This is a genomic window from Sphingomonas liriopis (genome assembly GCF_024211255.1).
Taxonomy (GTDB): Bacteria; Pseudomonadota; Alphaproteobacteria; order Sphingomonadales; family Sphingomonadaceae; genus Sphingomonas; species Sphingomonas liriopis.
Window position 1 is genome coordinate 1 of record NZ_JAMLDY010000004.1, and the last position, 57,671, is coordinate 57,671.

At 67.2% G+C, this 57,671-nt stretch carries 48 protein-coding genes, 1 tRNA gene, 2 pseudogenes and 1 riboswitch (1 of these 52 running past the window's edge); of the genes and pseudogenes, 35 read left to right on the plus strand and 16 right to left on the minus strand.

Annotated features, from left to right (window positions below; all coding sequences use genetic code 11):
• Positions 1-132: pseudogene (locus M9979_RS17400) on the plus strand (IS30 family transposase); the annotation flags it as partial.
• A gap of 60 nt (positions 133-192) precedes the next feature.
• Here M9979_RS17400 and M9979_RS03725 read toward each other — a convergent pair.
• Positions 193-1,659, minus strand: coding sequence for an ATP-binding protein (locus M9979_RS03725; protein WP_254287995.1), 1,467 nt, complete (start codon positions 1,657-1,659; stop codon positions 193-195).
• A gap of 117 nt (positions 1,660-1,776) precedes the next feature.
• On the opposite strand from M9979_RS03725, the gene M9979_RS03730 reads away from it, so the two are divergent.
• The 13 genes from M9979_RS03730 (at position 1,777) to M9979_RS03790 (ending at position 14,537) form a co-directional block, all read left to right on the plus strand.
• A complete protein-coding gene (locus tag M9979_RS03730; RefSeq protein WP_254287996.1) occupies positions 1,777-2,307 on the plus strand; it encodes a DUF1003 domain-containing protein in 531 nt (176 codons plus the stop codon).
• Positions 2,308-2,376: 69 nt separating this feature from the next.
• Positions 2,377-3,120, plus strand: coding sequence for a YebC/PmpR family DNA-binding transcriptional regulator (locus M9979_RS03735; protein ID WP_254287997.1), 744 nt, complete (start codon positions 2,377-2,379; stop codon positions 3,118-3,120).
• A gap of 313 nt (positions 3,121-3,433) precedes the next feature.
• Positions 3,434-3,940 (plus strand): crossover junction endodeoxyribonuclease RuvC, encoded by a 507-nt coding sequence (gene ruvC, locus M9979_RS03740; RefSeq protein ID WP_254287998.1) that lies wholly within the window; start codon positions 3,434-3,436, stop codon positions 3,938-3,940.
• Positions 3,937-4,533 carry a Holliday junction branch migration protein RuvA gene (gene ruvA / locus M9979_RS03745; RefSeq protein ID WP_254287999.1) on the plus strand — a complete coding sequence of 199 codons (597 nt, stop codon included), beginning with the start codon at positions 3,937-3,939 and terminating at the stop codon, positions 4,531-4,533. Before ruvC ends, ruvA begins: the two co-directional genes overlap by 4 nt.
• A 207-nt stretch (positions 4,534-4,740) precedes the next feature.
• The gene (locus M9979_RS03750) at positions 4,741-4,947 is read left to right on the plus strand and encodes a type II toxin-antitoxin system HicB family antitoxin (RefSeq protein WP_254288000.1); all 207 of its coding nucleotides are present in this window, start codon (positions 4,741-4,743) and stop codon (positions 4,945-4,947) included.
• A 33-nt stretch (positions 4,948-4,980) separates the two neighbouring features.
• Positions 4,981-5,157 carry a type II toxin-antitoxin system HicA family toxin gene (locus tag M9979_RS03755; protein ID WP_254288001.1) on the plus strand — a complete coding sequence of 59 codons (177 nt, stop codon included), beginning with the start codon at positions 4,981-4,983 and terminating at the stop codon, positions 5,155-5,157.
• Complete coding sequence (ruvB, locus tag M9979_RS03760; protein ID WP_254288002.1) at positions 5,154-6,176, plus strand: Holliday junction branch migration DNA helicase RuvB; 1,023 nt, start codon at positions 5,154-5,156, stop codon at positions 6,174-6,176. The genes M9979_RS03755 and ruvB overlap by 4 nt, the downstream gene beginning before the upstream one ends.
• 190 nt (positions 6,177-6,366) lie before the next feature.
• Positions 6,367-8,640, plus strand: a complete 2,274-nt coding sequence (gene ptsP, locus M9979_RS03765; protein WP_254288003.1) for a phosphoenolpyruvate--protein phosphotransferase — start codon at positions 6,367-6,369, stop codon at positions 8,638-8,640.
• 168 nt (positions 8,641-8,808) lie between these two features.
• A complete protein-coding gene (locus tag M9979_RS03770) occupies positions 8,809-9,723 on the plus strand; it encodes a helix-turn-helix domain-containing protein (protein WP_254288004.1) in 915 nt (304 codons plus the stop codon).
• 94 nt (positions 9,724-9,817) lie between these two features.
• A complete protein-coding gene (locus tag M9979_RS03775; RefSeq protein ID WP_254288005.1) occupies positions 9,818-10,774 on the plus strand; it encodes a tetratricopeptide repeat protein in 957 nt (318 codons plus the stop codon).
• Positions 10,737-11,750 (plus strand): tRNA lysidine(34) synthetase TilS, encoded by a 1,014-nt coding sequence (gene tilS, locus M9979_RS03780; RefSeq protein ID WP_254288006.1) that lies wholly within the window; start codon positions 10,737-10,739, stop codon positions 11,748-11,750. The genes M9979_RS03775 and tilS overlap by 38 nt, the downstream gene beginning before the upstream one ends.
• A gap of 75 nt (positions 11,751-11,825) precedes the next feature.
• Positions 11,826-13,802 (plus strand): ATP-dependent zinc metalloprotease FtsH, encoded by a 1,977-nt coding sequence (ftsH, locus tag M9979_RS03785; protein ID WP_277998382.1) that lies wholly within the window; start codon positions 11,826-11,828, stop codon positions 13,800-13,802.
• Positions 13,803-14,171: 369 nt separating this feature from the next.
• A complete protein-coding gene (locus tag M9979_RS03790; protein WP_254288007.1) occupies positions 14,172-14,537 on the plus strand; it encodes a hypothetical protein in 366 nt (121 codons plus the stop codon).
• 195 nt (positions 14,538-14,732) lie between these two features.
• Here the strand turns inward: M9979_RS03790 and M9979_RS03795 are convergent, their stop codons facing one another.
• The 3 genes from M9979_RS03795 to M9979_RS03805 all read right to left on the minus strand — a co-directional run bounded on the left by M9979_RS03795 (position 14,733) and on the right by M9979_RS03805 (position 18,351).
• Complete coding sequence (locus M9979_RS03795) at positions 14,733-15,530, minus strand: DUF72 domain-containing protein (protein WP_254288008.1); 798 nt, start codon at positions 15,528-15,530, stop codon at positions 14,733-14,735.
• Complete coding sequence (locus M9979_RS03800) at positions 15,527-16,756, minus strand: NAD(P)/FAD-dependent oxidoreductase (protein ID WP_254288009.1); 1,230 nt, start codon at positions 16,754-16,756, stop codon at positions 15,527-15,529. The genes M9979_RS03795 and M9979_RS03800 overlap by 4 nt, the downstream gene beginning before the upstream one ends.
• A 188-nt stretch (positions 16,757-16,944) precedes the next feature.
• Positions 16,945-18,351, minus strand: coding sequence for a helix-turn-helix domain-containing protein (locus tag M9979_RS03805; protein ID WP_254288010.1), 1,407 nt, complete (start codon positions 18,349-18,351; stop codon positions 16,945-16,947).
• 95 nt (positions 18,352-18,446) lie between these two features.
• On the opposite strand from M9979_RS03805, the gene M9979_RS03810 reads away from it, so the two are divergent.
• From M9979_RS03810 to M9979_RS03840, 7 genes are all read left to right on the plus strand, one after another.
• Positions 18,447-19,973 (plus strand): acyl-CoA carboxylase subunit beta, encoded by a 1,527-nt coding sequence (locus tag M9979_RS03810; protein WP_254288011.1) that lies wholly within the window; start codon positions 18,447-18,449, stop codon positions 19,971-19,973.
• Positions 19,974-20,075: 102 nt separating this feature from the next.
• Positions 20,076-20,366 carry a GIY-YIG nuclease family protein gene (locus M9979_RS03815; protein WP_254288012.1) on the plus strand — a complete coding sequence of 97 codons (291 nt, stop codon included), beginning with the start codon at positions 20,076-20,078 and terminating at the stop codon, positions 20,364-20,366.
• 105 nt (positions 20,367-20,471) lie between these two features.
• Positions 20,472-20,891, plus strand: coding sequence for a methylmalonyl-CoA epimerase (gene mce, locus M9979_RS03820; protein ID WP_254288013.1), 420 nt, complete (start codon positions 20,472-20,474; stop codon positions 20,889-20,891).
• Positions 20,878-23,085, plus strand: a complete 2,208-nt coding sequence (gene scpA, locus M9979_RS03825; RefSeq protein WP_254288014.1) for a methylmalonyl-CoA mutase — start codon at positions 20,878-20,880, stop codon at positions 23,083-23,085. Before mce ends, scpA begins: the two co-directional genes overlap by 14 nt.
• The gene (locus tag M9979_RS03830) at positions 23,082-23,465 is read left to right on the plus strand and encodes a lysozyme inhibitor LprI family protein (RefSeq protein WP_254288015.1); all 384 of its coding nucleotides are present in this window, start codon (positions 23,082-23,084) and stop codon (positions 23,463-23,465) included. Before scpA ends, M9979_RS03830 begins: the two co-directional genes overlap by 4 nt.
• Complete coding sequence (gene bioB / locus M9979_RS03835; protein ID WP_254288016.1) at positions 23,462-24,499, plus strand: biotin synthase BioB; 1,038 nt, start codon at positions 23,462-23,464, stop codon at positions 24,497-24,499. Before M9979_RS03830 ends, bioB begins: the two co-directional genes overlap by 4 nt.
• Positions 24,500-24,743: 244 nt before the next feature.
• Positions 24,744-26,837, plus strand: coding sequence for an acetyl-CoA carboxylase biotin carboxylase subunit (locus M9979_RS03840; protein ID WP_254288200.1), 2,094 nt, complete (start codon positions 24,744-24,746; stop codon positions 26,835-26,837).
• A 254-nt stretch (positions 26,838-27,091) separates the two neighbouring features.
• Here the strand turns inward: M9979_RS03840 and M9979_RS03845 are convergent, their stop codons facing one another.
• The 4 genes from M9979_RS03845 to M9979_RS03860 all read right to left on the minus strand — a co-directional run bounded on the left by M9979_RS03845 (position 27,092) and on the right by M9979_RS03860 (position 33,504).
• Positions 27,092-28,513, minus strand: coding sequence for an aldehyde dehydrogenase family protein (locus M9979_RS03845; RefSeq protein WP_254288201.1), 1,422 nt, complete (start codon positions 28,511-28,513; stop codon positions 27,092-27,094).
• Between the two features lie 33 nt (positions 28,514-28,546).
• Positions 28,547-29,710 carry an alpha-hydroxy-acid oxidizing protein gene (locus tag M9979_RS03850; protein WP_254288017.1) on the minus strand — a complete coding sequence of 388 codons (1,164 nt, stop codon included), beginning with the start codon at positions 29,708-29,710 and terminating at the stop codon, positions 28,547-28,549.
• Between the two features lie 72 nt (positions 29,711-29,782).
• Positions 29,783-32,089 (minus strand): TonB-dependent receptor, encoded by a 2,307-nt coding sequence (locus tag M9979_RS03855; protein ID WP_254288018.1) that lies wholly within the window; start codon positions 32,087-32,089, stop codon positions 29,783-29,785.
• 170 nt (positions 32,090-32,259) lie between these two features.
• The gene (locus M9979_RS03860) at positions 32,260-33,504 is read right to left on the minus strand and encodes an MFS transporter (RefSeq protein ID WP_254288019.1); all 1,245 of its coding nucleotides are present in this window, start codon (positions 33,502-33,504) and stop codon (positions 32,260-32,262) included.
• Positions 33,505-33,787: 283 nt separating this feature from the next.
• Here M9979_RS03860 and M9979_RS03865 point away from each other — a divergent pair, with 283 nt between their 5' ends.
• Both M9979_RS03865 and M9979_RS03870 read left to right on the plus strand, forming a co-directional pair.
• Positions 33,788-34,660, plus strand: coding sequence for an SMP-30/gluconolactonase/LRE family protein (locus M9979_RS03865; protein WP_254288020.1), 873 nt, complete (start codon positions 33,788-33,790; stop codon positions 34,658-34,660).
• Positions 34,593-35,606: an SDR family oxidoreductase gene (locus tag M9979_RS03870; RefSeq protein ID WP_254288021.1), complete on the plus strand. Its 1,014-nt coding sequence runs from the start codon at positions 34,593-34,595 to the stop codon at positions 35,604-35,606. Before M9979_RS03865 ends, M9979_RS03870 begins: the two co-directional genes overlap by 68 nt.
• A 31-nt stretch (positions 35,607-35,637) precedes the next feature.
• On the opposite strand, the gene M9979_RS03875 is transcribed toward M9979_RS03870, so the two are convergent.
• On the minus strand, positions 35,638-36,336 hold the full coding sequence (locus M9979_RS03875; protein WP_254288022.1) for a TetR/AcrR family transcriptional regulator: 699 nt from the start codon (positions 36,334-36,336) through the stop codon (positions 35,638-35,640).
• A gap of 164 nt (positions 36,337-36,500) precedes the next feature.
• Entirely contained in the window at positions 36,501-37,796 is a 1,296-nt protein-coding gene (locus M9979_RS03880) for an alanine racemase (protein WP_277998383.1), read from the minus strand.
• Positions 37,797-38,028: 232 nt separating this feature from the next.
• Here M9979_RS03880 and M9979_RS03885 point away from each other — a divergent pair, with 232 nt between their 5' ends.
• The 3 genes from M9979_RS03885 to M9979_RS03895 all read left to right on the plus strand — a co-directional run bounded on the left by M9979_RS03885 (position 38,029) and on the right by M9979_RS03895 (position 39,676).
• On the plus strand, positions 38,029-38,700 hold the full coding sequence (locus tag M9979_RS03885) for a TetR/AcrR family transcriptional regulator (RefSeq protein WP_254288024.1): 672 nt from the start codon (positions 38,029-38,031) through the stop codon (positions 38,698-38,700).
• A 93-nt stretch (positions 38,701-38,793) separates the two neighbouring features.
• Entirely contained in the window at positions 38,794-39,183 is a 390-nt protein-coding gene (locus M9979_RS03890; protein WP_254288025.1) for a nuclear transport factor 2 family protein, read from the plus strand.
• Positions 39,184-39,202: 19 nt separating this feature from the next.
• Positions 39,203-39,676, plus strand: coding sequence for a RidA family protein (locus tag M9979_RS03895; RefSeq protein ID WP_254288026.1), 474 nt, complete (start codon positions 39,203-39,205; stop codon positions 39,674-39,676).
• Between the two features lie 63 nt (positions 39,677-39,739).
• Here the strand turns inward: M9979_RS03895 and M9979_RS03900 are convergent, their stop codons facing one another.
• Positions 39,740-40,528, minus strand: a complete 789-nt coding sequence (locus M9979_RS03900) for an HpcH/HpaI aldolase family protein (protein ID WP_254288027.1) — start codon at positions 40,526-40,528, stop codon at positions 39,740-39,742.
• Between the two features lie 248 nt (positions 40,529-40,776).
• On the opposite strand from M9979_RS03900, the gene M9979_RS03905 reads away from it, so the two are divergent.
• The 6 genes and pseudogenes from M9979_RS03905 (at position 40,777) to M9979_RS03930 (ending at position 48,334) form a co-directional block, all read left to right on the plus strand.
• Positions 40,777-43,959, plus strand: a complete 3,183-nt coding sequence (locus M9979_RS03905; protein WP_254288028.1) for a bifunctional cytochrome P450/NADPH--P450 reductase — start codon at positions 40,777-40,779, stop codon at positions 43,957-43,959.
• A 9-nt stretch (positions 43,960-43,968) separates the two neighbouring features.
• Complete coding sequence (locus M9979_RS03910) at positions 43,969-44,652, plus strand: TetR/AcrR family transcriptional regulator (RefSeq protein ID WP_254288029.1); 684 nt, start codon at positions 43,969-43,971, stop codon at positions 44,650-44,652.
• Between the two features lie 247 nt (positions 44,653-44,899).
• Positions 44,900-45,100, plus strand: a pseudogene (locus tag M9979_RS03915) (transposase); the annotation flags it as partial.
• A 63-nt stretch (positions 45,101-45,163) separates the two neighbouring features.
• Positions 45,164-45,385, plus strand: a riboswitch (cobalamin riboswitch).
• Positions 45,386-45,502: 117 nt separating this feature from the next.
• A complete protein-coding gene (locus M9979_RS03920) occupies positions 45,503-46,486 on the plus strand; it encodes a DUF1852 domain-containing protein (protein ID WP_254288030.1) in 984 nt (327 codons plus the stop codon).
• Positions 46,487-46,508: 22 nt separating this feature from the next.
• Entirely contained in the window at positions 46,509-47,540 is a 1,032-nt protein-coding gene (locus tag M9979_RS03925; RefSeq protein WP_254288031.1) for a methionine synthase, read from the plus strand.
• A 53-nt stretch (positions 47,541-47,593) separates the two neighbouring features.
• On the plus strand, positions 47,594-48,334 hold the full coding sequence (locus M9979_RS03930) for an acyl-CoA thioesterase (RefSeq protein ID WP_254288032.1): 741 nt from the start codon (positions 47,594-47,596) through the stop codon (positions 48,332-48,334).
• A 188-nt stretch (positions 48,335-48,522) separates the two neighbouring features.
• On the opposite strand, the gene M9979_RS03935 is transcribed toward M9979_RS03930, so the two are convergent.
• The 5 genes from M9979_RS03935 to M9979_RS03955 form a co-directional block, all read right to left on the minus strand.
• The gene (locus tag M9979_RS03935; RefSeq protein WP_254288033.1) at positions 48,523-49,545 is read right to left on the minus strand and encodes a cation:proton antiporter; all 1,023 of its coding nucleotides are present in this window, start codon (positions 49,543-49,545) and stop codon (positions 48,523-48,525) included.
• A gap of 402 nt (positions 49,546-49,947) precedes the next feature.
• Positions 49,948-50,418 (minus strand): DUF4126 domain-containing protein, encoded by a 471-nt coding sequence (locus tag M9979_RS03940; RefSeq protein ID WP_254288034.1) that lies wholly within the window; start codon positions 50,416-50,418, stop codon positions 49,948-49,950.
• 81 nt (positions 50,419-50,499) lie between these two features.
• The gene (locus M9979_RS03945) at positions 50,500-52,866 is read right to left on the minus strand and encodes a membrane-bound PQQ-dependent dehydrogenase, glucose/quinate/shikimate family (protein ID WP_254288035.1); all 2,367 of its coding nucleotides are present in this window, start codon (positions 52,864-52,866) and stop codon (positions 50,500-50,502) included.
• Between the two features lie 305 nt (positions 52,867-53,171).
• Positions 53,172-54,788 (minus strand): DUF6538 domain-containing protein, encoded by a 1,617-nt coding sequence (locus M9979_RS03950; RefSeq protein ID WP_340689044.1) that lies wholly within the window; start codon positions 54,786-54,788, stop codon positions 53,172-53,174.
• Positions 54,744-54,818, minus strand: a tRNA-Gly gene (locus M9979_RS03955). Before M9979_RS03955 ends, M9979_RS03950 begins: the two co-directional genes overlap by 45 nt.
• 153 nt (positions 54,819-54,971) lie before the next feature.
• On the opposite strand from M9979_RS03955, the gene M9979_RS03960 reads away from it, so the two are divergent.
• The 3 genes from M9979_RS03960 to M9979_RS03970 form a co-directional block, all read left to right on the plus strand.
• A complete protein-coding gene (locus tag M9979_RS03960) occupies positions 54,972-55,745 on the plus strand; it encodes a hypothetical protein (protein WP_254288037.1) in 774 nt (257 codons plus the stop codon).
• Entirely contained in the window at positions 55,639-57,189 is a 1,551-nt protein-coding gene (locus M9979_RS03965) for a Y-family DNA polymerase (protein WP_254288038.1), read from the plus strand. The genes M9979_RS03960 and M9979_RS03965 overlap by 107 nt, the downstream gene beginning before the upstream one ends.
• A gap of 166 nt (positions 57,190-57,355) precedes the next feature.
• Positions 57,356-57,671 carry the 5' end (the start) of an error-prone DNA polymerase gene (locus tag M9979_RS03970; protein ID WP_254288039.1) on the plus strand. The gene runs 3,011 nt beyond the window's last position, so only the first 316 of its 3,327 coding nucleotides appear in the window; its start codon is at positions 57,356-57,358; its stop codon lies beyond the right edge, outside the window.

A 57,671-nucleotide genomic window follows, 5' to 3' on the forward strand; every position in this document is an offset into this window, starting at 1 on the left:
CAGCGAAAGCTCGACGCCATCCTCGCCAGACACAACCACACACCCAGGAAATGCCTCGGCTTCCGAAACCCCGCCGAAGTTTTCTTCCCGTTGCACTTCGATTGTGAATCCACACCCGGAACAAGTCCGGGGGGACGGGTTAAGTGCGTCGTTACGCTGGGCTGCGCCACGACAGGCGCAGCGCGGGAAGACTTACGCCGCCTCGCTCGCCGCGGTGGTCCAGCCCAGCCTGGGGATCGTGATCGAACGCTTGCCCGACAGGTCGACGCGCGCCACGAACAGCTCGCGGCTCTCGATGTAACCGATCAGCCGGCGCACCCGCCCCAGCGAGCTCGTGCCGTACGTCTCCGCCAGCGCCGTGTCGGACGGACACGGCTCGCCGTTCTTCGCCGCGCGCGCGACCAGCAGGAACGCGCCGATCATGTCGTCGGGCAGCGAATGGGCGAGCTCCATCGCCTCGGCCCATTGCGGATCGGTCACGTCGAAGATGCCGGCGCGCGCCGCCGACAGCCGGCGGGTGAAGCCGGGCAAGTCGAGCGGCGGCTTGGCCAAGCCTGCCATGCGGCAGCGCACCTGGAAATCCTGGAACAGCACCGATGGCGGGCGCAGCGCCGAATCGCGGTCGGCGACGATCGCCTCCAGAACGCTCGCGTAGATGCCCTCGACCTCCTCGTCCGATTTGTCGGGCAGCGGCGCCAAGGTGGTCTGCTGCGACGCCGGCCGCTCGATCGTGTCGAGCAGTTCGTCCGCCGGCACCCGGCGTGGACGCGACTCGAACGCCATCGGCAGTTGCGGCGCCGCATCGGGCGGGGGCGCGAAGATCAGCTGCTGCAAATTCTCCGCCGGCGCGCTCGGCAACGGCGTCAATTTGGGGCTGCCCGATCGCGCCGAGGTCGCGACCTGCCCGATCTTCACCGTGAGCGGCCGCCGCGACACCGCCGGCCCCAGCGCGAGGAAGGTTCCACGCGCGAGATCGCGGATCACGTCCGCCTGCCGCCGCTCCATACCGAGCAGATCGGCGGCGCGCGCCATGTCGATGTCGAGGAAGGTGCGTCCCATCAGGAAGTTCGACGCTTCCGCCGCGACGTTCTTGGCGAGCTTCGCCAGCCGCTGCGTCGCGATCACCCCGGCGAGCCCGCGCTTGCGGCCGCGGCACATCAGATTGGTCATCGCCGACAGCGACGCGCGCCGCACCTCCTCCGCCACTTCGCCGCCGGTGACCGGCGCGAACAATTGCGCCTCGTCGACGACGACCAGCGCCGGATACCAATGTTCGCGCGGCGCATCGAACAGCGCCGACAGGAAGGCGGCGGCGCAGCGCATCTGCCCCTCCGCCTCCAGCCCCTCGAGGCTCAGCACGACGCTGGCGCGATGCTCGCGCAGCCGGGTGGCGATCCGCGCGATCTCGGGCACCGAATAATCCGCCGCCTCGATCACGACATGGCCGTACGGCCCGGCTAGCGTGACGAAATCGCCCTCGGGATCGATCACCACCTGCTGCACCTGCCCCGCCGAGCCTTCGAGCAGGCGGCGCAGCAGATGCGACTTGCCCGACCCCGAATTGCCCTGGACGAGCAGCCGGGTGGCGAGCAGTTCTTCGAGGTCCATGGTCACGGGCGCGCCGCGCTCGTCGTGGCCCATGTCTACACTGACGGTCATTGTCCGCGCGTTTGGCGTATCCGGGGGGGTGGGGGCAAGCGCTTTGCGGTCGATTGCCGGTTCGCGCCACGGCGATTAGGGGCCGTGCCGAATTCCCGTGCGCGAGGACGCCAGCCCATGCCCCCGATCCCCTTCGCCGATCTCGCCCAGCGTCTGCTCCGCAAGCCCGCGCACGCGCTCGATGCCGAGGAACGCCGCGTCCTCGACAGTATCGAAAGCGGCACGATCGTCAGCCGCGACGCCGCCGACGAGGCGGACGCGCGCGCCAGCCTCGGCGACCGGCTCGCCGACCGCGTCGCGGCGGTGGGCGGGTCGTGGGGCTTCATCATCGCCTTCACGATCGTGCTGCTCGGCTGGATGCTGCTCAATTCGGACGTGCTCGCGCATTTCGGTGCGGCGTTCGATCCCTATCCGTACATCTTCCTCAACCTGATGCTCTCGACGCTCGCCGCGATCCAGGCGCCGGTCATCATGATGAGCCAGAATCGCCAGGCATCGAAGGACCGGCTCGCCGCCAGCCTCGACTACGAGACCAATCTGCGCGCGGAACTCGACATCCTGCGGCTGCACGAGAAGCTCGATACGCTGGTACTGGAGCGGCTCGTCGCGCTGGAGGCGAAGATCGACACGCTGGCGAAGCAGGGTTAGAGGACGCCTTCATTTGCGGGTCGCACCCCTATCGGGGTCCCCGCAAAGTACCACTTTGCGAAGGTTCCCATGGCAGGCCATTCCAAGTTCAAGAACATCATGCACCGCAAGGGCGCGCAGGATAAGAAGCGCTCGGGCATGTTCTCCAAGCTCAGCCGCGAAATCACCGTGGCGGCGAAGATGGGTCTGCCCGACCCCGACATGAACCCGCGCCTGCGCGCCGCGGTCAACGCCGCCAAGGCGCAGTCGATGCCCAAGGACAACATCCAGCGCGCGATCGACAAGGCATCGAAGGGCGATACCGAGAATTACGAGGAAATCCGCTACGAGGGCTTCGGCCCGGCGGGCGTCAGCCTCATCATCGAGGCGCTGACCGACAACCGCAACCGCACCGCGACCAACGTACGCACCGCGGTCGCCAAGAACGGCGGCAACCTCGGCGCGTCCGGCTCGGTCAGTCACGCCTTCGACCGCGTCGGCCTCATCACCTATCCGGCGGGCGCAGGCGACGCCGAAAAGGTGTTCGAGGCGGCACTGGAAGCCGGCGCCGAGGACGTCACCTCGTCCGACGACGGTCACGAGATCTGGACCGCGGTCGCCGACCTCCACGAGGTCGCCAAGGCGCTCGAGCCGGTGCTCGGCGAGGCGGAGGGCGCGAAGCTCGCCTGGCGCCCACAGACGATGATCGCGGTCGACGAGGGCGATGCGGCGACGCTGTTCAAGCTGATCGACGCGCTCGACGACGACGACGACGTCCAGACCGTCTGGGGCAATTACGAGGTCTCCGACGAGGTGATGGAGAAGCTCGGCTGACGTTTCCAGGTTCACGCGGAGGCGCGGAGGCGCGGAGGGTCGCGCTTGCGGCTGCGCCTTCCCGCGCCAGCGGGCCTCTTTTCCGCCCGGCGAGGTCGCGATGCAGTCACCGCGTGCACGCCCTCTTCGCGTCTTCGCGTCCTCGCGCGAACCTCCTCTTCCTTTTTCACGCGAAGACGCGAAGACGCGAAGAGGATTGGCCTGCAGAGGCTCCGAAACTGCTGCGCCCAAGGCTGCCGGATCGCCCATTAAGGAGAGGGGCCGCTGACGCGGCCATCTTCTGCTCCGCGCCTCCGCGCCTCCGCGTGACCCGATGATTATCCTCGGCCTCGACCCCGGCCTCGGTACGACCGGCTGGGGCGTCATCCACGCCGACGGCAACCGGTTGAAGCATATCGCCAACGGCCAGATCCGCACCGATCCGTCGATGCCGCTGCCGCGCCGTCTGTCGAACCTGCATGCCGCGCTGATCGACGTGATCCTGGCCGAACGGCCCGACGGCGCCGCGGTCGAGGAGGTGCTCGGCAACACCAATGCGCAATCGACGCTGAAGCTGGGGCAGGCGCGCGGTGTCGTGCTGCTGGCGGCGGCGAGCAGCGGGCTGCATATCGGCGAATATCACCCCTCGACCGTCAAGAAGGCGGTGGTCGGCACCGGCGGCGCGGAGAAGCGGCAGATTCAGGCGATGATGGCGGTGTTGCTGCCCGGGGCGAAGCTCGCGGGGCCCGACGCCGCCGACGCGCTGGCGGTGGCGATCACGCATGCGCACCATCTCGCCAGCGCGCAGGGCATGGCGCGTAGAGCAAGGGTGACGGCATGATCGCGCATCTCAAGGGCCGGCTCGAATCGACGGGAATCGACTATGCCGTGATCGACGTCGGCGGCGTCGGCTACCTCATTGGCGCCTCGGCGCGCACGCTGGCGGCGATCGGCCCGGTCGGCGAAGCGGCGATGCTCCACACCGAGATGCTGGTCGCCGAGGATTCGATCCGCCTCGTCGGCTTCGCCCGCGCCGAGGAGCGCGACTGGTTCCGCCTGCTCACCGGCGTCCAGGGCGTGGGATCGCGCGTCGCGCTCGCCATCCTGTCGGCGCTCGACACGCAGGAGATCGCCCGCGCGGTGTCGGCACAGGACAAGGCGATGGTCGCCCGCGCCAATGGCGTCGGGCCGAAGCTCGCCGAGCGCATCGTCCGCGAATTGAAGGACAAGGTCGGGACGGTCGCGTTGGGGCCTGCCGCCGCGGCACAGGTCATGCCGGTCGGCGCAGCGGCGGACGCGGTGTCGGCTTTGCTCAACCTCGGCTTCCGCCCCGCCGAAGCGGCGAGCGCGGTCGGCGCGGCGGAGGAGGACTTGGGCCCCGCCGCGACACTCGACGCGCTGGTGCGCCTCGCGCTGCGCAAGGCGGCGAAGTAGCGTCCGCGTTGCTGGACGATCCGACGAAACGGGACTATATCGTGAACATCGTGCAGATCGGCGTCTGACCGGTCGTCGGTCGCGCAATCGGGATACGGACCTTGCGTGATGAAATAGCGCCTGAGCGCCGTCTGTTCGTGTCGTGGCCTACGCTGGCGTCGCGCTAGAGGGCGCGGTAGCTGGGACGATGTCCCTCAGGAGACTTGCATGCACGTGACCGCCATATTGAGCCACGCCGATGAGGGCGGCTATACGGCCTTCAATCCCGAGACCGGTACGACGACCCAAGGCGAATCGATCGACGAGGCACTTGCCAGCCTGCGCGAAGCGGTCGAGCTGTATCTCGAGGAATTTCCGATGGCAGCCCGTGCCGCCCCCTTCGTCACGACACTCGACGTCGCGGTGCATGCCTAAGCTGCCGATCCTGTCGGGTGCGGAGATCACCGGATGATGGAACGATTGGGTTTCGAACAGGTGCGCCAGCGGGGCAGCCACGTCATCTTGCGTCGTGGAGACGTCGGTTGCGTCGTTCCCCTCCACACGGAGGTGAAGACCGGCACTCTGGCAGGGCTGCTCCGTCAGGCCGGCGTGACGATCGACGAGCTGTTGGCAACAACCCATTGACCGACGACCGCCTCCTCACCGCCAGCCGCCGTCCCGAGGACGTCGATGCGGCGCTGCGCCCGCGCAGCCTCGACGAATTCGTCGGGCAGCAGGCGGCGCGCGAAAATCTGCGCGTGTTCATCGAGGCGGCGCGCGGGCGCGGCGATGCGCTCGACCATGTGCTGTTCTTCGGGCCGCCGGGACTCGGCAAGACGACGCTGGCGCAGATCATCGCGCGCGAGATGGGCGTCGGCTTCCGCGCCACCAGCGGCCCGGTGATCGCCAAGTCGGGCGATCTCGCCGCATTGCTCACCAATCTCGAGGACGGCGACGTGCTGTTCATCGACGAGATCCACCGTCTCCAGCCCGCGGTCGAGGAGGTGCTCTACCCGGCGATGGAGGACCGCGCGCTCGACCTGATGATCGGCGAGGGGCCGTCGGCGCGTTCGGTGCGGATCGACCTGCCCAAATTCACGCTCGTCGGCGCGACGACGCGGCAGGGGCTGCTGACCACACCGCTGCGCGACCGCTTCGGCATCCCCGTCCGCCTGCAATTCTACACGGTCGAGGAACTGACCCGAGTCGTCACCCGCGCCGCCGGGCTGCTCGACCTCGCGATCGCGCCCGATGGCGCCGCCGAGATCGCACGACGCGCGCGCGGCACGCCGCGCATCGCCGGACGTTTGCTGCGCCGGGTGCGCGACTTCGCCAACGTCGCCGGCACGCCGACCGTCGACCGTGCCGCCGCCGACCGCGCGCTCAACCGGCTGGAGGTCGATTCGCTCGGGCTCGACGCGATGGACCGGCGCTACCTGCACATGATCGCCGACATCTATCGCGGCGGACCGGTGGGCGTCGAAACGCTCGCCGCGGGCCTCAGCGAGCCACGCGACACGATCGAGGAGGTGATCGAGCCCTATCTGATCCAATTGGGCCTCGTCGCCCGCACCGCGCGTGGCCGCGTGCTCAATGCGGGCGGCTGGAAGCATCTCGGCCTCAACCCGCCCGCCGGATCGCAGGACGGATTGTTCGATGCCTGAGCGGCTGGGTTGTTAGCGGCGACGGACGAATTATGATGGCGGCGGGATGCGAGCATGAAGACATCGGGCCCATAACCCGAGCGCGTTTCGGACGTTTCGGTCGCGGGGCGCATCCCACCGTCACGGCGACATCCCCGAACGATCTTTGAAGGGGTGACGTTCGTTCGACCGACCTGCTAGCGTGCCGCCCATGCCCAGCTCGGCCGCCGCCTCCGCCCGCGAAATCCTCACCCGTCTCCACGACGTCATGGCCGGCCGCAACCCGGCGCAGGCGAAACTGAACGCCGTCGTCGGCATCATCGCCGAGGCGATGGATAGCGAGGTCTGCTCGATCTACCTGCTGCGCGAGGGCGTGCTGGAGCTGTTCGCGACCCGCGGGCTCGACCAGGCCGCGGTCCACGTCACCAAGCTGGCATTGGGCGAGGGCCTCGTCGGCACGATCGCCGAGGATGTCGAGGTCTTGAACCTCGACGAGGCCGCAAGCCATCCTGATTTCGCCTACAAGCCCGAAACCGGCGAGGAACGCTATCACAGCTTCGCCGGCGTGCCGATCATCCGCCGCGAACGCGCGGTGGGCGTGCTCGCCGTCCAGCACAGCGACCCGCGCAAATATCAGGACGTCGAGATCGAGGCGCTGCAGACCGTCGCGATGGTTCTGTCCGAACTGATCGCCAACGCCGGGCTGATCGACACCGCGACCACCGGCAGCGACCGGCCGCAGTCGACCGCGGCAGTGCGCATCCCCGGGCAGAAACTGGTCGAGGGCATGGCGTCGGGCCATGCGGTGTTCCACCAGCCGCGCATCGTCGTCGAACATACCGTCGCCGAGGACACCGACGCCGAGCGCCACCGCGTCTATGCCGCGTTCGACAAGATGCGCGAACAGATCGACCGGATGACGCGCGAGGCGGAATTCGGCGTCGGCGGCGAGCATGAGGAGGTGCTGTCGACCTACAAGATGTTCGCCTATGACGAGGGCTGGGCGCGGCGGATCAACGAGGCGATCGATTCGGGCCTCACCGCCGAGGCCGCGATCGAGCGCGTCCAGCAGCGCACCCGCCAGCGCATGCGCCAGATCGACGATCCGCTGCTCGCCGACCGCATGCACGACCTCGAGGATCTGGCCAACCGGCTGCTGCGCATCGTCTCGGGCCAGATGGGCACCGCCGCGCAGATGGGGCTGCGCCAGGACACGATCCTGATCGCGCGCAACCTCGGCCCCGCCGAGCTGCTCGAATACGACAAGCGCCGGCTGAAGGGCGTGATCCTCGAGGAAGGGTCGCTGACCGCGCACGTCACCATCGTCGCGCGCGCGATGGGCGTGCCGGTGCTGGGGCGGGTGCGCGACGTCCGCCGGCTGATCGCCGAGGGCGACCTGCTGCTGCTCGATTCGGTCGCGGGCAACGTCTTCGTCCGCCCATCGTCGGGGATGGAGGAGGCGTTCGAGGCGAAGCTGGCGCTACGCCAGAAGCGCAAAGCCGCCTTCGCCGCGCTGCGCGACGTCCCGCCCGAGACGAAGGACGGCCATCGCGTCACGCTGATGGTCAACGCCGGGCTTCGTGACGACGTCGCCGCGCTGGACGTCACCGGCGCGGACGGCATCGGCCTGTTCCGCACCGAATTCCAGTTCCTCGTTTCGGCGACGCTGCCGCAGCGCGAGCGCCAGCAGCGCCTGTACAAGGATGTGCTCGACGCCGCCGGCTCGCGCCCCGTCATCTTCCGCACCGTCGACATCGGCGGCGACAAGGCGCTGCCGTACCTCAACAAGGAAGACGCCGACGAGGAGAATCCGGCGATGGGCTGGCGCGCGCTGCGCCTCGCGCTCGACCGCGACGGCCTGATGAAGGTGCAGGCGCGCGCGCTGATCGAGGCCGCTGCAGGCCGCACGCTCAACGTCATGTTCCCGATGGTGTCTGAAGCGTGGGAATTCGCCGAGGCCAAGGCGCTGTTCGAGGCGCAGCGCGCCTGGATCGGCGCGCGCGGCCGGCGGTTGCCCGCGGAGATCCGCTACGGCGCGATGCTCGAAGTGCCCGCGCTCGCCGAACAGCTCGACCTGCTGCTCCCCAACATCGACTTCCTGTCGGTCGGCACCAACGATCTGACGCAATTCCTGTTCGCCGCCGACCGCGCCAACCCGCGGCTCGCGGAACGCTACGACTGGCTGAGCCCGTCGATCCTGCGCTTCCTCGCGCGCGTCGTCGGGCCGTGCCGCGCGGCGGGCGTCGACCTGGGCGTATGCGGCGAGATGGGCGGGCGCCCGGTCGAGGCGATGGCGCTGATCGGCCTCGGCATCGACCGATTGTCGATCACGCCTGCGGCGATCGGGCCGATCAAGGCGATGGTCCGCAGCCTCGATTCCGCTGCGCTGCGCGACTTCGTCGCCGGCCTGCTCGCACGGCCGCCGCGCGACATGCGGGGCGCGCTGACCGACTGGGCGGTGCAAAGCGGCGTCGATCTGGCCTGAAACGCCGTCGAGCCGGGCATCGCCCGCGTTGACTTGGAGCAAGGCATCGGAGAATGTCGCCCGCGTCAGCACGTCGCGAAATGCCCTCCCTTGGAGACACGAATGGACGAGGTCGATTCCGGCCAGCCCGCCCCGAACCTTGCACCCCCGGCCCGACCGGGGGAGCGGTTGCGTGATGCGCGGGAAAGCCGGGGACTGAGCCTTGCCGAGGTCGCCGCGCGCACTCGCGTGCCGCAGCGGCATCTGGAGGCGCTGGAGGCGGGGGAATATGGCGCGTTGCCCTCGCCGACCTATGCGATGGGCTTCTCCAAGGCCTATGCCCGCGCGGTCGGCGCCGACGAGGTCGCCATCGCGCAGGACGTGCGCCGCGAACTCGACCGGCTGGGGCCGCGCCAGCCCGAATATGTGCCCTATGAGACCGCCGATCCGGCACGCGTGCCATCGCGCGGGCTGGCGATCGTCGGCGTCGGCATCGCGCTCGCCGTACTGATCCTCGTCGGCCTGTGGTATGGCACCGACCTGTTCCGGCCGCAGGGCGTCACGCCCGGCGCCAGCGACGCCGTCGTCGCGCAGGCGGTCGCGCCGCGCCCGACGCCCGCCGCGACGCCGGCCGCGCCGACCGGGGGCCAGGTGGTGCTGACCGCCAACGACGAGGTGTGGCTGCGCGTCTACGACGCCGACAACAAGACGCTGTATCTCGGCACGATGAAGCCGGGCGAGAAGTTCGAGGTGCCGGCGAACGCCAATGATCCGCAGATCAACGTCGGCCGCCCGGACAAACTGGCGGTGACGCTCAACGGGTCGGCGATCCCGCCGCTCGGCGACGGATCGCGCCCGATCAAGGATGTGCGGGTCAGCGGCACGGCGATCGCCGCGCGGCTGGCGGGACAGCCGGCGCCGAGTGCGAGCGCGTCGCCGACGGCCACGCCTTCGTCGTCGCGGACGGGCGGCCGTACCGCCTCGCGCACCGGCGGATCGCGCAGCGGGCGCAGCGAAAGCCGCCCCGCGCTGACCGAAACGCAGCGCGCCAACCTGCAAGCGTCGCAGGAACCGGCGGCGACGGGCAATTCGTCCGCGCCTTGACGGCCGGCGACACCTTAAGGCTGGCGACAGGGACGGTGATGCAGCTATGACGGCATCGTGTTAACCAAGCCTGCGCCGGGGGGCGCCAAGATCCATGCGTAACATCATCCGGGCGCTTGCCGCCGTCACCGTGCTTCTTCCCGCCGCGGCGCTCGCGCAGAGCAACGTCGAGGGCCGCGTCGGCAAGCTGGAGAGCGAGATGCGCGCGGTGCAGCGCAAGGTGTTCCCGGGCGGCGCCGGCCAGTATCTCCAGCCCGAGATCACGCGCCCCGACGCCCCCCAGAGCATCGGCGGCACGCCCGCGACCAGCGCCGTTGCCGACCTGACCGGCCGCGTCACCGCGCTCGAGCAGCAGATGGCGTCGATGACCGACCAGATCGAGCAGAACGGCTTCAAGGTCCGCCAGCTGCAGGAGCAGTTCGAGGCGTACAAGCGCAGCACCGACGCGAAGCTCAAGACGCTGACCACGACGCCGGCGCTCGCGACCACCCCCGCCTCGACGCCGCTTGGCGAGGACGAGGCGGCGACCGGCGCCACCGCGCGCCCGACCCGCACGCCGGTCAAGGCGCCCACGGTTGCCAAGCCCGCCCCTGTCACCGGGACAGCGGACGACGAGGCCGCACCGGCGACGACCGCCAGGGTCGACAAGCCCGCGACCGGCGACGCGCCCGAGGACGAATATCTCTACGGCTATCGCCTGTGGACCGCGAAGCAATATCCGCAGGCCGAGGCGCAGCTGAAGAAGGTGGTCGCCACCTATCCCAAGCATCGCCGCGCCAGCTATGCGCAGAATCTGCTCGGCCGCTCCTACCTCGACGAGGGCAAGCCCAGCCTCGCCTCGATGGCCTTCTACGACAATTACAAGAAGATGCCCGACGGCGAACGCGCACCCGACAGCCTCTATTACCTCGCCCAGTCGCTGATGAAGCTCAACAAGCCGGCCGATGCGTGCAAGGTCTATGGCGAGCTGACCGACGTTTACGGCACCAAGATTTCCGCGCAGATGAAGGCCGATGTCGAGAAGGGCCGCACCGCCGCCAAGTGCAAGTGACCCGCTCGCCCCGCAAGGGGAGCGGTTCCGCCACGACCTGACCCGCGCGCTGGGGCATGAGCCGGCGGGCCCGCTGCTGTTCGCCGTCTCCGGCGGGCCGGACAGCATGGCGATGCTGACGCTCGCCGCGGTGGCGCTGCCCGGCGCGGTCCATGTCGCGACCGTCGATCATCGGCTGCGCCCCGCGGCGGCGGACGAGGCGGCGATGGTCGCCGATCATTGCGCCACCCTCGGCGTGCCGCACGCGACATTGGTCCCCGCCGAACCGGTCGCCGGCGCCAGCATCCAGGCCGCCGCGCGCCACGCCCGCTATGCGCTTCTCACCGCGCATGCCCGCATGATCGGCGCGGAGGCGGTGGCGACCGCGCACCATGTCGACGATCAGGCGGAAACCTTCCTGATGCGCGCCGCGCGCGGGTCGGGCGTCGCGGGTCTCGCTGGCGTGCGGGCGCGCACCGCGATCGATGGCGTCGCCGTGGTACGCCCGCTGCTCGACTGGCGCCGTGCCGAGCTGCGCGCGATCGTCCGCCGCGCGGAGGTGCCGTTCGTCGACGATCCCTCCAACCATGATCCCGCGCACGACCGCACCCGCTTCCGCCGCCTGCTCGACGCCAACGAATGGCTGGGGCCGCCGCAGCTCGCGCGATCGGCCGCGGCGCTGGCCGAGGCGGACGGCGACCTGCGCGCGATCGTCGACTGGCTGTGGGCGGAACGGGCGAGCGAATCGGGCGGTGCCGTCCGCATCGCGATGACCGGCCTACCGCGCGAGCTCGTCCGCCGGCTCGCCCGGCGCGCGATCGGCCGCGTGATCGAGGGCGCCGGCATCGTCGCGCCCAGATGGAGCGAATCGGCCAATATCGAACCCTTGCTCGACGCGCTCGCCGCGGGCCGGCGCGCCACTCAGGCCGGCGTCGTGGTCAGCCCGGGGTCGCGCGAATGGCGCTTCCGCCCCGCACCGGCGCGCCGGTCGCACTGATCGGCGGAAAACCGCGGCTTCGTTCCATTGCCATTAACCTGCATGCGCCTATCTTGGGCGGCGAAAGGTTCCTTCATGAACGACAACGACAAGCAGCCCCGGAACGATGACGGCAGCGGCGGCGGCAACAACGGCAGCCCGTGGATGAAGAGCCTGCTGATCTGGGTCGGCATCCTGATGGCGCTCGGCCTGTTCGTGACGATGTTCGACGGCCGGACCAGCACCGCGGGCGGCAACACGGTCGCCTATTCGAAATTCCTCGATTCGGTCGACGAAGGCACCGTCAAGGACGTCGCGATCAGCCGCGACGTCATCACCGGCACCTATTCGAGCGGCGACAAGTTCCGCACCTATCCGATCCAGGACGCGACGCTGGTGCCGCATCTGCGCGCCAAGAACGTCACCATCTCGGCCAAGCCCGACGAGGGCACGTCGATGTGGATGCTGCTGCTCTATCAGTCGCTGCCGTTCCTGCTGTTCCTCGGCATCGCCTTCTTCGTCATCAAGCAGATGCAGAAGAACACCGGCGGCGGCGCGATGGGCTTCGGCAAGAGCCGCGCGAAGATCCTGACGCAGAAGGAAGGCAAGGTCACCTTCGACGACGTCGCCGGCATCGACGAGGCGCGCGAGGAGCTGGTCGAGATCGTCGACTTCCTGAAGGACCCGACCAAGTTCGCGCGCTTGGGCGGCAAGATCCCGAAGGGTGCGCTGCTCGTCGGTTCGCCGGGCACCGGCAAAACGCTGCTCGCCCGCGCGATCGCGGGCGAGGCGGGCGTGCCGTTCTTCACCATCTCCGGCTCGGACTTCGTCGAGATGTTCGTCGGCGTCGGTGCGAGCCGCGTCCGCGACATGTTCGAACAGGCCAAGAAGAGCGCACCGTGTATCGTCTTCATCGACGAGATCGACGCGGTCGGCCGCCATCGCGGCGCTGGCCTGGGCAACGGCAACGACGAGCGCGAACAGACGCTCAACCAGCTGCTGGTCGAGATGGACGGGTTCGAGGCGAACGAAGGCATCATCATCGTCGCGGCGACCAACCGCCCCGACGTGCTCGACCCCGCGCTGCTGCGTCCGGGCCGTTTCGACCGCCAGGTCGTCGTGCCGCGCCCGGATATCGAGGGCCGGATCAAGATCCTCGAAGTCCATATGAAGAAGGTGCCGCTGGCGCCCGACGTCGATGCCCGCACGATCGCGCGCGGCACGCCCGGCTTCTCGGGTGCCGATCTCGCCAACCTCGTCAACGAAGCGGCGCTGACCGGCGCACGCAAGGGCAAGCGCCTCGTCGCGATGGCCGAATTCGAGGAGGCCAAGGACAAGGTCATGATGGGCGCCGAGCGGCGTTCGATGGTCATGACCGAGGACGAGAAGCGGATGACCGCCTATCACGAGGCCGGCCATGCGATCGTGTCGATCCACGAACAGGCGAGCGATCCGATCCACAAGGCGACGATCATCCCGCGCGGCCGTGCGCTCGGCATGGTGATGCGCCTGCCCGAACGCGACAGTTACAGCTACCATCGCGACAAGATGTACGCGAACCTTGCCGTCGCAATGGGCGGCCGGGTCGCCGAAGAGATCATCTTCGGCTACGACAAGGTCTCGTCGGGCGCGAGCGGCGACATCCAGTATGCCACCGGCCTCGCCCGCGACATGGTCACCAAATGGGGCATGTCGGACAAGGTCGGCCCCGTCGAATATGCCCAGCCCGAGGGCGAATCCTTCCTCGGCTATTCCTCGTCGCAACCGGTGCGCATGTCGAACGCGACCGCGCAGCTGATCGACGACGAGATCAAGGGCATCGTCGAAGGCGGGCTGACCCGCGCCAAGCAGCTGCTGACCGAGCATGTCGACCAGCTCCACCTGCTCGCCGGTGCGCTGCTCGAGTACGAGACGCTGTCGGGCGACGAGATCAAGAAGCTGATCGCCGGCGAGGAGATCGGCCGCATCGATCCCTCGGGTCCCAAGACGAGCGTACCGCGTGCCGGCACCTCGATCCCCAAGACCCGCCGCCCCGGCGGTCCCTTCGGCGCGCCGACTCCGCTGGGGGCCTGAGCACCCCCGCCACGCTTCCAATTCCGTTTGCCTGCTCACGGTCGAAGCCCTGCTATCCGCCAGCGTGATGCTCGCGGCTGCCAGGGCTTCGACAGGCTCAGCCCGAACGGGGTGGGGCCATCTTGATCGATGCGGAGGCCGATTCGCCTTGTCGATCCGATCCTCTTGGCGAAACGCCCTCCGCTCCCGCGTTGCCCCCGCCCCACCTCCGTTCGCCCTGAGCCTGTCGAAGGGCCGCTGTCCCCAAGCGTTATACTCGCGGCCAGCGGGGCTTCGACACGCTCGGCCCGAACGCAGGGACCAACCGCCGGTTCATGCCTCCGTCAGCCACGCGCCCGTATCGGCGGCATCTCACCCGGAGCACCGCCGATGTCGCGTAAGACCCTGATCGCCCTCGCTATTACCCTTGGCCTTGCCGCGCCCGCGTCCGCCGCGATGACCGTGGGCACCTTCCTCGCCAAGGCCGCGCCGCTGCGCGCCAATCCCTTCACCGCACTGACCAATCCCGATTACCCGGTGCTCAAGGCGGAAGCCGATGCCGCCACCCGCCAATTGCGTGCCGAGGGCGCCGCGCGCGTCGCCGCCGGCAAGACCCCGATCGCCTGCATGCCCGAGGGCGAGACGATCGGCATCCTCCAGATGCTCGGCGGGCTCGACGCGCTCTCGCCGGCGGAAAAGAAGCTGCCGCTCAAGGACGGCTACGTCCGGGTGCTGGCGAAGACCTATCCGTGCTGACCGCCTGCGCGGTGTTGGACCGTCGCCCGCGGTAAGCCGCGCCGAACCGCGGGTTGCAGCATGGCGCTGTCCTACACGCCGGCCGCCAGCTAGGACTTACGACCCGATTCGCGCTCTTTCTCATCATGACCGGATGCGAAACGACGGAAGTCGATCGTTTCGATCAAGGTGTCCATGTTGTCCATGTCGGCGCGATCAGCGGGACGTCGTTACCCGCTCGATCAGCGCCATCGCACCGTGCGGCGCCCGCACCTTGGCGCCGTTGATGAAGAAGACGAACGTATCGCGCTGCGCCTTGGCCGGTGCCTCCGCGGTGACATAGGGCAGCCCCTCCGGCCGTCCCCCCGCCTGCCACGTCCTTGCCGCGTGCGCCCAGTCGTCGAGCCGCGCGGGCGTATAGCCCTTGGGATGCGCCTCCTCGGCATTCTCCAGCCGGGCGTAGACGAAGTCGGCGGTGACGTCGGCAAGTCCCGGATAGTCGGCCGAATCGGCATAGACGATCGCGACCCCCGCATCGCGCGCCATCGCGACGAAGGCGGGATCGGCGAAGCTCTCGTGCCTCACCTGCACCGCATGGCGCAGCGCCACGCCATCATGGCTGGCCGGCAGCAGCTTGAGGAACGCGCGCATGTCGTCGGGGTCGAATTTCTTGGTGGCCATGAACTGCCACAGGATCGGCCCGAGCCGGTCGCCGAGCTCGACGATCCCCTGTCCGACAAAGCGTTCGATCGATTCGCCCGCCTCGGCCAGCACCTTGCGGTTGGTGGCATAGCGCGACGCCTTCACCGCGAAGACGAAGCCGTCGGGCACGCTCTTCGCCCAATTGGCGAAGCTCGCCGGCTTGAAGCTCGAATAATAGGTGCCGTTGATCTCGATGGCGGTCAGCTGCGACGCGGCATATTCCAGTTCGCGCTTCTGCGGCCATTTGTCGGGATAGAAGGTCCCGCGCCACGGCTCGTAGGTCCAGCCGCCGATGCCGATGCGGATGGTCATGCCATCACCTCCTTGAGCGGGATGCCCACATCGGCGAGCCGGTCGCGATCCGGCGCCGCGCCGGCGACGACCAGTGCGCGGCCCTGCACATAATCCCTGGTCGCATTGACGCAGTCGAGCGCGATCACCTGCCCGCCGCGCAGATAGACGAGCGAGAAGCTGCGGCTCGCGATATCGCCGCGCACCACGCAATCGTCGTGCCCGGTCGACAGGCCGACGGTCTGCAACCGCAGGTCGTACTGGTTCGACCAGAACCACGGCACCGCATGATAGTCGATCGGCGTGCCGAGGATCGCCTTGGCGACCACCGTCGCTTGGTCGTTGGCATTCTGCACCGATTCGAGCCTGATCCGCGCGCCGTCGGCGAAGGTGTTCTTATGCGCCGCACAGTCACCGATGGCGAAGATATGCGGCAGGCTGGTCCGGCATTGCGCATCGACGTCGACACCGTTGCCCCCGGCAGCACCCGCGTCGAGCAGCGGCTGCACCGCCGGCACGATGCCGATGCCGACGATCACCATGTCGGCGGGCAAGGTCTCGCCATCGGCGAGCGTCACGCCGCACGCCTTGCCATCCGCCTCGGCGATACACGACACCCCGACGCCCAGACGGACATCGACGCCATGCGCGCGATGCTCCCCCTCGTAGAAGCGCGACAGCGGTTCGCCGGCGACACGTGCGAGCACGCGCGGCAGCGCCTCCAGCACCGTCACCTGTTTGCCGAACTTGGCGAGCACCGCGGCCGCCTCCAGCCCGATATAGCCGCCGCCGATCACCACGACCCGGCTGACGTCGGGCAGCTCGGCGATCATCCGATCGACATCGGCGCGGGTGCGGACGCCATGGACGCCGATGAGGTCGTGCCCCGAACAGGTCAGCCGCCGCGGACTGCCCCCGGTCGCCCAGACCAGCTCGCTATAACCGATCGTCTCGCCGTCATCGGTGGTCACGGTGCGCACAGCGGGATCGACCGCGACGACGCGGCGGCCGAGCCGCATCGCCACCTGTCGTTCTTCCCAAAAGGCGGGCGGGCGCAGCAGGATGCGCTCGAACGGCTTGTCGCCCGACAGATAGTCCTTCGACAGCGGCGGGCGTTCGTAGGGCAGGTCGGGTTCGTCGCCGACGATGGCGATGCTGCCGGCGAACTTGCCCGCGCGCAGCGCGATGGCCGCCTGTGCGCCACCGTGGCCGGCACCGACGATGACGACGTCGTAATGGGACTGCACGCTCTATCCTCCCGCTTTTCGCCTTCCTGCCGGAGTCACGGTGTTTGGGAAACCCCTCCCCGACCGATGGGGCACTCCCTCTTTCCGTTCGGGCCGAGCCTGTCGAAGCCCCCTCTCCTCACACGCTTCGCTGGCGGAGAGCACCCTTCGATAGGCCGAGGGCGAACGGGAGTGTGGAGAAGAGGGTCTCAATCGAACGCATACGGCACGATCGCCCGCCGATCGGGATCGACCAGCAATTCGCGCCCCGCCGGCGGAAAGGCGCGCTGGTCGCAGTCGCGGCGCGGACAGATGCGGCACGACGGGCCGATCGGCGTCGCGCTGTCCGCGCCCGACAGGTCAAGCCCGTCGCCATAAACAAACGCGCCGGCATGCTCGACCTCGCATCCCAGCACCACCGCATAGCGGCGCGGGGTGCGGCGGTAGCTCGACGTCGCCTTCACCAGCCCCTTGGCCATCGACACGTAGCGGGCGCCGTCGGGCATCTCGGCGACCTGGACGAGGATGCGGTCGGAGATCGCCACCGCCTCATGCGCGACCCATAGCGGACAGGCACCGCCATATTGCGCGAACTGCAACCGCGTCGCCGAATGCCGCTTGGTAATGTTGCCCGCCATGTCGATGCGGCAGAAGAAGAACGGCACGCCGGGCAGCCCCGGCCGCTGCAACGTCGACAGCCGGTGACACACCTGTTCGAAGCTCACCCCGAAGCGCTGGCGCAAGGCATCGACATCGTGCCGCCGTGCCCGCGCCTCGGCGCGGAAGCGCGCATAGGGCATCAGCAGCGCCCCCGCGCCATAATTGGCGAGGCCGACGCGCAGCAACTCGCGCGCCGCCTCCGATCGCAACGGCGCATCGGCGACGATCCCTTCGATCAGCGCATTCGCCTCCAGCCGGATCAGCTGGTGCGCCAGCTGGAAATGCCGCGTCTCGATCGGCTGCGCGCCGTCGATCGTCAGCGTCCCCGCCGCGGCGTCATAGGCGCGCAAGGGGGCGGCGATGCCGTCGTCGATCACCCGCACCGCGTGCGCCGCCTGCAACCGGTCGACCAATGCCCGCGCCGGCGGCAGCGCCTCCGCCAGCGCCTCGGCGAAGCGGTCGAGCGGGTCGATGTAATTGCCGCTCGCCTGGAACCAGTCGCGCACCTCCTCCCACGGCAGCAGGTGCGGCTGGCTCCCCTGCGCATCGACGCGATCGTCGAGCACGCGCAATTGCTCCTGCGAGCGGCGCAGCGCGGCGTGGAGCGCGATCATCCGCCGCGCCACCAGCGGCTGCTGCTTGAGGCCGCGCAGCACGTCGGCCTCGTCGAGCAACCCTGCCGGCACCGACGGATCGGTTCCCGCCTCCAGCGCCGCCACCAGCGCGGCGCTGTCGTCCTCGGGCGCGATCTCGACCCAGTCGAGCGGAAAGGCGCGCGCCAGCGCCCCCAGCACGCCGCCGGTGATCGGCCGGTCGCCGCTCTCGATCTGCGACAGGTAGCTGGTCGAGATGCCGATCCGCCGGCTCAGGCCGGTCTGGCTGAGCGATAGCCGCGCGCGCAGATCGCGCACCCGGTCTCCGGCGAAGAGGCGCGCGCGCGGTGGATGCTGGGCCATGCCCCCTCCTACTTTGCAAAACCGCCCGTTGCAATTTTGCAAAACCACAGTTGCGAGCACAGGCTAGGATTGGCGATGAAGAGGCAGGAGAGTGTATGTCATCGACACTAAGCGAACTCGAACGCCGCCGATCCGCTGCCAGAGCGGGTGGCGGCGCAAAACGCGTCGCCGCGCAGCACGCCAAGGGCAAGCTCACCGCGCGCGAACGGCTCGAGATCCTGCTCGACGAGGGATCGTTCGAAGAGATCGACATGTACGTCGAGCACAATTGCGTCGATTTCGGCATGGCGGATCAGGTGATCCCCGGCGACGGCGTCGTCACCGGCAGCGGCACGATCAACGGTCGGCTGGTCTATGTCTTCAGCCAGGATTTCACCGTCTTCGGCGGCAGCCTGTCCGAACGTCACGCGCAGAAGATCTGCAAGGTGATGGACACCGCGATGAAGGTCGGCGCGCCGGTGATCGGGCTCAACGACAGCGGCGGCGCGCGCATCCAGGAGGGCGTCGCCAGCCTTGGCGGCTATGCCGAGGTGTTCCAGCGCAACGTGCTGGCGAGTGGCGTGGTGCCGCAACTCTCGCTCATCATGGGGCCGTGCGCCGGCGGCGCGGTCTATTCGCCGGCAATGACCGACTTCATCTTCATGGTGAAGGATTCGAGCTACATGTTCGTCACCGGCCCCGACGTGGTCAAGACGGTGACCAACGAAGTGGTGACGCAGGAGGCGCTTGGCGGCGCGGTGACGCACACGACCAAGACGAGCGTCGCGGACAATGCGTTCGAGAACGATATCGAGGCGCTGCTGGCGGCGCGCGACTTCATCGACTTCCTGCCTGCGTCGAACCGCGAGGCGGTCCCCGAGCGCCCGACCGCGGATGCGTGGGACCGGCTGGAACCGAGCCTCGATACGCTGGTGCCGGCGAGCGCCAACCAGCCCTACGACATGCACGAGTTGATCCGGAAGGTCGTCGACGAGAGCGACTTCTTCGAGACGCAGCCGGCGCATGCGGGCAACATCATCACCGGTTTCGGCCGGATCGAGGGGCGCACGGTCGGCTTCGTCGCCAACCAGCCGATGGTGCTCGCCGGCGTGCTCGACATCAACAGCTCGAAGAAGGCGGCGCGGTTCGTACGCTTCTGCGACGCGTTCGAGATCCCGATCGTCACCTTCGTCGACGTGCCGGGCTTCCTGCCCGGAACGAGCCAAGAGCATAACGGCATCATCAAGCACGGCGCCAAATTGCTGTTCGCCTATGCCGAGGCGACGGTCCCGAAGATCACCGTCATCACGCGCAAAGCCTATGGCGGCGCCTACGACGTGATGGCGTCCAAGCACCTGCGCGGAGACTTGAATTACGCCTGGCCGACCGCCGAGATCGCGGTGATGGGCGCCAAGGGCGCGGTCGAGATCATCTTCCGTGGCCGCACCCCTGAAGAGATCGCCGAACGCACCGCCGAATACGAAGCCCGCTTCGCCAACCCCTTCGTCGCGGCGAGCAAGGGCTTCATCGACGAGGTGATCCAGCCGCACTCCACCCGCCGCCGCATCGCGCTGGGCCTGCGGAAGCTCAAGGGCAAGAGCCTCGAGAATCCGTGGAAGAAGCATGACAACATCCCGCTCTGATCTCCCCGTCATTGCGCGCGTAGCGAAGCAATCCAGGGCGTCCGGGCATGGAGCTCTGGATTGCTTCGCTCCGTTCGCAATGACGAACGAAGGGCTCGAGTGATGCAGCCCGCGATCTATATGATGGTCAGCGGTCGCAACGGGACGATCTATGTCGGCGTGACGTCGAACCTGCCGCGCCGGGCGTGGGAACACCGCGAGGGGATCATCGACGGCTTCACCAAACGCTACGGCTGCAAGCTGCTCGTCTGGTTCGAAGCCGCCGACACGATGGAAGCCGCGATCCTGCGCGAAAAGCAGCTCAAGGCCGGATCGCGCGCGAAGAAGATCGCGTTGATCGAGGCGATGAACCCGCTGTGGCACGATCTGTACAAGCAGATCGCGCATGGCTGAGACACACATCTACGCCGTCGTTGCGAGCGTAGCGAAGCAATCCAGAGTCGCGCGCGCTGCCCTGGATTGCTTCGCTACGCTCGCAACGACGGGAGGAGAGTACGCATGACCCTCGGTCGGCTCAACCATGTCGGCGTTGCGACGCCGTCGATCGCAAAGTCGATCGAGACCTACCGCATCCTGCTCGGCGCAGCTGCGATCGGCGAACCGTTCGACCTGCCCGCGCAGGGCGTGAAGGTGTGCTTCATCGACACGCCCAACACGCAGATCGAGTTGATCGAGCCGTATGACGACGCCTCGCCCATCGCCAGTTTCCTCGCCAAGAACCCGGCGGGCGGGCAGCATCACGTCTGTTTCGAGGTGGCCGACATCCACGCCGCGATCGCCGATCTCAAGGCCAAGGGCGCCCGCGTGCTCGGTGAACCCCGCATCGGCGCGCATGGCACGCCGATCGTATTCGTCCACCCCAAGGACATGGGCGGCGTGCTCGTCGAATTGATGGAGACGCCGCATGGCGATCATTGAGACCAACACCGGCGAAGACAGCGGCGCGGCCCCCGCTCTGCCCGCCGCCCCCGAACCGACGCCGCAGCCGAGCCTTGCCGACTGGCAGGCCGCGGCGGCAAAGGAGGTGAAGGGCAAGGATCTGACGTGGCACACGCCCGAAGGGATCGCCGTCAAGCCGCTCTACACCGCCGAGGATGCTCCGGTGGACCCCGGCTTGCCCGGCTTCGCGCCGTTCACCCGTGGCGTCCGCGCATCGATGTACGCCGGGCGGCCATGGACGATCCGCCAGTACGCCGGCTTCTCGACCGCGGAGGAATCGAACGCCTTTTACCGCCGCAACCTCGCCGCGGGGCAGAAGGGGCTGTCGGTCGCCTTCGATCTCGCGACCCACCGCGGCTACGACAGCGACCATCCGCGCGTCACCGGCGACGTCGGCAAGGCGGGCGTCGCGATCGACAGCGTCGAAGACATGAAGATCCTGTTCGACGGCATCCCGCTCGACCAGATGAGCGTCAGCATGACGATGAACGGCGCGGTGATCCCGATCCTCGCCTTCTTCATCGTCGCCGGCGAAGAACAGGGCGTCGATCGCCGCTTGCTCGACGGGACCATCCAGAACGACATCCTCAAGGAGTTCATGGTCCGCAACACCTATATCTACCCGCCCGAACCGAGCATGCGGATCATCAGCGACATCTTCGGCTACACGTCGCGCGAGATGCCCAAGTTCAACAGCATCTCGATCAGCGGTTATCACATGCAGGAGGCGGGGGCGACGCAGCTCCACGAGCTCGCCTTCACCATCGCCGACGGCATGGAATATGTGAAATACGGCGTCGCCTCCGGCCTCGACATCGACAAGTTCGCCGGACGCCTGTCGTTCTTCTTCGCGATCGGCATGAACTTCTTCATGGAGATCGCCAAGCTGCGCGCCGCGCGCGTGCTCTGGCATCGCGCGATGACGCAATTGGGCGCGAAGGACGAACGCTCCAAGATGCTGCGCACGCATTGCCAGACGAGCGGCGTGTCGCTGACCGAGCAGGACCCCTACAACAACGTCATGCGCACGACGATCGAGGCGATGGCGGCGATGCTGGGGGGCACCCAGTCGCTGCACACCAACGCGCTCGACGAGGCGATCGCGCTGCCGACCGACTTCTCCGCCCGCATCGCGCGCAACACGCAGATCGTCATTCAGGAAGAGACCGGGATGACCAAGGTCGTCGATCCGCTCGGCGGCTCCTACTATGTCGAGAGCCTGACGCAGAGCCTCGTCGATGGCGCGTGGGAGATCATCGAGCGGGTACAGGCCGAGGGCGGCATGGCCAAGGCGGTCGCCGCCGGCTGGCCGAAGGCGATGATCGAGGAAGCCTCCGCAGCGCGCGCCGCGAGGGTCGACCGCGGCGAGGACGTGATCGTCGGCGTCAACAAATACCGTAAGGCGGACGAAGACCCGATCGACATCCTCGACGTCGACAACGTCGCGGTTCGCGAGGCGCAGATCCGCCGCATCGAACGGGTGAAGGCGACGCGCGACGAAGCGGCCTGCCGGGCGGCACTGGATGCGCTGCGCGAAGGCGCGCGCGGCACGGAGAATCTCCTGGCGCTCGCCGTCGACGCAGCCCGTGCCCGCGCAACGCTCGGCGAGATCAGCAGCGCGATGGAGGACGTCTTCGGCCGCTTCGGCACGCAGCCGACGCCGGTGAAGGGCATCTACGGCGGCGCCTATACCGACGACGCACGCTGGTCGCGACTCGAGGAGGGCGTCGCCGCGACGGAACGTCGGCTGGGGCGCAAACCCCGCATGCTCGTCGCCAAGATGGGGCAGGACGGCCACGATCGTGGTGCCAACCTCGTCAGCTCCATGTTCGGCGATCTGGGGTTCGAGGTCGTCCCCGGCCCCCTCTTCCAGACGCCGAAGGAAGCCGCGGTCCTTGCGTTGGAGAGCGACGTCGACGTCGTCGGCGCCTCCAGCCTCGCCGCCGGACACAAGACGCTGATCCCCGAACTGATCGGTCACCTGCGCGATGCCGGCCGTGCCGACATCAAGGTGATCGCCGGCGGCGTCATCCCGGCGCAGGATTATCAGGCGCTGCGCGATGCCGGCGTGCAGGCGATCTTCGGCCCCGGCACCAACCTCATCAAGGCGGCGGAGGATGTGCTACGGCTGCTCGGCCACAACATGCCCCCGCAGGAAGAGGCCGCGGAATGATCCGGTCGACGATAGTCGTCGCCGCGCTGCTGATCGCCACGCCCGCCGTCGCACAGACGCAGGCGCAGATGAACCGGCAGGCCGGCGCGCAATATACGGCCGCCGACGCCGCGATGACGCGCGCCTGGCAGCGCACCTATGCCGCGATGAAGCGCCGCGACGCCGCCGACACGTCGCGCGGCGGCGGCTTCGGCTACGCCGTGGCGACGCTCGCCAGCCAGCGCGCCTGGCTCGCCTTTCGCGACACGCAATGCGTCATCGAGGGCGGGGAATATGCGGGCGGATCGATGCAGCCGATGGTACGGGCGCAATGCCTCGCGCGGCTGACGCGCGAGCGGACGACGCAATTGAAGCACATGATGTGGCAGCGGGGACGATGAACGCTTTTAACACCGGGTCACAGCCGGCGCCGGTCGGCGCCGGCGAGGTACGCAACGACTGGACCCGCGACGAGATCGCCGCGCTGTTCGACCTGCCGTTCGACGAGCTGATGTGGCAGGCGCAGGGTGTCCACCGCGCGCACCACGCGCCGGGCCAGGTCCAGCTGTCGACGCTGCTGTCGATCAAGACCGGAGGCTGCCCGGAGGATTGCGGCTATTGCTCGCAGTCGGTCAGCGCCGACAGCGGCGTCAAGGCGACCAAGCTGATGGACGTGCGCGCGGTGCTGCAGGCGGCGGCGCAGGCCAAGGACAATGGCTCGACCCGCTTCTGCATGGGCGCGGCGTGGCGCAACCCCAAGGACCGCGACATGGGCGCGATCGTCCAGATGGTCGAGGGCGTGCGCGGCATGGGGCTCGAGACGTGCATGACGCTCGGCATGCTGGAGCCGCACCAGGCGAAGCAGCTCGCCGCCGCGGGCCTCGATTACTACAACCACAACATCGACACCTCGCCCGAACGCTATGCGGACGTCATCACGACGCGGACGTTCCAGGAGCGGCTGGATACACTCGACGCGGTGCGCTCGGCGGGGATCAACGTCTGCTGCGGCGGCATCGTCGGCATGGGCGAGACGCGCGATGATCGCGTCGGCTTCGTCCACGCGCTCGCCACCCTGCCGGAGCATCCCGGCAGCGTGCCGGTCAACGCGCTGGTGCCAGTCAAGGGCACCGTGCTCGGCGACATGCTCGCCGACACGCCGCTCGCCAGGATCGACGAGATCGAATTCGTCCGCACCGTCGCCGTCGCGCGCATCACCATGCCCGACAGCATGGTCCGCCTGTCGGCAGGGCGCGAGAGCATGTCGGAATCGACGCAGGCTTTGTGCTTCATGGCGGGTGCCAATTCGATCTTCACCGGCGACAAACTGCTCACCGCGGGCAACGCCGGCGACGACAAGGACGCCGCGCTGTTCGCGAAGCTGGGCGTGACGCCGATGGCGGCGGAATGCCGGCTGGCCGAGGCGGCGGAGTGAGTTTTAGTGACCGACCCACGGTGTCTCCCAGAGCAAGGGTCGGTTGCTTGGCTTATGGCATTATCGGCGCGTTCGTAGTGCTAGCGGTCGGTTTTGGAACCACTATGGGCGACCCTGCACCCCCGTTACCGGGTTTGCCTCGTCCTCATAGCGGAGCAGTTCGCTTCTTCGCTTTTCCGCTCTCACTCTTCCTGTTTGTAGCTGGGGGCGTGATTCTCGCTTGGCTCGTGACGAGAGACAAATACTGATGTTCAAGAAAATCCTGGTCGCCAATCGCGGCGAGATCGCCTGCCGCGTGTTCCGCACCGCAAAGCGGATGGGGATCAAGACCGTCGCGGTCTATTCCGACGCCGACGCGCGCGCGCCGCACGTGCTGATGGCGGACGAGGCGGTGCGCCTGGGGCCGGCACCCGCCGCCGAAAGCTACCTCAAGGCCGAGCTGATCCTGCTCGCCGCCAAGGAAACGGGCGCGGACTGCATCCATCCCGGCTACGGCTTCCTGTCCGAACGCGAGAGCTTCGCGCGCGCCTGCGCCGACGCCGGCATCGCCTTCGTCGGCCCGCCCCCCAAGGCGATCGCGGCGATGGGCGACAAGATCGAATCGAAGAAGCTCGCCAAACAGGCGGGGGTCAACGTCGTCCCCGGTTTCCTCGGCGAGATCGCCGACACCGACGAGGCGGTGCGGATCGCCAGCGACATCGGCTATCCGGTGATGATGAAGGCCTCGGCCGGCGGCGGCGGCAAGGGTATGCGCCTCGCCTACAGCGAGCAGGACGTGCGCGAAGGGTTCGAGGCGACCAAGCGCGAAGGCCTCGCCAGCTTCGGCGACGACCGCGTCTTCATCGAGAAGTTCATCGAAAGCCCACGCCATATCGAGATCCAGGTGCTCGGCGACCAGCACGGCAATATCCTGTACCTCAACGAGCGCGAATGCTCGATCCAGCGCCGCCACCAGAAGGTGGTCGAGGAGGCCCCCTCCCCCTTCGTCACGCCGGCGATGCGGAAAGCGATGGGCGAACAGGCGGTCGCGCTCGCCCGCGCTGTCGGCTATTACAGCGCCGGCACGGTCGAGCTGATCGTCTCGGGCGCGGATACCACGGGGCAGGGCTTCTACTTCCTCGAGATGAACACCCGGCTGCAAGTCGAGCATCCGGTGACCGAGGAGATCACCGGCCTCGACCTCGTCGAGCAGATGATCCGCGTCGCCGCCGGCGAGCCGCTCTCGATCCGCCAAGATCAGGTCGGCATCCACGGCTGGTCGATCGAGAACCGGGTGTACGCGGAGGACCCGTATCGCGGCTTCCTGCCGAGCATCGGCCGGCTGGTGCGGTACAATCCGCCACTTCCCACACCACCGTCACCCCAGCGAACGCCGGGGTCTTCCGCCGGGGAAGCGGGTGGCCCGAACGGGGAGGTCCCAGCTTTCGCTGGGGCGACGGGTCTTGACCACGACGCCCCCCGCATCCGTGTCGACGACGGCGTGGCCGAGGGCGGCGAGGTCAGCATGTTCTACGACCCGATGATCGCCAAGCTGGTCACCTGGGCACCGACGCGCGAAGCCGCGATCGATGCGCAGATCGCCGCGCTGGACGCGTTCGAGATCGAGGGGCCGGGCACCAATATCGACTTCCTGTCGGCGCTGATGCAGCACCCGCGCTTCCGCTCGGGCGCGATCACCACCGGCTTCATCGCGGAGGAATATCCCGACGGCTTCCACGGCGCCCCTGCCGACGCCGGCCTGCTGCGCGATCTCGCCGGAATCGCCGCCTTCGCCGCCACCGCGCACGCCGATCGCGCGCGGCGGATCGACGGGCAGCTCGGCCACCGCCTGCAGCCGCCGCATCGCTGGACGGTGCGGATCGGCGGCAGCGATCATGACGTCGACGTCGCGACCGACGGCATCGCGGTCGATGGCGAGGGCCTCGAGCTCGCGCTCGAATATACCCCCGGCGACCGGATGGTCGAGGCGGAGATCGGCGAGGACGCGCACCTCAGCGTCCGCATCGCGCCGGTGCCCGGCGGCTTCCGCCTGACGACGCGCGGCGCAAGCCATGTCGCACGCGTGCTGCCCGCGCATGTCGCGCCCTATGCGCAGCATCTGATCGAGAAGGTGCCGCCCGACCTGTCGCGCTTCCTGATCGCGCCGATGCCCGGCCTGCTCGTCCGCCTGGACGTCGCCGCCGGCGATGCGATCGAGGCCGGCCAGCCGCTCGCGGTGGTCGAAGCGATGAAGATGGAAAACATCCTGCGCGCCGAGAAATCGGGGCGGGTCAAGTCCGTCTCGGCGGCGACGGGCGACAGCCTGGCGGTCGACCAGATCATCCTCGAGCTGGAATGAGGTGAGGATCGCCGGGGCGTATCGTCCCGGCGGTTGGGCATGGGTGGGAATTGCAGTTGAACAACGCACGCGGCCCGGCAAAGCCGTGCCGTCGACACGACGCTGAAGCGTCGTCGGCCGTGTGTTCGCTGAAACGTTGGTTAGACTAGCAAGCCATCCCGACGTGTTCTGCTCCGTACAGCCGCGCAGATCCGAATGGATCGCCGATCGGTTGGCCAGCAGGCCAGAGGGTGCAATTCGGGATGCCCCGAATTCTATACGTCGCCGGCGACGACCTTGATTTCCGTGAAGTCGGCGATGCCGAATCGCCCGCCCTCGCGGCCGTTGCCCGACTGGCCGAAGCCGCCGAACGGTGTCGGGCCCACCGTTGCCCAGCTGTTGATCGTCACCATCCCCGCGCGGATGCGTCGTGCCACCGGCATGGCGGCTTTCGGATCGCCCGAGATCGCCGAAGACAGGCCGAAGACCGTATCATTGGCCAGCATGATCGCTTCGTCCAGATCACCATAGGTCGTGACGGTCGCGACCGGCCCGAAGACCTCTTCGCGAAAAATCCGCATCGCCGGGGTCACATCGGCCAGCAACGTCGGCTGCACGTAATAGCCGCGGTCGAATCCATCGGGACGCCCGAGGCCGCCGACGACGAGCCGCGCCCCGTCGGCCAGCGCCGACCGGATCAGTTCCTGGATCTTGTCATACTGGTTGGCATTCACCACCGGGCCGATATGCATCCCCGCCTCGTCGGACGCGCCGACGGGCGTAGCGGAGAAGATCTGCGCGGCGACCGCGATCGCGGCCTGGCTGTCGCCTTCCTGCACCAGCAGCCGGGTCGGCGCGATGCAGCTCTGCCCGCTATTGGCAAGCACCCCCTGCAGGGTGGCCGGCAATACCCGTGTCATATCGGCGCCCGGCAGGACGAGATTGGCGCCCTTGCCGCCCAATTCCTGATGGACGCGCTTGACCGTCACCGCCGCCGACCGCGCCACCAGGATACCGGCGCGGGTCGAACCGGTGAAGCTGACCATGTCGATCCCGGGGTGCGCGGCGATCGCTGCTCCGACGCCCGCGCCATCGCCGTTGACGAGATTGAACACGCCGACCGGAACGCCGGCACCTTCCAGAATTTCCGCCAGGACCACAGCGCAGCCGGGCGCCTCTTCCGACGGCTTGAGGATCATCGTGTTGCCGGCAGCTAGAGCGGCCGCGACTTTGGCGCAAATCTGATTCAGCGGCCAGTTCCACGGCGTGATCATACCGACGACGCCGATCGGTTCGTGGAGAACGAGCGCCCCCGCAACGGTTTCCTCGAAGACGAATGCACGCAACGCATCCAGCGTACCCGCAAACTGTCCCAGCCCGGCCGGAACCTGGGCGGCTTGCGCAAAGGAGATCGGCGCGCCCATCTCTTCGCTGACGGCGGCCGCGAGATCGCTGGCGCGCGCCTGATATTCGGCCATGATCCGCTTGAGCAGAAGGATGCGCTCCGCGACGGTCGTGGCGGCATAGGCCGGAAACGCGCCGCGCGCGGCATCGACGGCCGCGTCCACATCGGCTCCGTTGCCCAGCGTCAGAACCGCGACCGGAACCTCGCTCGCCGGATTGATGACGGAATAGGTATCGCGCCCATTCGATTCCCGCCAGGCTCCACCGATGAAATGCCTGCTATAACGTCGCATCATTGTCTCCAAGAAATCCGGATCGGGTGGGATTCAGCGTGGCACGGCGCCAGCCGCGCGCACGTCCGCCAGCGTCGGCAGGCCGTTGACCGCCATCAGCAGGTCCGCCTCCGCCAGCAGGCAGCGCAGCACGTGCGCGCATCCGGCCGCGCCGCCGAGGGCCAGGCCATAGCTGTACGGCCGCCCCACCCCCACCGCCGTCGCGCCGAGCGCCAGCGCCTTGACGATATCGGTGCCCGACCGGATGCCGGAATCGAACAGCACCGGCACGCGGCCGTCGACCGACGCGACCACGCCGGGCAGCATGTCGATCGCGGCGATGCCGCCATTGGCCTGCCGCCCGCCGTGATTGGAGCAATAGACCGCGTCCGCCCCCTCGTCGATTGCGCGACGCGCATCGTCGGGGTGGCAGATGCCCTTCAGCACGATCGGCAGACGGGTCACCGATCGGAGCCAAGCGATATCCTCCCAGACCAGCACCTTGCCGAAGGTGCCGGCCCACAGGCCAACGGCGGCGCGCATGTCCTGTTCGGGTGGATGGCCGAGCATCGCGCGAAAGCGCGGATCGACCAGGTAATTGGTGAGGACATGCCCACGGAGCTGCGGGAAATTGGACGCGTTCAGGTCGCGTGGTCGCCAGCCCGTCACCCAGGTGTCGAGGGTGACGACGATCGCCGCATAGCCCGCCGCTTCCGCCCGCGCGATCAGGCTTTCGGCCAGCCCGCGGTCGCGTGGGGTATAGAGCTGGAAGAAGGCCGGCGTATCCCCGCACGCGGCGCGCACGTCCTCCAGCGGATCGCTGGCGAGCGTGGAGGCGCACAGCGGCACGCCGGTTTCCGCCGCCGCCCGCGCCGCCGCCAGGTCGCCGTGGCCATCCTGCGTCATCAGCCCGGTGACGCCGATCGGCGCCATGAAGAGGGGCGAGGGTAGATCGGCACCGAACAGCGTCACCGACAGGTCGCGCTTCGCCGTATCGACCAGCATGCGCGGCACCATCCCCCAGCGCCCGAACGCTGCGACATTGTCGTCCTGCGTATGCTCGTCGCCGCAGCCGCCCTGGACATAGGACAATACCGACGGCGGAAGTGCCGCGGCCGCCCGCGCTTCCAGCGTGGCGAAATCGACCGGCAGAGCGGGCATCACGCCCGACAGGCCGGCGAGATAGATCCGCGTCTGATAGTCCCCGAACTGGGTCATTTCCGTGCCTCTCCCGCAAAAATCCGGTCCCGGTCCGACTCGCGCGGTTTTCGTGACCGATCGGACGGACGCCTAGAACTTGTAGCGCACTTCCCCGCCGATGAACCGCGGTGCGCCCTGCATCGGCTGCACGAACCCGAACGGGGATATCGCGTTGAACGTATAGGTCGAATATCGCGTCTTCGTCAGGTTCTTCGCGAACACGGCAATATCGTAGCGGCCGATGGTATAGCCCGCGCGGGCGCCGACCAGCCAATATGCGGGCTGTGCACTGTAGGGATCGTTAGTGCTGTCGTAATATTGATGGCTCTTGTAGCTGCCCGTCGCCTGCAGATCGATCGCGCCCGGCCCCGCCGGGAACGTGTAATCGGCCTGGAGGAAGGTCGAGAAATGCGGCGAATAGGAGAGCTGGTTGCCGGCCAGGCTCGGCGTCCCCGGCACCTTGACGTCGAACGCGTCGATCTTGGCGTTCAGCAGGCCAAACTGGCTGGTCAGGGTCAGCCCCTCCACCGGTCGGACGATCAACTCGACGTCGGCGCCGATATTGTGGACCTTGCGAGCACTGGTCAGCGAATTGACCGGCCCGTTCGCCGTCGGCACTAGCGCGAACGTCTGGAGATTGCGGTAATCCGTATAGAAGCCGGCGATGTTGAACGTTACGCGGTTGTCAAGGAAGCTCGATTTCAGGCCGATCTCATAGGCGGTATCGGTCTCGGGCTTGACCGGGATAACCTGCGCGGCGGCCTGGATCGGATCGACGCTGAGGAAACCGCCGTTATAGGCCCCGCTCTTGAAGCCGGTGGTGACCGTTGCATAGGTCATGACGCCGGGGCGGATATGATAGTTCGCGCCCAGCTTGAACGAAAAATTGCTGTCGTTCAGCTTCGGGATGACGGCGCCGGCGGGCAGCAGCGACACCGGCGTGCCGAAATGGTCCATCCCGCCCTGCTGATAGGCGATCATCCCGGCATATTGAAAACTCCGGTTTTCATGCGTGATGCGGCCGCCGCCGATCAGTTTGAGCTTCGGCGTCAGATCATATTCGAGCTGCGTATAGGCGGCATAGGCGTCGGTGAGCTGATGGCTGCGATCCGTCTGAATATTGGCGATCCCGTCGCCCGCCCCCGCCCCGAACAGTTGATCGTAATCGAGCAAGCTTCCGAGCGGCTGGTCTTGGCGCAGCGATTCGTGAAGGAAATAGAGGCCCGCCGTCCATTGCAGATCGCCATCCTTATGGGATGCCTTCAACTCCTGCGTCACCGTCTTGTTGCTTGATCCATAACTGATTTCGAGGATCCGGCGGGGCGACGAATCGCTGTCTTCGGGAACGAATTTCTTGGTATATTGGAACGAGGTGATCGAGGTGAGGTCGGCAAAGCCTGCCTCATAGTCGAGGCGGAAGATGGCGTTGAAATTGTCGATCCGCGTCTTGCCAGCCACATTGTACGATCCGTTGTAGAAGCTCGGCTGGGTATAGCCGAAGAGATCGACGCAACGATTGGCGTAGACCTGCGCCACCGGGCAAGCGGTGGGGTTCCCCGCGGCGAGCGACGCCGGGTCGAAGGCACCAAGATGACCGTATTTGGCGGCGCGCGTCCGAACCTGGCCGCCGCTCACGATCAGCAGCGCCGTCAGATTCGGCGCGATACGATATTGCAGCTGGCCGCGCAGCGCATAGTCGTTCGCCCCGTTTTCATGCGTATCGGTCAGGAAGTTGTAGGAATAGCCCTGCGAATAATTCTTCACGAATGACAGCCGGCCGTTCAGATCGTCGGCGATCCGGCCACCGATCGCGCCTTCCACCTTCACCGTGTCGAACGAGCCGTAGGACGCCTCGAGATAACCCTCGGTCTTCTCGGTCGGACGCGCACTGATGAAATTGATCGCGCCGCCGCTGGTGTTGCGGCCGTACAGCGTGCCTTGCGGCCCCTTCAGCACCTCGATCCGCTGCAGGTCGAAGGTCGCGAAGCTCTGCGAACTCGGTGAGCTGAGATAGGCGTCGTCGACGTAGATGGCGATCGGGCCGGCGTTGTTGGTATTGTTATCGTTCAGTCCGATCCCGCGCACGGTGATCGTCGGCTGACTCCCGGGCCCCTGCGACAGGGCGATGTTCACGTTGGGCGTGACGTTGCCGAGGTCGGCGCTCGAGCGGATGTCGAGCTTGTTGATCTTGTCGCTCGAGAAGGCGTTTATCGAGATCGGCACGTCTTGCAGCCGTTCGCTGCGGCGCTGCGCGGTGACGACGATATCGTCGGGAGTAGATTGCGCCGGCGCAGGGGCGGCAGGCGCCGTCTCCTGAGCAAGGGCGGGGCCGGCGAACATGCCGGCGAGCAGCGCGATGCTGCCGGTGGATCCGAACCATGTGACTGACCGCGCCATAGTGCCTCCCTGATTAGAACTTTTAAGGAAGCTAATAAAAACTATAGATAGCGCAAGTGGGAATCGTCCCGTGTGACATTTTTGATAGCGCCCGTGCCTCGATGGATACGTGGCAGTCCGCATATGTGCCGGCGATCCGCCCCTCGTGACGCAATGCGGATATGATAGCTCTAGCTATATATATCTCCACCGTCACCTTCTGCCGCGTCGCGCGGGGCGGGCCGACGGCGGTGCGCGAGGTGAAGGGGGGCGACGATCGCCAGCGCGACTGCCAGGAAGATAACGCATGCCGTCAGGGCGCCGCGCGAATCGCTCGACGTAACGAAGAACGAGCAGATGAACGGGCCGGTCGCCGCGCCGAACAGCTGAACGCCGGGCAGGACGATCGCGGCTCGGCGGCTCGGGTCCGACTCGATGACGAGGGGGAGTTGAAACGGCATCAGGAAAACCTGGAAGAAGCCGAACAGCGCGCCGGTCAGGATGAACGGCGTCGCCGCCAGGCGGAAATGCAGCGCGGCGATGACGATGGCATAGGCGACGAGGCAGATCAGGAGGGCGGTAAAGTAGCGCAGGCGCGCGCACAGGGTCGCAGCAATGCCGCCGGCGATCTCCGCGCCCAGAACGGCCGAGACGGCGATGCCGAGGGTCGCGGGCGACAGACCCGATTCGCTCGCCAGCAGGCCGAAATACGCGAACAGCCCAATCGCGAAGGCCGCCATCAGGAACACCGCGGCCAGCGCCGCGATGCCCGCCGGACCGGGGATCGGCGATGCACGATGCGTCGCGTGATCCGCGGTCAGCGGCGCGAAGGCATTGGGTAGCAGCGGGGTCATGGCGAGCGCGACCAGGGTCAGCGCGGCGAGCGCGGCGAACCCGCCGTCGGCACCGTGGCTCGCCATCAGCGTCACTGGCAGCACCGCGGCGAAGAGCAATTGCGTCGTGCATTGCAGCGTCAGGGAAGCGGCGGACCAGAATGCGGCGTTCGGCGCGCGCGCGACCATGCAAGCCGGCATCCATACCAGCAGCCCTTCGGCCACGCCGGCCATTCCGCGCGCAACGATGATCGATGTTCCGGACAAGCGCGAGACCAGCAGGTCCATGGCGATCACGACGATCGCGGCGATGGCGGCGATGAGGCGAAGGCGCACCGGGCGCAACAATGCGCCGGCGAGGCTCAGCACGGTCGCGAGCGTGAAGAACTCGGCGGTGGTGGCGAGCCCCAGCTGGGCGTTGGTCAGCCGTCCTTCGGCCACGAGGGCGCCGAGCAGGATCGGCTGAACGCCCGTGATCTCCATTCCGACGACAGCCAGAACGAGCAGCGCCGCCATCCCCAGCGGCTGTTCGCGCGGCCCCTTCCAGAACGCCGAAATCGAGGACGCTGCCACTGGCGGCAGGAGATCAGTCGTCGCGTCCATCCACACTCCCCATCCGATCGCGCAGACCGACCAAAGAAAATAGCAACAGCTATAATCGCCATTTGTACGATTCCGTCGGATGATGCCATGAAATGACTATAGAGCAAGGCCAATTATGCGGTAGGATGGCATGCTCGCTCACGCCTGGCGCAACCGGGCACGCGCCACGCCTCTCAACGGAAGGGCGTTAAAAATAGCTCTTGCTATATTATACCGATTGTCGAATGCTGATCGGACCTGAGGGCGCGCAGCGATGGGCGCCCAATCACGATGGGGCGGCAGGATGAGCACGTTGAAAAGGTTCAGGACGCTGGTCGATCGACCGCTCGGCGTCGGCGAAAGCCCGGTGTGGGATCATCGCTCGGGCGTGCTGTGGTTCATCGATATCGCCCGGCCGGCTATCTATCGCTGCGGTCCGAACGGCGAAGGCCTGACCGAATTCGCGACGCCGTCGACGGTGGGGAGCATCGGGCTCGCCGGATCGGCGGGGCTGGTCGCCGGATTGCGCGATGGCGTCCATCTCTTCGATCCGGACAATGGCACCTGGGACCGGCTTTGCGCGATCGAGGAGGATCGGCCCGAAAACCGGCTCAACGATGGGCGGGTCGGCCCGGACGGCGCGTTCTGGATCGGCACCATGTTCGAACATATGCCCTATCAGCCGACCGCGGCGCTCTATCGCGTCGCCCCCGATGGTGCGGTAAAGACGATCCGAACCGACCTGCACGTGTCGAACGGCCTCGGCTGGAGCCCCGACGGGCGCCTCATGTACCACGTCGACAGCGTCGTGCCCGAGATCGACGTCTATGACTTCGATCCGGCCACCGGGGATTTTTCCGCCACGCGCGTCCTGACGGCGTTCAATGCCGCTATCGGCCATCCCGACGGCGCGGCCGTCGATGCGCAGGGACATTATTGGAGCGCCGGCGTATCGGCCGGACGCCTCAATCGGTTTGCGCCGGACGGAACGCTGGTCGAAAGCATCGAATTGCCCGTCCCCTGGCCGACCATGCCCTGTTTCGGGGGCGAGAACCTGCGAACGCTGTATCTCACCTCGATGAGCCATGATGGCGCCGAAGGCAGTCTGATTGCGATCGACGTCGAGGTTCCTGGCATCCGCGCCGACATCTTCGGTCAGAGCGCCCGGCAAGGCTGATCGGCACGCCGACGGCGATTGTGTCCGCACCACCGACATCCGGGCGGCAGTTCGGGGTCAAGTCCCGGACGTCTGCCCCCCTTTCGTCACCGATCGCATCCGCGATCGTCATCACCCGGAGTTAACGATGCCAAGGAAGATCAGGCCCAAGACCATTCTCATCACGGGCGGCGCCAGCGGAATCGGTGCCGAGACCGCCCGGCTGGCCGCGCGGAAAGGCCATCGCATCGCCGTGTCGGACGTCGATCTGGCCGGCGCGAAGGCGATCGCCGACGAACTGGGTGGCGGATCCTTTGCGCTGCCGCTCGACATCACGAACGCCGCGCAGTGGGAGAAAGCGCTCGACACCGTCTGGAAGACGTTCGACGGCCTCGACGTTCTCATCAACAATGCGGGCGTGGTCCATCCCGGCAATGCGCGCAGCGTCGACAATGCCGGCCATCAGCGGACGATCGACATCAATTTCATGGGTCCCCTCAAGGGAATGCTGGCGGTCTTTCCGCGCATGCTGGCGCAGGGCCACGGGCAATTGGTGACCGTATGCAGCATGTCGGCCTTCCTCCCTTCGCCGGGCCTCGCCAGCTATTCGGCATCCAAGCACGCACTCCGCGCGTTTCACCACGCGATGGGGATGGAGGAACGAAAAGGTCCGATCAAGTTCACCATCGTCCATCCGACCGCCACCGAGACGCCGATGCTGGAGCAGGAGGCGCAGAACGATGATACCGCACTCGCCTTCGCGGCCTCGCCGGTCACGCCGCAATATGTCGCCGAGGTGATCGTGGACGCCATGGAGAAGGCGAAGCTCGAGGTGTTCATGCCGCAGGACCGGGCACGCTGGATTCGCAATATCGGAACGAATGCGCAGATGCTTCGCAAGCTTGCCGATCCTGGCATCGAAGCAGGGGTCGCGGCGCTGAACGCCCGCCGCGCGGCGAAGGGCTGACGCGTTCGGATAAGGTGACGGCCGCCCCGGTTCAGCCGGCGGCGGCCGGCGTCGTTCGATCCGCCGCCACCGATCGGTCCGCTGGCGCGGGATCGGTCATGCGGCGCGTGATCGGCGCCTCGACGATCCGCGCGACCTCGTGAAACAGGAGATCGTGCGGGATCAGGTCTTCCTCCATCGCCAGTTCGTCGACGATCCAGCCGATCTCCACCCATATGCGGATGCGCGACCACATCAGCTCGCGGTCCATCTGCGGCAGGATATGGCTGTAGAGCGCCATCAGCCGATCGGTGGTCTCGCGCTGCGATTCGACACGGATATGGGCGAGGATCGGCATGGCGCGGAGCGCGCGCATCGTCCACATCGCCCCCGGCTCGGTCGCAACGATCTCGGCGGCCTTGCGATACCAGTCGGCGATCGACGTCGCCGGCTTGTCGAGCAGGACGCCGCTGCGGTTTTCGAGCAGCCAGACCGCGAAGGCGTCGTTCTGCCGCTGCAGCAGGCGGAGCGCCAACACCTCGACGATCTCGTGCTTGTCCTTGAAATAGCGGTACAGCGCGGGCGGGGTCAGCTTCGCACGCTTGCAGATCGCATTGGTGGTCAGCTTCTCGAACCCGATCTCGCCGAGCAGCTCGCCCGCGCTCGCGATCAACCGTTCATAGGTCGCGGCCGCCTTCTTGCCGGTCGGCGGCACGGGCACGATGCGCGCCGGGGTACTAGCAATGGCCATCGCCGTGCCATCCCCGGTCCGATCCCCTGATGAAGCCCGCTTCAAACAAAATCCCCGCTCGTCGTCTCATGCGCTGGCGAGCGGCCATTATCCCGCTGTCGGCGCCCTTCGCAAGCGGCGCGGCGCGATACCGTCATTCAGGCGTCATCCGGGCCGTCCCCGTGTCAGAAATAGGTGCGGATCGCCCCGATGACGTCATAGGCGTCGTCGGTTCGATAGAGGACGCGCCATTTGTCGAAGGTCAGGCAGGGGTGCGAGATACCGAAGGCCACCATGTCGCCGACCGCGAGCGGCGAGTCGGACGGGACGTCGAGAAAGGCGTGCTGGTCGTTGAGCGCGACGACGCGGTGATCCGCCGGCATCGGCGCCGGGACGGTGCCGGCCCTGCCGTCAGGTCGATGCCAGGACAGCGGCACCGGCAGATCGTCGTAGGAGGCATCCCGCTTGCCGAGCGCCGCGATGATGCGAGTCGGCTCGGGCCGCGACTGGACATAGGCCCAGACCTCCAGCGCATGCTCCATCGGCCCCAGCCCAGCCGCCGTCGGCGAGCGCCCGGCGAGCAGTTCCAGCGACTTTTCATATACGACCGAATCGTGCGTGATGTAGCAGCCGCTGCGCAGCAGGATGCACGTCGGCGCACCGATGCGCACGCGACTCAGCTCGTCCGCGACCATGTCGAAATAGGCGGTGCCCCCCGCCGTCAGCAGCACCGTACCGTCCGCGAACAGACCCTCCGCATCGCAGGCGCCGGCGACCGCGGCGATGCGATCCATGAAGGTCTCGACGATCGCGGTCCGCTGGTCGGCGGGCGCTCCCCAGACGATGCCCTCGAACCCCTCCACGCCGCGCAGCGCCAGGTGCGGCGACGCGGCGATCGCGCGCGCCACCGCCATCGCTTCCTCATGGGTGCGGCAGCCGGTGCGTCCGCCGGCGAGCCCCAATTCGACGAGTACCCCCATCGGCCTTCGTGCGCCTGCCCGTTCGCCGCCCGCCACAAGCTGCGCGACGTTCTCGACCGAATCGGCGATGCAATAGAGGTCGAGATCGGCATCCTCCGCCAGCGCCCGGAACACCTGGTCGATCGCCGCGCGCCCGACGATCTGATTGGCGACGAAGATGCGGCGATGCCCGAAATGGCGGGCGACGCGGATTTGATGCGGCGTGGAGACGGTGATCCCCCACGCCCCGTCGGCGATCTGCAGATCGTAGATGAACGGTGCCATGGTCGTCTTGCCGTGCGGTGCGATGGCGGTGCCGGTCAGCGCCAGAAAGTCCCGCATCCAAGCGCTGTTGCGCCGCAGCGCCGTATCCCGGATGACGGCGACCGGGAGCGGGAGATCTTCGCGCAGGATGTTAAAGCCGCGCTCGCCGATCGCGGCAAGCGGCGTGACCGACCCGTCGCCGGGTGCCCCCTTGTCCAGGTCCGTGAGAGGCGCCTCGGCCCGGTCTTGCTCGCTCATCGATCGTCACCCATCGCATCGGCCCGTCGCCGCCCGACAAATAATATAGCATAAACTATATGCATCAACCGGAATAATCGGCGACAGGCCAATGCATTGTGCCCGGACTTGCGCCGCGCTCGCCTTGTGCGCTAGTCGTCCTACGCGGGCAGACGGCAAGGCGCGGTCGCCCGGTTGATCGGGACGATTCGGGACATCGATGGCCATTTCCAAGGTGCGGAAGGAGATCGGTGTGGTATCGCGCGCCCCGTTCGGTGAGAGCGGTTGGGCGACCGAACTGAAACGCTCGCGCATCAAGCGGGAGCCGCCGACCGCGGGACGTGGCCTCGACACGTTCGATCGCATCCTCGCCTCCGCTGCGGAACTACTGGGCGAGGTCGGATTCGAACGGATGTCGACGAACGACGTCTGCGGACGGGCGGAGATCACGCCGCCCGCGCTCTACCATTATTTCTACGACAAGTACGATATTCTCGAGGAACTGGCACTCCGGTTGCTCAAGCGGCAGAATGACGCATTCCACGCCTGGCTGTCGGGCAGCGGTATCGACGGCGATACGGAAGCGCGGGTCGCTTCGCTCGCCCGGTGGTTTCGCATCGCAGCCGAGGTGACCGGGGCGACGCCGGGATCGCTGTCCATCCTGCGCGCGCTGCGTGCGCTGCCGGGCCTGGCGCATATCCGGCTGGCGTCGCAACGCATGCTGTCCGATCAGCTGTGCGACATCTATATGCGGCTCAACCCCGCGAGCGACCGGCAGATCGTCTGGTGCCGGATGCGGATATCCTGCGAGTTCGGCTATATGGTCGACGAGATGGCGCTGGAGGAGGGCCGCATCGCCAATGACGTCCTCTTCAGCACGGTGGCGTCGATGCTCGTGGAGACGCCTCCGAGCGATGCCGTATAATATAGATATTGCTATATTCCTGATGGGCGAATAGCCTCACGGGCGTGCCGGCAGCGTGGCGGTACATGCGTGGATGCTGGAGCCTGACCGACGATGACCCAGAATGCGACGGACGTATTGAAGCTTGCCGACGGCCTGTTCGCGGCGGTGGAAGCGGGCGATGCGGAGGCGGCACGCGCCTATTATGCGCCCGATGCGACGATCTGGCACAATGTCGACTACAAGGACCAGAGCGTCGACGAGTGCGTCCGGAATTTCGCGCTGCTCAAACGATTGCTGCCCGACCAGAAGCTCAAGATCCTTCGGCGGCAGGTGACGGACGACGGTTTCATCCAGCAGGATCTGCTGGAGGCGACGCTGCCGGACGGCACGCCTTATCGCCTGTCCGCCTGTCTCGTCGTGTCGGTGCGTGACGGCCTGATCACCCGCGTCGAGGAATATCTCGACTCCGCCGAGCTGCAGCCCCTGGCCGCCTATGTCTGACCGGGCACCGGGACCGGCCGTGTCGCCGTTCGACGATGCGGCCATCGCCGCGCGACTGGCCGAGCTGGGATTGCAGATGCCCCCGCCGCCGCCGCCCAGCGCGAATTATGTCGGCGCGGTGCAGGAGGGGAAATTGCTCTTCGTGTCCGGGCAGGGACCGGTCTTCCCGGGCGGCTACCATCATGGCAAGGTCGGGGCGGAGGTCTCGATCGAGCAGGCCTATGAGCATGCACGGGTCACGACGCTCAACCTGCTGTCCGTCATGCGGCAGGAGCTCGGCTCGCTGTCGCGGGTGCGGCGCATTGTCAAGATTCTCGGCATGGTCAATGCGGCGCCCGACTTCGTGGCGCATCCGCTGGTCATCAACGGCTGCTCGGACCTGTTGGTCTCCCTTTTCGGGGAGCACGGGCGTCATGCGCGATCGGCCGTGGGCATGGGATCGCTGCCGGGACAGATCACGGTCGAGATCGAGCTGATCGCCGCGATCGACTAGCGCGATCGGCCGGCAGACGTCGACGGTCCGGACACGCGCTCTTCGGCGTGTCCGGACGAACGTTCAATAGGCCGACCGGGCGCCCGTCTCCGGCGTCTGGCGGGCGACGGCCAGCGCCGCGCCCGCGCCATGCAGCACGAAGCCGAGATCGCTGCCGACCGTGACCAGATGATAGCCCATCGCGACCATCCGCGCCGCATAGGCGGGGCTGGTGTTGTGCAGCGAAGCGATCTTGCCGCGCGCCGCGCAGGCGGCGATGACCCGCTCGTAAATCGCCAGGATCCGCTCTTCCTCCTGATCCATCACCGCCGGCAGGCCGAGCGACAGGCCGAGATCGCTGGGGCCGACATAGACGCCGCTGATCCCTTCGACGTCGAGAATCGCTTCCAGATTGTCGACGGCCTCCCCGGTCTCGATCTGCGGCAGGAGGAGCAGCTGGTCGTTGGCGCGGCCCTGGTATCCGGGTGCCGCATTGCTCAGCGGCCCGCGGACCGGACCGGTCGAACGCTGCCCGATCGGCGGATAAAGCGCGCCGCGCACCAGCGCCTGCGCATCCGCGACGGTGTTGACCATCGGGCAGATGATGCCCTGCGCCCCGGCGTCGAGCACCTTGCCCAGCACGCCGGGCTCGTTCCACGGAACGCGCACCATCGGCGTCACGCCATAGGCCTGCATCGCCATGAAGGCGCTGGTCGCGGTCGCATAATCCCACCAGCCATGCTGCATATCGATCGTCAGGCTGTCCCAGCCGAGCTGGGCGTAGCCTTCGATGCAGATCGGCGACGGGATCAGCGACCAGCCATTGTAACAGGCCCGGCCACCGGCCAGCCGCTGCTTCAGCGAATTGTTCAAGGCAATGCTCCTCTTCTAGCGCGACCGGAGCGGCTTCGGATCGCCCGTAGGACCACGCGACATCGATAGAGCATGAAAAAAGCAAATGTAGCAATAGCTATATTATGTGTTGGGCATATCGGTTGGTCAGGACGCGCCGGACCGTCGGATGGCGCTTCGGCGAACGCGAAGGAGCCACGGGATTCGATTGAAAAGTCGAGCATTGCTCGATATGGAGCCCGTCGCCAACCACAGCCTGGGCGAGAGACATGTCGTCGTCATTTCCGAAGCCGCCAACCATTCCCGTGCTCGGCCATCTGCTGATGGTCGACGCCGACGCGCCGACCCAGAGCGTGGCCGACATCGCGATGAAGCAGGGCCCGGTCTTCGAACTGCAGATGCTCGACCAGCGGATGATTATCGTGACGGGGCAGACGCTGGTCGACGAATTGTGCGACGAGCGGCGGTTCGGCAAGCTGGTCCACAATGCGTTGCGCCGGCTTCGGCCGGCGGTGGGCGACGGCCTGTTCACCGCCGATGGCGACGATCCGAACTGGACGCTCGCGCACCGCATCCTGATGCCCGCCTTCGGCCCACTCGGCATCCAGGAAATGCTCGGCAAGATGCTCGACATCGCCGGCCAGATGTTCGACCGGTGGGACCGGTTCGGGGAAGGCACGGAGATCGACGTCGCCGATGCGATGACCCGCCTGACGCTCGATACGCTGGCGCTTTGTGCCTTCGATTTCCGGTTCAACAGCTTCTACCGCGACGAGATGCACCCGTTCATCGGCGGCATGGTGGGCGCGTTGCTGGAGGCCGCTGCGCAGGAACGCCGGCCCGATTTCGTCACGCGTGCGATGATCCCGACCCGCCGCCGGTTCGAGCGGGACATCGCCGTCATGCATGAACTGGCCGACACCCTGCTGGCGCAGCGTCGGCGGGAGGACATGGTCGGCACGCGGGGCGACCTGCTCGATACGATGCTGATCGGCACCAACCCGCAAACCGGGGAACGGCTGTCGGACGAGAATATCCGCTTTCAGCTCGTCACCTTCCTGATCGCGGGCCACGAGACGACGAGCGGGCTGCTGTCGTTCGCGGTCCATCTATTGCTCAAGAATCCGGCGGTGCTGGAGGAAGCCCGCGCGGTCGTGGATGCGACGCTCGGCACGCGGACCCCGACGATCGACGATCTCGCCCGGATGCGGTTCATCGAGCAGGTCCTGATGGAAACGCTCCGCCTCTGGCCGACCGCACCGGCCTTCGCGGTCACCCCACACGAACCGACGACGCTGGGCGGCATCTACCCGGTGGTGCCCGGTGACGAGCTGATGGTCATCCTTCCGGCGCTGCATCGCGATCCGACCGTCTGGGGCTCCGATGCCGAGGCCTTTCGTCCCGAACGCTTCGCCGACGGCGCGGCGGCCGCGCTGCCGCCCAACGCATGGAAGCCGTTCGGCAACGGCCAGCGGGCGTGCATCGGGCGTGGTTTCGCGATGCAGGAGGCGCAGCTGGTGCTGGCGATGATGCTGCAGCGCTTCGACATCATCGCTGCCGATGACGACTATGCGCTCAAGGTGGTCGAAACGCTGACCATGAAGCCGGAAGGGCTGCGTATTCGGGTGCGGCCGCGCCTGCGCCGCGACCAGATCCTGCCGGCCGCGGCCGATCGGGCCGTGTCGGCGGCATCGGCGGCGGGGGCCGAAGCCCCGGATGCCGGGGACGGGACCGGGAAGGGGGCCGACGTGCCGCTGATGGTGCTCCACGGCGGGAATTCCGGCACGTGCGCCGCCTTCGCCCGGCGTATCGCCGCGGAGGGCGCGCAGGCGGGCTATGCCGTCACGACGGCATCGCTCGACGCCGGGGTCGATGCGCTGGCCGGACAGGCGGCGGTCGTCGTAGTAACTGCATCCTACGAAGGACAGCCGCCCGACAACGCCCGGCGATTCGTCGCCTGGCTCGACGCGCTGGCGCCGGCCAGCCTGAGCACGGTGCCGTTCGCGGTGCTCGGTTGCGGCAATCGTCAATGGGCGCGGACCTATCAGGCGGTGCCGATCCATATCGATCGCGCCCTGGCCGCGGCGGGAGCCGAGCGGATGATCGAACGCGGCGCGTGCGACGCCGCGGGCGACCTGAACGGCGCGGCGTCGGCCTGGATGGAGGCGCTGTGGACGGAGATGGGGCAAAGGTTCGGCAAGGCGGCTCCGACGGCAATAGCCGCCGTTCCGCTGATCCGGCTGCTGCCGCCCGCCGCGGGCGCGGCGTATCCCGATTTCGGAACGGCGATCTGCATCCGCAATTCCCGGATGGCGGACGGGGCCGAGGACGGACGGAGCGCGAAGCGTGAGATCGTCCTCGATCTGCCAGAGGGGGTGGCGTATCGCGCTGGCGACCATCTGGCCGTCATGCCGCGAAACCCGCCCGAGCTGGTGCGGCGCGCGCTGAAGCGCCTCGGCCTCGATGCGGAAAGCCGCGTCGTTCTGGAGGATGGCCGGGGGGCGGTCCTGCCCATTGGCGAGAACGATGTCGTGACGGCGGAGACGCTGTTCGCCCGCCTGGTCGAGCTGGAGAAACCGGTGACGCGAGAGCAGATCGGAGTGCTGCTAGGCCATACGTCGTGCCCGCCGGAACGACGCCGGCTCGAGGCGCTGCTGAATGGTCCGACGTATGAGACGGAGGTGATAGCCGCCCGCCGCGATATCGTCACCTTGCTGGAGGCGCTGCCGTCCTGCACGGTCGATCTGGCCGCGTTGCTCGGCGTCCTGTCGCCGATGGCGCCCCGCCGCTATTCGATCGCCTCATCGCCGCTGGTCGATCCACGGCGCTGTTCGCTGACCATCTCCGTGCTCGATGCGCCGGCGCATGAGGGCCCCGGGCGCCATCGTGGGCTTGCCTCGAACTATCTCGCCACGCGCGAGGCCGGGGACAGGATCGACGTTCGGCTGGTGAGTGGCACCGATGCCTTTCGCCTGCCCGTCGACCCGCGTGTCCCGATCGTGATGATCGCCGCCGGCAGCGGTATCGCGCCCTTCCGGGGGTTCATCGAGGAACGCCACGCCCGCAAGGCGGCGGGCGAGGCGGTCGGGCGCACGCTGCTGTTCTTCGGCTGCCGTCATCCCGAGGTGGATCTGCTCCATGATGCGGAACTGACCGCCTGGAGCGAACAGGGGATCGTCGAGCGTCGCAACGCCTTCTCACGCTGCGACGGATATGGCGCACGCTACGTTCAGGATGCGCTGCTTCGCGATCGGGACGACATCGTCGAGTTGATGGCGGCAGGCGGGCATCTCTATGTCTGCGGGAGCGCCGACACGCTGGTGCCCGCGGTGGAACACGCGCTGGTCGCGATCGCTGCGGCGGCGCTCAACCGGGACGAAGCCACCACGCGTCGTTGGCTGTCGCGCTCCATCGCCGGATCCGGGCGCTACGGCGTTGACGCCTTCGCCTGAGCGAGGCACGTGTCGCCGGCGAGGAGAGCATTTCTGGCGTCCCATTCCCCACCGCCCGTCGCGGCGCTCGATCCTCGCTCGACGCCCAAGCAGGAACGGAGCCGGCACCGCCAGCAACTTCTCCTCGACGCAGCCGAGATCATGGTTGCGGAAACCGGGCTGGAGGGGCTGTCGGTCCGTGAGATCGGCCGGCGGACAGGCATTCCCATCGCGTCGGTCTATCACTATTTTCCGTCTGCGGCGGCGATGATGCGTGCCCTCGCGCTTCGCCAGTTCGCCGATGTCGAACGCCTGATCGAGGCGCGTCTGGAGGAAGCAGGCGGGCTCCTGAGCGACCTTGCACGGGCGCCGTTGGTGGCCAGTGCGGTCATTGACGATCTGGCCCGATATCTCGACGAACGGCCTGGTGCGGCGGCGGTATGGGCGGCGCTGCGCTCGCATCCCGAACTACGCGCGGCCGCGCTGGCGGACGAGATTCACAAGGCGCGATCGCTGACTCCCGTCGTCGCGCCGATGCTGCATGAGAGCAGGACCGTCACGGCAGAGCATCTGGCACTGGTCATCATGGAGACCATCTCCGCCAACCTGATGTATGCGCGGGAGCTCGGTGTCGACCACCAGCGCCTGCACGTATCCGCGCTCAAGCTCTTCATCGAAGCCGGGCTGCGCGAATTGAGCGTTGCTCGCCGTTAGCCTGCTCGCGGGCGGGAACGCGGCGATGCGGACGCCTTTCCATTGCGAGCCTGACCTACGCGAGTTTTCTGGCGAGCGCGACGTTTGCGGGCACCGTGCGCTTCGTGCCTGGCGATGACGGTCGCTGTGCGGGTTTGCTGCTGCGCAGGGCTTTCTGATGGGAGGCTTGGACGTCCTCCCTGTTTTTTTATCCATCTTGAGTGAGAGTTTTCCGGCCCTTTCGAGCCCGCGGGCAAGGAGCTGGGACATGACGAAGTCGAGGTACACGGAAGAGCAGATCGCCTTTGCGCTGAAGCAGGCGGAGACGGGCACGCCGGTGGCGGAGGTCATCCGCCGGATGGGCGTGTCGGAGCAGACGTTCTACCGCTGGAAGAAGGTGTATGGCGGGCTAGGCGTCGGCGAGCTGCGGCGGGTCAAGCAGCTCGAGGACGAGAATCGCAAGCTCCGGAGCCGCCGATCGATCATATAAAGATATCTTTATATGATGGTTGACAGCGTCCATGCCGTGGTGTTGAACCAGCGCGTCGAGGTTCCTCATCCCAGGCATGGCGATGGGGCTAAGACGGGAAGCCGGTGACGCTCGTCGTGAGCGGAGTCCGGCGCTGCCCCCGCAACTGTAAGCGGTGAGCGGCGGCTCCCTCGTGTGTCACTGGACCTCGTAACAGGTTCGGGAAGGCCGGAGCCGACGTGTCGACCCGCGAGCCAGGAGACCTGCCTCCGACGCGATACGTTCCTCGGACGGGGGTTCCTCCGGTGGATCGCGCTTGGAGGAAGGCCTGCGGCTGGTGCCGTGGCCCGCCGATGCCTGCGCGTTCCCTCGACTCCCCTGCCCTACCATTGCAGGTGAGTCATGACGGACAACGATTTTACATTCTCGATCAGCCGCATTCGCTTCGACGAGGATTACCGTCCGGCCGACGGCACGCGCGCGACTACTAATTTCGCCAATCTCGCCCGTGGTGAGCGCCGGCAGGAGAACCTCCGCAACACGCTGAGGATGATCGACAACCGCTTCAACTCGCTCATGCACTGGGACAACCCGACCGGGGATCGCTACGCCGTCGAACTGTTCATCGTCTCCGTCGCGTTGGTCATGGCGGCGCGGAGCGATGAACACTTCCCGCTGATCGAGATCCTGGAGACCGCGATCGTCGACAAGCGCAGCGGCGAGCGCGTCGCCGGGATGGTCGGCAACAACTTCTCGTCCTACGTCCGCGACTATGACTTCAGCGTCGTCCTGCCGGACCACCTCCGGCAGCATCCGGGAACCGGCGTGCCGGACGGCTTCGGCGACCTGCACGGCAATCTCTTTAAGAGATTCCTGGGCTCGCCCGCGTATCGCGACAGTTTCGCCAAGCCGCCGGTGATCTGCCTCAGCGTCTCGAGCAAGGAAGTCTATCACCGGACCCCGAACGCGCATCCAATCCTCGGCGTCGAGTATCGCAACGGCGCGCCGTCCCCGACCGACGCCTACTTCGCCAAGATGGGGATGACGGTCCGCTACTTCATGCCTCCCCACGCCGTGGCACCGCTTGCATTCTACCACATCGGCGATCTGCCCGACGATTACACGCACCTGGAACTCGCGAGCACGGTCAGCACAATGGAGACGTTCCAAAAGATCTACCGCCCGGAGATCTACAACGCGAATTCGGTCGCGGCTTTGGACTACCGCCCCAGCCTGACCTTTCAGGATTTCTCGCTGACCCGCATCGTCTACGATCGCGAAGAGCGCAGTCGTCTGGCCGTCGAACAGGGCCGCTTCGCCGAAGAGCATTTCATCAAGCCGCACGCCGCCCTGCTCGCACAGTGGTCGGCGAGCTGCGCCCTCTGATCGCCAAGCAAGGTATTCCGACATGAAGACATTGTTGCCGACGACCACCGCGGGCAGCCTGCCCAAGCCTTCCTGGCTCGCTCAGCCGGAGGTGCTGTGGTCACCGTGGAGACTGGAGGGCGAGGAGCTCGCCGCGGCCAAGCGGGACGCGCTGCGCCTTGCCGTGGACGATCAGCGGCGAGCGGGGATCACCATCGTCGGCGACGGCGAGCAGACACGCCGGCACTTTGTGACGACCTTCGTGGAGCATCTCGGCGGGGTCGACTTCGAGAAGCGCGAGACCGTGCGCATCCGCAACCGCTACGACGCCAGCGTGCCGACCGTGATCGGCGCCGTGTCACGGCCCAAGCCTGTCTTTGTGGAGGACGCCCGGTTCCTGCGCGCGCAGACCGACCTGCCGATCAAATGGACGCTGCCCGGGCCCATGACGATAATCGACACGCTTCACGACGCCCATTACCGGAGCCGCGAGAAGCTGGCTTGGGAGTTCGCGCTGATCCTGAACCAGGAGGCGCGGGAGCTGGAAGCCGCCGGCGTGGACGTCATCCAGTTCGACGAACCGGCGTTCAACGTCTTTTTCGACGAGGCGAACGACTGGGGCATCGCCACGCTGGAGAAAGCGGCGGAAGGGCTCAAGGCCGAGACGGCGGTCCACATCTGCTACGGCTATGGCATCAAGGCCAACACCGAGTGGAAGAAGACGCTCGGGTCGGAATGGCGCCAGTACGAGCGGACCTTCCCCAACCTGCAGACGTCCAGCATCGATATCATCTCGCTCGAATGTCAAAACTCCCGCGTGCCGATGGAGCTGATCGAGCTGGTTCGCGGGAAGAAAGTGATGGTTGGCGCGATCGACGTGGCGACTGACTGCGTGGAGACGCCGGAGGAGGTTGCCGCCACGCTGCGGAACGCGCTTCGCTTCGTCGATGCGGACAAGCTCCTCCCCGCCACCAATTGCGGCATGGCGCCGCTGGCGCGCGACGTCGCGACTGCGAAGCTGAAAGCATTAGGCGCGGGCGCGGCGCTGGTCCGTCAGGAGTTGGCAGCGGCATGACCGGACAGGCAAACCTTGGCGCGGCAGTCGTTACAGAGGCGTCCGGAGGCCCCGTGCAACTGATCGACATGGTGTTTCCGGGCGACACCAATCACCATGGCACGCTGTTCGGCGGCGTCGCGCTGGCCCATATGGACAAGGTCGCGTTTCTGGCCGCTTCGCGCCACGGTCGTGCACCCTTCGTCACCGCCGCATCCGAGAAGATCGACTTCGCAGCACCGGCGCGGGCCGGTGACCTGGTGGAGGTCACCGGTCAGGTGGTCCGGGTCGGTCGCAGCTCGCTCGATGTCGAGGTCGAGTTAGTGGCCGAAGCGCCGGTAACAGGCGAGCGGCGGCTGTGCACCCGGGGGCGCTTCACGCTGGTAGCGCAGAAGGGGCCGGACACCCGCCTGCCGTTGCCGCAGATCGGGGCAAGGGTGGACATTGATCATGGAATACTGCGCCTGGCCGACATGGTCTTTCCCGGACAGACCAATCACTATGGCACACTGTACGGTGGGGACGCCCTGAAGATGATGGGCAAAGCTGCCTTCATCGCCGCCACCCGGCACGCGCGCGCCGTCATCGTCATGGCCGCGTCCGATCGGATCGACTTCACCTCGCCGATCCGCGAGGGCGAAATGGTCGAGCTCGTCGCCGCGGTCCGCATGACCGGGCGCAGCTCGGTCCGGGTGGAAGTCGCCTTATCGGCGGAAAACTTGCTGTCCGGTGATCGAAGACACGCCGCCACTGCTCTGTTTACGATGGTCAGCGTCGGTCCCGATGGACGCTCAAGGCCGATCGCCGGCGAGTAGGACCCAGCTACGGATATCATGTGCATGGTATGCACTTTCCGGCTTCGGACATTCGTTCAGGCAAGCCCTCACCGGCGATCAAGCGATCCTCGACATCGCGAAACGCATTGCATGGTGCGATGAGATCATGAAATCTGACCCCATCTGCACGGTTATAAGCATGACCAGCCGACAGGTTGTTTCGACTTTCAAGCCTTCGCTGGCGCGGAGTCGCCCATCGCGAGTCGGACCTGCTCCTCCTCGAGGTCAAGTTCGCGGATGAGCGTGGCCAGCGTTTCGCCGTCGAGCTCGTCGCGGTGCTCGCGGAGGCGAACGCGGGCGTCATCGAGCGCGGCTAGACGGTCCTCCATGACGCTGCGCAGACGTTCCGGATCGACAGCGTGGCCGGCGTGCGCGGCCTTTTCCTCCGAATGTCTGACCTGTTCCAGGACATCACGTGTCTTGCTGCCCTGCGCACCGACACCGGCGATGGCTGCGGCGACGATCCCGCGGGCCTCGACCAGCGCGGGACTTGCGCGCTCGATCTCTGGTTCGCGCAGGTCGAACCACTGGATCAGCCATTTCAGCGTGATCCCCTGCAGCACCAGCGTCGACAGGATCGAGCAGAAGGCGAGGAAGACGATCAGATCGCGAAACTCGAAGTCGCTTGGCAGTGCGAGGGCCGCAGCCAGGCTCACGACACCCCGCATCCCAGTCCAGGCGATGATCGTCGGATAGCTGAGCGAGGGCGTGAATTTTCCGCCGCGGATCACCGCGACCACTGCCGTTGTGGGATAGAAGGTGGCGAACACCCAGACGAAGCGCGAGAGGATCAGCGTCGCCGACAGGCCAAGCCCCAGGGTCGCAAGTTGCCAGCCGCTGTAGTTGGTTAGGCGCGCCAGAATGCCATGCAGCTGCAGTCCGACCAACAGGAACACCAGACTGGCGAGCACGAATTCGACCAATTGCCAGGCGCTGGCGCCCTCGAGCCTCGTGGTGGCCGCGAGCTTTACCTGCGCCCGACCGATCAGTCCTCCGCATGCGACCGCGGCAAGAACGCCCGATCCCTCGATCCGCTCGGCGACCAGATAAGCGGCAAAGGCGGCGAGGAACGAGACGACGATTTCGAGATGTTTGTCCTTGAGCCGTCGCATCAGCCAGTTCGCACCCATGCCGGTCGCAAGGCCCACCGCGGTGCCGATCAGCGCGATCAACGCGAAGCCGCCTGCCATCGTCCCGAAACAGCGATGTTCACACTGTCATGGGTTCACGTGCTCGGCTCTCGTCAATACCGATGCCGGGGGGCGTTGCCGCAATCCGCTACAGCGCCGCGCTGGAACAGGAAGTGATTTCGATGCCGAGCACTGACCGAACCGCCGCGTTCCTTGACCCAGAGGCGGCCATTCAGCATGTTCCGAACTCTCCTCGGAGCCGGCCATTCGTTCATGTGCTCGGCTTAAGGGCTCCGAGCATCAACGCCGGCAGTTGTTCGGGCACACAGCGATGCTCATTGACATGGTGACGAGCCACCGCCCTTAACGCAGGCGCCGCTGATAGTCGCGAGGAAGGCAATCATGTGCGCCGGACCGCCATCGCCTTCCGGTTGTGCGATCGCTGCGGATCACCACTTGAGGTCACCGGGGAACACGGTTCGCGATCAGCGACGGGTTCGCGACGGCGAGCCCGCTGCCAAACACTACCGCATCCTCGACGAACCCGGTCGCGGTCTGGCCGAAGCGTCGCATCCCCCACTTACGCGCGGCAAGCCCGGCGTAGGACGAGGCAAGCGCGGCTCCCACTGCGATGGCGGCACCAAGAACCCGGCGGTTACGTGCCGCGAGCGCGGCCCCGGCATAAGCGGCGGTGATGCCGCGAACGGCCAGACCGATCGGCACCGTGCGGTCGGGTGCGGTCTTCATCTTGTCGCCCGCCATCTCGGCCGCCGCGAGGGCGGCGGCTCCGACAGCTATTACTGGATTCAGCATGAGCTTTTGGAGCGGCAGGTCGGCCGTTACCTCTTCACGCCGCGTTGCGATAGCGATCACCGCCAGCGGCGTAATACCGCGCTGGCCAGCGACGAGACCGATGAGGAAGGATCGCAACATGGGCTTTTCTCCGATTAAGGCGGTAGGGAGACGCCGGATGCGCCGATGCGCGTCCAGCGTTTCGCGTTTCGCGCTCGATGGTCAGGTCTTGGGCAGGGCAAAGGCCAAAGTGTAATCGCCGTAGCGCGTCCCCAACGCGCCATGTCCGCCCGCCGTGATCACGACGTATTGCCGCCCGTCGCGCCCGCGATAGGTCATCGGCGTCGCCTGCGCTCCCGCCGGCAGCCGCGCTTTCCACACCACCTCGCCCGTGTTGAGATCGAAGGCGCGCAGATACTGATCCGTCGTCGCACCGATGAAGGCGAGCCCGCCCGCTGTGATGATCGAACCACCGAGATTGGGAACGCCGGTCTTGATCGGGACGCCAAGGTGCGATCCGAACAGCCCTGTATCGCGCGCTGTCCCAAGCACCTTGCGCCACACCACCTTGCGCGTGCCGAGATCGACCGCAGTCAGATGCCCCCAGGGCGGCGCAACGCAGGGCGCGCCGAAGATGCCGACCCAGGCCTTCACCACCGCGACATAGGGGGTGTTATACTGGGTCTGCAGCTGCGCCTGCATGGCGTTCTCGCCGCCCTGTTTCTGCTTCATCATCGGCTCGACCCGCGGATCGTCGCGGCGCATCAGCCACAGCTTGAACGGCATCTCCATCGTGTTGACGGTCATCACCCCGCGCACCGGATCGACTGCCGCGCCGCCCCAGTCGGTGACGCCGTCAAAGGCCGGGTGGCCGATGATTGGTTTCAGCCCCATCGGCTGGTAGATGCCGGTACCCTGCGCGCGACGGATGTCGATCCGGCAGAAGAGCTGGTCGATCGGCGTCGCGCCCCAGGTGGCGACCTCGGTCGGTGCCGGCGGGGTGAAGCTCGGCATGCCGGTCGAGAACGGCTGTGTCGGTGAGACCCGGACGCCCGGGGTGGCTCCGTCGGTCCGCACCGGCCGTTCGGCGATCGCGGCAAGCGGTGCGCCGGTCAGGCGGTTCAGGAAGAAGACCTGCCCCATCTTGGTGGTCTGAATCAGTGCCGGGACTACCTGACCGTTTGGCGCGCGATAGTCGAACAGCGACGGACCGATTGGCAGGTCCATGTCCCACATGTCGCGGTGGACCAGCTGCCGCGTCCAGCGCAGCTTGCCGGTCGCGATGTCGAGCGCGACAACAGAAGAGCCGAAGCGATCGTCGAACGACCGGCGGTAACCGATCCAGTAATCGGGCGAGGCATTACCCGTGCCGAGATAGACGAGGCCGTTGGCGGCGTCGGCGGTGATCGCGCCCCAGACATTGGGCGTGCCCCGCGTGTAGGTCTGCCCCTCCGGCAACGGCGCGATCGCGTCCTGCGAGCGGCCGACGTCCCATGCCCAGACGGGCGCGCCCGAAACCGGATCATAGGCCCGCACCACGCCTGACGGGATGTCGCGATTGACGTTGTCGATAATCCGCTCGCCGATGATCAGCCGGTTGTTGACGACGACCGGCGGCGTGGTGCCGATCTGATCCGACGGTTTAGACGTCCCCATGTTGGTCCGCAGATCGATCGCCCCGCCCTGGGCGAAGCTTGGGCATGGCCGCCCAGTCTCGGCGTCGAGCGCCACCAGCCGCGCGTTGAAGGTCGGCGCGAAGATGCGGCGTGGGCACGGCGTTCCCGCCGGCGCCTCGAAATAGGTGACCCCACGGCAGACCAGGTAGTTGTTGCCGGCGATGGGCGCGTCCTCGTGCCAGCTCCACTTCGTCTTGCCGGTGGTCGCGTCGATCGCCTGGACGAAGGAGTGCGGCGTACACGTGTAGAGCGTGTCGCCGATATGAATCGGCGTCGCCTCGGAATGATATTCCCGTTTGTGCTCCTGCGTCTCGGCCGGCATCGGCAAGTCGCCGGTGCGCTGCGTCCAAGCCAGCTGCAGTCGCCCGACGTTCTGCGGCGTGATGTCGGCGAGCGCCGAATAGCGCCGGCCTGACAGGGTGCCGCCATAATCGCGCCAGTCGCTGTCGGCCTCGCCGATCGGCGCCGGCGCGATGGGGGTTGCGGCCGACGCGCTCTGCGCTTCCACGCCCTCACCGCGCAGCGTCAGCCCAGCCAGGCCTGCCACGACCAGCGCCGCCGCGACCACGAGCACGGCGTGCGCGCGCGATGGCCGGGCCCAAGCTCGCCAGCCGGTCAGCAGCACCAGGATCAGCAACACCGTCGGCGCGACCACGCGCGGCACCAGCTGCAGCCCGTCGAGCCCGACCTCCCACAGCGCCCAGACCAGCGTCCCGAACCAGACTGCCAGGAATAGCCAGCGCCCCAGCGGGCTGCCCCGCCCGAGCAGCGCACCGCTTGCCACCATCACAGTGCCGACGACGAGGTAATAGGGCGAGCCGCCGATGGATGCGAGGACGCCCCCCGCCACCGCGAAGAACCCGCCGAGCAGGGCGATGACCCATGCTAGTACCAACCGATAGACTCGCGTCATCGTCTTACCCCTTCACGCCGTAGCCGCTGAACGCGCAGAAGGGACATAAGTCTCAGACGGAAAGGCCCGACATGCAGCCAACCCAGCTGATTAGGCGGCGCCAACTAGCTCCATTATCCAGCTTCGGCATCTGCGCCGGATCGAGCGATGGCGTTGGCGATTGTGCACGCACGAACGCAAGCGGCTAGGTGACCCATAATCGGCCGCTCGGCGCCCGCTTAGGCGTTTCCGAAAACGGCCGCTCGTTCACCATGGTCAGTGACGCCGAACATGGTCGGTCCGTTGCTCGCGACGACGCTCATCTGTTAGATGATGATGTGCAAATGAAAAAGATGGAGTGGGTGGAACCTGACGGCATTGATCGCTTCCGATAGGGTGCCAGCAGCATACCCGTTCCCGTAGTTGTCGGCGACCGCCGTGCCTCTGCCATCGGTTGTCCACCCACCCAGCAGCATGGCGATGTCGCGATCGATCTTGGCCTCACGCAACCCATCGCGGAAGTTGTGACGGAACGAGTGGAAGCAAGTTAGAGGTGCGGCGGCAGCGGCGTTTTCGAGGAAGCGCGAGAACCAGCGTGAAATGGCGGTAGAGCGGTAGCCCAGATGCCCGAAGGGAAGCTCAGGGAACAGGTTCGTTTCACCGCATAGGCGCTGAGATTCAACGAACGCCAGAAAGCCGCACCGGATCAGTTCGTCGTGAACCGGCACGATGCGCTCGCTGGCGTTCGTTTTCACGCGCTTCTCGTCGCCGGTCTGGCTGAGCCCGGAGGCCACGCGAAAGCACGAGATGCCGTCGATCAGCCGGATGTCGGAGACCTCAAGCTGGCAAATCTCATTGAGCCGCAGGCCGCTGAACAGCGCGATCAGCGGCACCCAGAATCGAGCGCGGCGGGGGTGCTGGTCGCTGGGGACGGCATAGCCGTTCGCGTCATCCCGGCACCCGGTGTAAATCGGCGCATCGAAGATGCGGCGAAGCTGGTCGATCGAGAACGGGTTGCGCTTGTCGCGTTTCCTTACCGGGTCCGGGAGCTTCAGCCCCTTGAGCGGATTGCGATCGAGATAGCCTTCGTTCATCGCCCAGTTCATCACACCGCCGAACCGATTGATGTAGGCGTTGAGGTTTGCGGTGCTGATGAGGCGGCGCTCGCCCTTCGCCTTAGCGGCAGCGACTACCGCAGTGATCGTCATGTCTGGAAAGCGCTGATGTGCGCTTTTCGGCATCTCGCGCAGGAGTGCTACGAAGTCGCGACATCCCTCGCGTGTGATCCCACTGAGCGGCGTCTCCTCACCGAACACCTCAATGACCCATTTCCGGGTCGTGGCGTGCGCGATCTGGGTGCGCCTACTCCACTGATGCTTCGGGTCCGCGATGAAGCGATCGTAGACGTCGCCAATGGTGCGGGTGCTCGACGGCGAGAGCGGCACTGGCGGCTGCGCAGCAGCCGGGATCAACGCGATAGAAATCGCCGGATCGTTGACCGGGACATCGAGCAGCATGGGGTCGATAACGCGCCCGATCGAGCAACGCATTTTCTCGAACTCGGCTTCGACATCAGCGGCGATCCGATGGATGCGCCGGAGCGCCATTGCATAGCTGTCAGTGTCGAGCGAACGCCAGACTTCGCGCCCCTGCCAGACCGTCAGGAGGTCGGTCGGAACTCGTCGTCGGTAGTGAAAGATTCCGCGCTTCGAGCAGAGGCCAATCGGTCGATTGTGTAGACGCCTTGTGTAGAAGACCTGACGACGATTTCCTGAGCATTTACGAGGGGTTGAGACACCTCGACCGGCATCGTTGTGTAGACTATCGGTGGAGACGATCTTGGTGCTTGACCGTCGCTTCGACGGTTTCGCAAGGACTTCCAATGGGTTGGAAGTCGCTGGAGCGGGCGAAGGGATTCGAACCCTCGACCCCAACCTTGGCAAGGTTGTGCTCTACCCCTGAGCTACGCCCGCTCTGGCGCCGTGTTCCCGCGGCCGTGAAGGCCACCGGGTGGGTGAGGCGCGTCCACTAGCGGCGACTGCCCGGGGCTGCAACCCCTATCTTGCGAAATGCGCGGTGCGATTGGGGCTTGGCGACTCGCCATTGAGAACATTACAAGAACACGGATGAGCGACTCGTCCGCCCTGATCGCCCGGTTGCGGCGCCTTGCCGCCGACACCGGGGCCACGCAAGCCGCCGCGACGGCGGGCGATGCGTGGCTGGCGCAGGGGCTGTCGCGCGCGCATCTGCATGACATCTATGCGGTCGAGGAGGCGGACGGGCCGAGCGGCGCGGGCTTCGGCATCGCGCAGGCGCTGGCGGCGCGTGCGTTGCCGCTGCTGTGGCTGCGCACCGCGGCGGGCGAGCGGGCGCAGGGGCGGTTGCATGCGACCGGCCTCATCGAACTGGGGCTGCCCGCCGATTCGCTGATGCTCGGAATCGTCGCCGACGAGAGCGCGCTGCTGCGCGCGGCGGCGGATGCGGCGCGGTGCACGGGGTTGGGCACGGTGCTGGTCGAGAGCGTCGGGCGCGCGCCGGGGTTCGACCTCACCGCGACGCGGCGGCTGATGCTGGCGGCCGAGGCGTCGGGGGTCACCGTGCTGTCGCTGCGTATCGGCGCCGAACCGACGCCGAGCGCGGCGGCGACGCGCTGGGGCGTGGCGGCCGTGCCGTCGACCGCGCTCGATCAGGGACCGGGAGAGGGCGCGCCCGGGCTTCCCGCCTTCGACGTCGAATGTCTGCGCCGGCGTGGAGGCCCCGCGGGGCAGCGCTGGCGCGTGGAGTGGGATCGTGATGCCAAGAGTTTCCGTCAACCGCCGCTATCTGGCGCTGGTCTTTCCCTGGCTGCCGATCGAGCGGCTGCGCGCCACCCGGCCGCATTTGTTCGCCGGGCGCGGTGAGACGCCGGTCGCCTTCGTCGAGACGGTGGGCCAGGCGGTGCGGCTGACCGCAACCGACCTCGCCGCGGCACGCAGCGGGCTGGAGGTCGGGCTGACGCTGGCGGACGCGCGTGCGCGGGTGCCCGAGCTGGAGGTGTTTCCGGCCGATCCGCATGCCGACATGGACTGGCTGGAACGGCTGGCGGACGGCTGCACGCGCTACAGCCCCACGATCGCGCTGATGCCGCCCGATGCGCTGGTGATCGACATCGCCGGCTGCATCCACGCCTTCGAGGGCGAACGCCCGCTCGCCGCCGACGTCGAGGCGCGAATGGCGCGGCGCGGCATCCTCGCGCGCCATGCCTTCGGCGACACGCCTGAGATCGCGCGCGCGCTCGCCCGTTATGCCGGCGCGCCGGCGCCCGACGAGGCACGCGCGGTGAAGCGATTGCCGGTGGCGGCGCTGGAGCTCGACGACGACGCGACGGTGGCGCTGGCGCGCGCCGGGCTGAAGACGGTCGGCGACGTGATGGCGCGGCCGCTGGCGGGGATCGCGGCGCGTTTCGGCGAGGACGCGGTAACCGCGGTGCGGCGGCTGGCGGGCGACGACAAGGCGCCGGTACGCGCGCGGGTAGCGGTGGCTCCGGTGGCGGTCGAGCGCCGCTTCGCCGAACCGATCGCGCGCACCGAGTACGCGCTGGAGGTGATCGAGGAGCTGGCGGCGGAGGCGGCAGCGACCTTGGCCGAGCGCCATCAGGGCGGGCGCCGCTGGGAGGCGCGGCTGTTCCGCAGCGACGGGCATATCCAGTCGCTGCGCATCGAGACCGGGCAACCGACGCGAGACGTCCCGCTGCTGATGCGGCTGTTCGCCGAGCGGATCGACAGCCTCGCCGATCCGCTCGACCCCGGCTACGGCTACGACCTGATCCGGCTCGACGTGGCGCTCGCCGAGCGGCTCGACGCGGCGCAGCTGCGGCTGGAGGGCGGCGCGGCGGCGCAGGATCGGGTGGCGCAGCTGGTCGATCAGCTGTCGACGCGGCTGGGGCGCGGGCAGGTGCGGCGTTTCGCCCCGCGCGACAGCCATATCCCCGAACAGGCCGAACTGATGCTCCCCGCCGCGGCCGAAGCGCCGCCGGGCGGCTGGCCGCAGGGGCAGGCGGGCGAACCGCCGCTGCGCCCGATCTATCTGTTCGACCCGCCGCAGCGGATCGAGAGCGTCATGGCCGAGGTCCCCGATGGTCCACCGCATCGCTTCCGCTGGCGGCGTCGCGTGCACGAGGTCGCGCGATCGGAAGGACCCGAACGGATCGCCGGCGAATGGTGGCGGCGGCACGACGTCGTCATCCCGACGCGCGACTATTACCGCGTCGAGGACCGGCGCGGGCGGCGCTTCTGGATCTTCCGCCACGGCCTGCATGGCGAGCAGGAGCACCCGCGCTGGTATCTGCATGGATTGTTCGCGTGAGGGACTATCCTCTCATCCCCTCGTCACCCCGGACTTGTTCCGGGGTCCACTCCGCGGCGAGGCCTACGGCAAGAGGCTCGAACGATACGCTTGCGGCCCGGTGGACCCCGGAACACGTCCGGGGTGACGGAGGATGTGGGGCGGTGGTGGATCGCTCCCCTCCCCCATGACCGCCTTCGCCGAACTCGTCGCCGCCAGCCATTATTCGTTCCTCGAAGGCGCGAGCTTCGGCGAGGACATGGTCGCGCAGGCCATCGCGCTGGGGCATGCCGGGATCGGTATCGCCGACCGCAACACCGTCGCCGGCGTGGTGCGCGCGCACAAGGCGCTGCGGGAGATCCGCGAACGCGCGATCGAGGGCGGATTCGGCGATATCGCCTTCAAGCTGGTGGTCGGCGCGCGGCTGGTGTTCGCCGACGGGACGCCGGACATCGTCGCCTATCCCGCCACCCGCCATGGCTGGGGGCGGCTGACGCGGCTGC

Coding starts and splice junctions, on each gene's coding strand:
- M9979_RS03725 (WP_254287995.1), bottom strand. CDS start 1,659: ATGACCGTCAGTGTAGACATGGGCCACGACGAGCGCGGCGCGCCCGTG.
- M9979_RS03730 (WP_254287996.1), top strand. CDS start 1,777: ATGCCCCCGATCCCCTTCGCCGATCTCGCCCAGCGTCTGCTCCGCAAG.
- M9979_RS03735 (WP_254287997.1), top strand. CDS start 2,377: ATGGCAGGCCATTCCAAGTTCAAGAACATCATGCACCGCAAGGGCGCG.
- ruvC (WP_254287998.1), top strand. CDS start 3,434: ATGATTATCCTCGGCCTCGACCCCGGCCTCGGTACGACCGGCTGGGGC.
- ruvA (WP_254287999.1), top strand. CDS start 3,937: ATGATCGCGCATCTCAAGGGCCGGCTCGAATCGACGGGAATCGACTAT.
- M9979_RS03750 (WP_254288000.1), top strand. CDS start 4,741: ATGCACGTGACCGCCATATTGAGCCACGCCGATGAGGGCGGCTATACG.
- M9979_RS03755 (WP_254288001.1), top strand. CDS start 4,981: ATGATGGAACGATTGGGTTTCGAACAGGTGCGCCAGCGGGGCAGCCAC.
- ptsP (WP_254288003.1), top strand. CDS start 6,367: ATGCCCAGCTCGGCCGCCGCCTCCGCCCGCGAAATCCTCACCCGTCTC.
- M9979_RS03775 (WP_254288005.1), top strand. CDS start 9,818: ATGCGTAACATCATCCGGGCGCTTGCCGCCGTCACCGTGCTTCTTCCC.
- tilS (WP_254288006.1), top strand. CDS start 10,737: ATGTCGAGAAGGGCCGCACCGCCGCCAAGTGCAAGTGACCCGCTCGCC.
- ftsH (WP_277998382.1), top strand. CDS start 11,826: ATGAACGACAACGACAAGCAGCCCCGGAACGATGACGGCAGCGGCGGC.
- M9979_RS03790 (WP_254288007.1), top strand. CDS start 14,172: ATGTCGCGTAAGACCCTGATCGCCCTCGCTATTACCCTTGGCCTTGCC.
- M9979_RS03795 (WP_254288008.1), bottom strand. CDS start 15,530: ATGACCATCCGCATCGGCATCGGCGGCTGGACCTACGAGCCGTGGCGC.
- M9979_RS03805 (WP_254288010.1), bottom strand. CDS start 18,351: ATGGCCCAGCATCCACCGCGCGCGCGCCTCTTCGCCGGAGACCGGGTG.
- M9979_RS03810 (WP_254288011.1), top strand. CDS start 18,447: ATGTCATCGACACTAAGCGAACTCGAACGCCGCCGATCCGCTGCCAGA.
- M9979_RS03815 (WP_254288012.1), top strand. CDS start 20,076: ATGCAGCCCGCGATCTATATGATGGTCAGCGGTCGCAACGGGACGATC.
- mce (WP_254288013.1), top strand. CDS start 20,472: ATGACCCTCGGTCGGCTCAACCATGTCGGCGTTGCGACGCCGTCGATC.
- scpA (WP_254288014.1), top strand. CDS start 20,878: ATGGCGATCATTGAGACCAACACCGGCGAAGACAGCGGCGCGGCCCCC.
- M9979_RS03830 (WP_254288015.1), top strand. CDS start 23,082: ATGATCCGGTCGACGATAGTCGTCGCCGCGCTGCTGATCGCCACGCCC.
- bioB (WP_254288016.1), top strand. CDS start 23,462: ATGAACGCTTTTAACACCGGGTCACAGCCGGCGCCGGTCGGCGCCGGC.
- M9979_RS03845 (WP_254288201.1), bottom strand. CDS start 28,513: ATGCGACGTTATAGCAGGCATTTCATCGGTGGAGCCTGGCGGGAATCG.
- M9979_RS03850 (WP_254288017.1), bottom strand. CDS start 29,710: ATGACCCAGTTCGGGGACTATCAGACGCGGATCTATCTCGCCGGCCTG.
- M9979_RS03855 (WP_254288018.1), bottom strand. CDS start 32,089: ATGGCGCGGTCAGTCACATGGTTCGGATCCACCGGCAGCATCGCGCTG.
- M9979_RS03860 (WP_254288019.1), bottom strand. CDS start 33,504: ATGGACGCGACGACTGATCTCCTGCCGCCAGTGGCAGCGTCCTCGATT.
- M9979_RS03865 (WP_254288020.1), top strand. CDS start 33,788: ATGAGCACGTTGAAAAGGTTCAGGACGCTGGTCGATCGACCGCTCGGC.
- M9979_RS03875 (WP_254288022.1), bottom strand. CDS start 36,336: ATGGCCATTGCTAGTACCCCGGCGCGCATCGTGCCCGTGCCGCCGACC.
- M9979_RS03880 (WP_277998383.1), bottom strand. CDS start 37,796: ATGAGCGAGCAAGACCGGGCCGAGGCGCCTCTCACGGACCTGGACAAG.
- M9979_RS03890 (WP_254288025.1), top strand. CDS start 38,794: ATGACCCAGAATGCGACGGACGTATTGAAGCTTGCCGACGGCCTGTTC.
- M9979_RS03905 (WP_254288028.1), top strand. CDS start 40,777: ATGTCGTCGTCATTTCCGAAGCCGCCAACCATTCCCGTGCTCGGCCAT.
- M9979_RS03920 (WP_254288030.1), top strand. CDS start 45,503: ATGACGGACAACGATTTTACATTCTCGATCAGCCGCATTCGCTTCGAC.
- M9979_RS03925 (WP_254288031.1), top strand. CDS start 46,509: ATGAAGACATTGTTGCCGACGACCACCGCGGGCAGCCTGCCCAAGCCT.
- M9979_RS03935 (WP_254288033.1), bottom strand. CDS start 49,545: ATGGCAGGCGGCTTCGCGTTGATCGCGCTGATCGGCACCGCGGTGGGC.
- M9979_RS03940 (WP_254288034.1), bottom strand. CDS start 50,418: ATGTTGCGATCCTTCCTCATCGGTCTCGTCGCTGGCCAGCGCGGTATT.
- M9979_RS03945 (WP_254288035.1), bottom strand. CDS start 52,866: ATGACGCGAGTCTATCGGTTGGTACTAGCATGGGTCATCGCCCTGCTC.
- M9979_RS03960 (WP_254288037.1), top strand. CDS start 54,972: ATGAGCGACTCGTCCGCCCTGATCGCCCGGTTGCGGCGCCTTGCCGCC.
- M9979_RS03965 (WP_254288038.1), top strand. CDS start 55,639: ATGCCAAGAGTTTCCGTCAACCGCCGCTATCTGGCGCTGGTCTTTCCC.